The sequence below is a fragment of the Umezawaea endophytica genome (assembly GCF_025061645.1).
Classification (GTDB): Bacteria; Actinomycetota; Actinomycetes; order Mycobacteriales; family Pseudonocardiaceae; genus Umezawaea; species Umezawaea endophytica.
On sequence record NZ_JANYMP010000003.1, the window covers coordinates 1 to 57,015 of the forward strand.

The following is a 57,015-nucleotide window of genomic DNA, read 5'->3' on the forward strand; positions in this document are numbered from 1 at the left end:
CACCCCCGACGCGATCCGGAACGGGCCCGACCACGTCCACGGCGCGCGGTCCAGCCGCCAGAAGAAGTCCAGGTTCCCCGCGCCGTCGGTCGCGAGCACCTCCAGGTTGCCCGGACCGCCGTAGTTCGACTGGATCAGGGTCGTGCCGGTGTACCGGCCCCGCCCGCCGAAGCAGGTGGGGCCGCTCCACGCCATGCCCCCGTCGTTGTCCCGCCAGAGGTGGACGAGGCCGCCCCCGTGCGAGGACGGCACCACCGCCTCGAAGTTGCCCTTGACGCCGTGCCCGCCCTGGATGAGGAAGCCGCCCATGGTTCACCGTTCCCGCTCGTCCGATGCCTCTGGAGTCGTTCCGGGGAGTACTCCGTTAGCCGGCGTTCGAGTGCCCGAACGGGTGAATCAGCGGGGCGTGGTCACCAGGTCACGGGCAGGGAGTAGACGCCGTAGACGAACCCGTCGTGCTTGAACGGGATGTCCTCGAAGTCGGCGGCGAGCCGCAGCTCCGGGATGCGGCGGTACAGCGTGCGGTAGACGATCTGGAGCTCCAGCCTGGCCAGCGGCTGGCCGAGGCACTGGTGCACGCCGAAGCCGAACGCGAGGTGGTGGCGGGCTTCGCGGGTGACGTCGATCGTGTCGGGGTCGGTGAAGACCTCGGTGTCGCGGTTGGCGATGTCGTTCGGCAGGATCAGCCCCTCGCCCGCCTTCACGAGCTGCCCGGCGACCTCCAGGTCCTCCAGCGCGACCCGGCGACGTCCCCCGTGGGTGATGTTGAGGTAGCGCAGCAGCTCGTCGGTCGCCGTGACGGCGACCGACGGGTCGTCGGTGTCGCGCAGCAGCGCCAACTGGTCCGGGTCGCGCAGCAGGGCGAGCGTGCTGAGCGCGATCATGTTGGCGGTGGTCTCGTGGCCCGCGATGAGCAGCAGCACGGCCATCTCGGTGGCGCCACGGTGCGTCAGCTCCCCCGCCTTGACCTTCTCGCCGAGCCGCGACAGCAGGTCGTCGCCGGGGTTCTCGATCTTCCTGGCCACCAGGCGGCCCAGGTACTCCGCGAGCGCACCCGACGCGGCCGTGCGCTCCTCGACCGTGGAGTCGCGGTTGACCATGGCCTTGCTGTTGCCCTGGAAGAAGTCGTGGTCCGCGTAGGGCACGTCGAGCAGGTCGCAGATCACCAGCGACGGCACCGGCAGCGCGAACGCCTCGACCAGGTCGACCGGCCTGGGACCGGCGAGCAGGGCGTCGACGGCGTCGTCCACGATCTTCTGCACGGCGGGCCGCATGGCCTCGACGCGCTTCACCATGAACGCGGAGCCGACCATGCGCCGCAGCCGCGAGTGCTCGGGGTCGTCCATCCCGATGAAGCTCAGCGACGCGTTGCCCGGCGCCTGGCGCGGGTACGTCGGGTGGGTCATGTCGGCGCTGACCCGCTTGTCGCCGAGCACGGCGCGCTGGTCGGCGTACCTGGTCACGAGCCACGGCGTGGTGCCGTCCCACAGCCGCACGCGCGTCAGCGGGCCCTCCTCCTGGAGCTTGCGCAGCTCCGGCGGCGGGTCGAACGGGCAGCCCTGCGCCCTGGCCATGGGGTAGTGCGGAACCTCGGAGGTGTCCGGCGTGGTGGTCATCGTCGTCCTTCCGGGAGGGGCGCCTGCGGCGCGAGGTGGTGCAGGCGGAGCTGACGGGCCTGCTTGGGCATGTTCCAGCCCAGCACCCCGATCGGGACGCCGTCGCGCTCGTGCAGCACGACGAACCGGCGGGCCGCCGGGTCGCCGTCCACGACGGTCGCCTCGGCGTCGGCGGCGGGAGTGCCGTGGACGTGGACCTTCGCGTCGAACTGGTCGGTCCAGAAGTACGGGACGGGTTCGTAGGACCGTTGCGCGCCAAGGATGTTGTCGGCCACGACGATCGCCTGCTCGGTGGCGTTGGTCCGGTTCTCCAGCCGGAGCGGGAAACCGAGCCGGTCGTGGTGCCAGCGGGCGACGTCGCCGACGGCGTAGACCCCGTCGGCCGCCCGGCAGCGCGCGTCGCACACCAGCCCGTTGTCGAGGGTCAAGCCGCTGCCGTCGAGCCACTCCGTGGCGGGGACGGCCCCGAGCGCGACCACGACGACGTCCGCCGGGAGCACCTCGCCGGTGTCCAGCAGCACCCCGTCCACCCGGCCGTCGCCGGTCAGGCCGGTCACCGCCGAGCCGAGGCGCAGGCGCACCCCGCGCTCGGCGTGCAGGTCGGCCAACACCCCCGCGACGAACGGACCGAGCTGCGCCTCCAACGGGAAGCGCTGGGGGCCCGCGAGGGTGACGTCCACGCCCAGACCCCGTGCGGTGGCGGCGACCTCGGCACCGAGCACGCCGTCGCCGACCACGACGAGCCGCCGCGCCACGAGCAGGTCTTCCCGCAGTGCCAGCGAATCGGCCAACGAGCGCAGCACGTGCACACCGGCCAGGTCCGCCTGACCGGGCAGCGTGCGCGGCCGGACCCCGGTCGCCACCACGACGGCGTCCGCGCCGAGTTCCAGCCCGGAGGCGGTGACCACCGTGCGGGTCGGGACGTCCAGCGCCACGGCGGGATCGCCGAGGACGAACCGCGCGTCGAGCACGTCCAGCACCTCGGCCGTGCGCAGGTGGGCCCGCTCGGGCGTCCACGTCCCGGCGAGCACCTGCTTGGACAGCGGCGGCCGGTCGTACGGCGGGTGCGGCTCGTCGCCCACCAACGTCAGCGCCCCGCCATACCCCTTGCGGCGCAACGCTTCCGCGGTGGCGAGCCCGGCCGCGGACGCGCCGACGACCAGCACCCCGGAGGGTGTGCTCACGCGGTCCCGTCCAGCGTGATCGCCGCCGCGGGGCACACGCCGGCGGCCTCGCGGACCGCGGCGTGCAGGTGGTCGGCGGGCCGGTCTTCCAGCAGCACCACGACACCGTCCTCGTCGCGCTGGTCGAACACGTCGGGCGCGACCAGCACGCACGATCCCGCGCCGCAGCACCTGTCCTCGTCCACGAAGACCTTCATCGGTTGTGCTCCTCCTCCGGCGGGCGCCCGTACCGGCGCCCGCCTCCTGCGTGGTTCTCCGGTCACGCGCCGGTCGTGGTGACCGGCGCGAGCCACAGCCCGGTGATCGCGTCGACCAGGCCGGTGGCGGTGTCGTCCCAACTGCTCCTGGCGGTGGGGGTTCCCTCGGCCAGCGCGCGCTCGCGCTCGGCGCACGTGTGCGACATCAGGGTGCGGGCCATCGCGCTGCGCTCCAGGTGGACCGCGAGCGGCAGGGCGGGCAGGCACCGGTTGAGCCCGTCCAGCACCCGCTGGACCGCCTCGGTGCCCAGCGCCTCGTCGACGATGATCCGCCGCAGCGCGGGGTCGGTCATCACCTGCGCGCCGAAGCGGGCGTACCAGGTGGGGACGCCCAGGTCGGCCAGGTGGTCGGTGAACGGGCGGATCAGGCACGCCACCCAGTCGCGCACGTCGGCGCTGCGGCCGATCTCGGCGAGCATCCACTCGCGCGACCGCTCCACCGGCTCGGCGTGCCTGCGCACGATCGCGCGCACCAGGTCGGCCTTGGTGCCGAAGTGGTAGCCGACGGCGAAGTTGTTGCCCTGCCCCGCCGCTTCCCCGACCTGGCGGTTCGACACGGCGAACACGCCGTGCTCGGCGAACAGCCGCTCCGCGGCGACCAGGATCAGCTCGCGCGTCTCCGCGGCCCGCTCAGTCCGACCGCCCGGCGTCACCAGCGCACCGGCACTTCGGTCAGCCCGCCGACGATGAGGCCGTCGACGCGCTCCAGCCCGTCGGCGGGCACGGCGAGTTCGAGGCCGGGCAGGCGGCGCAGCAGCACGTCGAGCACGGCCTGGAGTTCGGTGCGCGCCAACGACTGCCCGAGGCAGGAGTGCGAGCCGAAGCCGAACGCCAGGTGTGCGTTCGGGGTGCGGTCCAGCGCCATCTCGGCGGCGTCGTCGAACGCCCGCTCGTCGCGGTTGGCGGCGGCCAGGTTGCACACCACGGTGGTGCCGCGCGGCACCACCACGTCGCCGATCTCGGCGTCCTCGGTGATGTAGCGCGGGATGCCGAAGCCGGGGTTCGCGTCCAGGCGCAGCACCTCCTCCACGGCCGGGCGCACCAGGGACCGGTCGGCGAGCAGCCGTTCCCAGCGGCTCCGGTCGGCCAGGAGCATCCCGACCATCTTGCCGATCATGTTCGCGGTCGTCTCGTGCCCCGCGACCAGCAGGCCCTGTGCGGTCGACAGCAGCGCGTCGTCCGGCATGACCTGCCCGGCGCCCGCGGCGGCGGCGATCAGCTCGCTGACGAGGTCGTCGCCGGGGTTCTCCCGCGTCGCCGCGACGTGGGCCGACATGTACGCGCGGAAGTCCGCCTGGGCGGCGTTGATCTCCGCCTCGGTGTACCGGGTGAGGCTCAGCAGCGTGTTGGACCAGTAGGCGAACCGGTCGCGGTCGCTCTCGGGGACGCCGAGCATGTCGCAGATGACCCACACCGGGAGTGGGAAACCCAGTGCCGCCTTGAGGTCCGCGGGCGCGCCGCTCGCCACCATCCCGTCGATCAGCCGGTCGGCCATCGCCTCGATCCCCGGCCGCAGCGCGGTCATGCGCTTGGCGGTGAACCACCGGCCGACCAGGCGCCGCCACTGCTGGTGCGTCTCCTCCGGCAGCGACTTCGCCAGCGTCCCGTTGAACACGCCGCCAGACTCCGTGTCCGAGACGCGCGCCGCGTCCTCCGCGTCGAGCCGCCTGCGGAACCGCGGGTCGGCCAGCACCTGCTTGACGTCGTCGTAGCGCGTGAGCAGCGACGCGCCGTCACCGCTGGGCAGCCGGACCGCCGCGACCGGGCACCCCTCGCGCAGCTCCGCCCACTCGCTCGGCGGGTCCAGCGCCGTCGGCGCCGCTATCGGGTAGTCGATGACCTGGTCCGCCTCGCCGGGTGCCACGTCGGCCTCCTCCGTGTTGATCTCGGTCGAGGTCCAGCTAACCGGGTTCTCCGATTTGAGTCAAGCGACTGACTTAAACGTCCGGTCTGGCTGGATCCGACCGGATCGAGCACGGGGAGAAGTGGATCAGGCGCGCGGCGTGACCGGCGCGAGCCACAGCCCGGTGATCGCGTCGACGAGCCCGTCCGCGGCGTCGTGCCAGGTGGGACGCGGTGTACCGACCCCTTCCGCGAGGGCCCGCTCCCGCTCGGCGAAGCCGTGCACCATCAGGTGCCGGGTCATGTCGCCGCGCTCGGCCTGCACCTCGGGCGGCAGCTCCGGGCGGCAGCGGTCGAGCCCCTGGACGACCTGCCGCAGCGACGGCGTCGCGAGGGCCTCCTCGGACATGATCGCCCGGAACGCCGGATCGGTCATGACCTGCGCGCCGAACCTGGCGTACCAGGTGGGATCGCCGAGGGCGGCGAGGTGGGACGCGGTCGGGTGCACGAGGCAGGCCACCCAGTCCCGGACGTCGTCCGAGTCGCCGATGGCCGAGACCATCTCCAGGCGCAGGGATTCCACCCTGGACGCGTGCCTGCGGACGATGGCGCGCACCAGGTCGACCTTCGTGCCGAAGTGGTAGCCGACGGCGGCGTTGTTGCCCTGCCCGGCGGCGGCGCTGATCTGCCGGTTCGACACGGCGTACAGGCCCTGCTCGGCGAACAGCCGCTCAGCGGTGCGGAGGATCTGGTCGCGCGTGGCGCCGACCTGCTCCGCCCGCGGCGTTCTGCTGACGTCCGTCACCACGATCACCACCGTACAGGCACGTCGGACGCGGTCGACCGACAGTTCGGACAAGCGGGACCCGGAGGCCTTGGGTGCCCGCGGGGCAAGTTCCCGGTTCTGCGAGCTTCCCCGGTTCCTCTGACTTCCGTCGCAATCGGACAGATCGGGCACAGTGAAACCCAGGGGCTATTCTAAGTCAAGTGACTGATTTAATTCGGGTCACGAACCCCACCCCCGGAGGCCGTTCCCCCATGTCGAGCACACCCGTCGGCACACCCGACGTCGTCCCCCGCCCCAACACCGTCGTCGCGGTGCTGGCGTCCGCGGGCATCGTCGTGTCGCTGATGCAGACCGTCGTGATCCCCCTCGTCCCCCAGTTGCCCCGACTGCTCAACGCGGCCCCGGCCGACACGACGTGGGCCATCACCGCCACGCTGCTCGCCGCCGCGGTCGCCACGCCCACCACGGGCAGGCTCGGGGACATGTACGGCAAGCGCCGGATGCTGCTGATCAGCCTCGGACTGCTGGTCGTGGGATCGGTCATCGGCGCGCTGAGCCACAGCCTCCCGCCGATGATCGTCGGGCGGGTCCTCCAGGGCCTGGCGTCCGGCGTCATCCCGCTGGGCATCAGCATCATGCGCGACGAGCTGCCCGCCGAACGCCTCGGTTCGGCCACCGCGATGATGAGCGCCTCGCTCGGCGTCGGCGGCGCGCTCGGCCTGCCGCTGGCGGCCCTGCTCGCCGAGAACGCCGACTGGCACCTGCTGTTCTGGACCTCCGCCGCGCTCGGCGCGGTCGTCGCGGTCCTCGTCACCACGCTCGTGCCCGAGTCGCGGGTCCGCACCGGCGGCCGGTTCGACGTCGTCGGCGCGCTCGGCCTGTCGGCCGCCCTGATCTGCCTGCTGCTGGCCATCTCCAAGGGCTCGGCGTGGGGCTGGGGCAGCGGCACCACCATGGGCCTGATCGCCGCCACCGTCGTCGTGCTGGCCGCGTGGGGCTGGTGGGAACTGCGCTCGCCCCGGCCGCTGGTCGACCTCCGGACCAGCGCGCGCCGCCCGGTCCTGCTGACCAACCTCGCCTCCGCCGTGTTCGGCTTCGCGATGTTCGCCATGTCCCTGGTCCTGCCGCAGCTCCTCCAGCTCCCGGCCTCCACCGGGTACGGCCTCGGCCAGTCGCTGTTCGTCGTCGGCCTCGTCATGGCGCCCTCCGGCCTGGTCATGATGGTGATGGCCCCGATCTCCGCCCGCGTCTCCCGCACGAGCGGCCCGAAGACCACGCTCGTGCTGGGCGCGCTGGTGGTCAGCGCGGGCTACGGCCTCGGGGTCGCGCTGATGGCCGAGAACTGGCAGCTCCTGCTCGTCTCCAGCGTCATCGGCGCGGGCATCGGCCTCGCCTACGGCGCCATGCCCGCGCTCGTCATGTCCGCCGTGCCGGTCTCCGAGACCGCCGCCGCCAACAGCCTCAACACCCTCATGCGCTCCATCGGCACCTCGGTGTCCAGCGCGGTCGCGGGCGTCGTGCTCGCCCAGTTGACCATCACCCTCGGCACCACCGCCCTCCCGTCGCAGACCGGCTTCCGCGTCGTGATGGCCATCGGCGCGGGCGCCGCCCTCACCGCCGCCGCCATCGCCGCCCTGCTACCCGCCCTCCGCCCCGCCACCGAGCCCGCCACCCGCGAGCCCGCGACCGTCTGAGCACTCCCCCGGTCCACGTCCCACCGCCGTGCCGTGGACCGGTGACCAGCCCCGCTTGCCAAAGCGGAACAACGTTCCGTATCGTTACCGGAACAACGTTCCGTTTGACCGTCGTGGTCGAGCGGGGGAATCACGGAGGAACACGGTCATGCAGTACCGCACCTTGGGCCGCACCGGCGTGCAGGTCAGCACCCTCGCGCTCGGCGCGATGAACTTCGGCAAGATCGGGCGCACCACCCAGGACGAGGCCACGGCCATCGTCGACGCCGCGCTCGAAGGCGGCGTCAACCTGATCGACACCGCCGACTGGTACAGCCTCGGCGGGTCCGAGGAGATGGTCGGCAAGGCCATCGCGGGCCGCCGCGACGACATCGTGCTGGCGACGAAGGCGACCATGCCGATGGGCGACGAGCGCAACCACCAGGGCGGTTCGCGGCGCTGGCTGGTCACCGCGCTGGACGACAGCCTGCGCAGGCTCGACGTCGACCACGTCGACCTCTTCCAGGTCCACCGCTGGGACCCGACGACCAGCGACGAGGAGACCCTGTCGGCGCTGACCGACCTCCAGCGCGCAGGCAAGGTCCGCTACTTCGGGTCGTCGACCTTCCCCGCGTACCGCGTCGTGCAGGCGCAGTGGGCGGCGCGCGAGCACCACCTTGGCCGGTACACCACCGAGCAGCCCAGCTACTCGATCCTGCAACGCGGCGTCGAGACCGACGTCCTGCCCGTGACGGAGCAGTACGGCCTCGGCGTGCTGGCGTGGAGCCCGCTGGCCTCTGGCTGGCTGTCGGGCGCGGTGCGCGCGGGCCAGGAGATCAGCACCAACCGCTCCGCCGTCCTGCCGCAGCGCTTCGACCTGTCGATCCCGTCCAACCAGGCGAGGCTCGACGCCGTGGAGAAGCTGGCCAAGATCGCCGAGCAGGCCGACCTGACGCTGATCCAGCTCGCGCTCGGCTTCGTGACGGCCCACCCCGCCGTGACGAGCGCGCTCCTCGGGCCGCGCACGCTCGACCACCTGCGCTCCCAGCTCGCCGCGGCGGACACCGTGCTCACCGCCGACGTGCTCGACGAGATCGACTCGGTCGTCGCCCCCGGCGTCGACCTCGCGGCGCACGAGAAGTTCGACACCCCGCCCGCGCTGCTCGACCCGGCGCTGCGCCGACGCCGCGCCTGACGGCTCCCGTCAGCCCAGGAGTTCCCCCAGTGTCAGGAGGAGTTCCCGGCGGCTCTGGCAGCCGAGCTTCTGCCGCATCCTGGTGACGTGGTGCTCGACCGTCTTGCCGGAGATGAACAGCCGGTCGCCGATCTCCCGGTAGGTCAGGCCCTCCAGCACCAGCGCGGCCACCTCCTGCTCGCGGTCGCTGAGGACGCCCGTCTCGGACTCGTGCTCGGGTGACACCGGGCCGAGCCTGCGGGCCAGCTCCAGCAGCCGGGAGATGGTGGCGCGGTCGGTGGTGCGGATGGCGGCCTGCCCGGCCAGGCGGGCGGCGTCCCAGTGCAGGCCGTGGCCGTGCAGCGCGGTGGCCGTCCGGTCGACCGCGTCGGGGTCCACGGCGCCGGTGCTGACGGCCAGCCAGCACTCGGCGGCGTCGGCGAGCACCCGGCCGGACGGCGTCTGCGCGCGGTGCCTGGCCAGTGCCTCGACGTGGTGCCGAGCCGCCCTGGTGTCGCCGGTGATCAGGTCCGCGTGCACGGCCCACCAGCGGAGCATCACCGACCAGGCGGGCGGGTGGCCGGACCGTTCCAGCAGGTCCCACGCGAGGTCGAGGTGGCCCGCCACCTGGTGGGCGCGGCCGAGCCTGGCCGCGGCGGCGACGAGTTCCCCCAGCGGCAGCAGGGTGAACAGGTCGACCGGCTGCACCAGGAGCGCGTGGTAGGCGGTCTCCCACCCGTCCTCCAGCGCGCGCGGGTCGCTGCGGCGGCGGGCCAGGCCGAGGTCCACGGCGGACGCGAGCAGCGCGTCACGGGGTTCCAGGCCGCGCAGGGCCTTGACCGGCGCCAGCCTGCGGGCGGCGGTGGCCAGGTCGCCGCCCAGGACGGAGGTGTAGGCGAGCAGCACCTGGTGGCGGACGCCGAACACGCCGTCCACGGCCGCGCCGCCCAGCAGCGTGGTCGCCAGCGGGAGTTCGGCGAGGTGCAGGCACACGTGCGCGGCCAGCGCCGTCGGGCTGTCGGGCAGCAGGTGGGGCGCGCCGAGCGAGTCGGCGACCGACGCGGCCGAGACCAGTGTGGACAGCGCGGTGGTCGGCGCGCTGTCCACACTGGTCAGCAGGCCGCGGGCCATGCGCCGGGTGAGACCGGCGGCCAGGGTCGGGGAAGCCGGTGTGCCGTCGAGGAGTTCCGCCGCGCGGCGCCACTCGCCGGTGGCCACGTGGGCGATGGCCGCGAGGTCCACCGCGCGCGAGTCGGTGGCCGTGGACAGCACCTCGGCGCCGCGGGCCAGTTCGCCGCGCTGGGCGAGCACCATCGCCGCGACCACGGTCCCGGCGTCGCGGACCCGCGCGTCCCCGGACCCCACGGCGAGGTCGGCGGTGCGCAGCGCGGCGTCCAGGTCACCGGACAACGCGTGCGCCTCGGCGACGAGCGGCGCCAACTCGACGGCCGATCCCCCGAGGTCGACCGCGGCGGTGAGGAACCGGACGGCGAGCACGGGGTCGTCCCGCAGGGTCTCCTGGGCCGCCGCCACGAGCGCGCCCGCCTGGTCGGCCACCGCGCCGGGCAGGTCCAGCAGCGACGTGGCGAGCGCGCGGATCGACTGCTTGCGGTCCTGTTGCGACCGGAGCAGGGTGCGCGCCAGCTCGACACGTTCGTCCACCGGCGTGAGGACACGCACGGCGTGCGCCACGATCGGCGGGACGCCGCCGTCGGCGCCGATGACGCTGGCGGCGCGGGCCGCGTCGACCACGGCCTGCGCGGCGTCGGGCGTGGTGCGCAGCGCTTCGGCGAGCAGGTCCAGGTCCAGCGGCGCGCCGAGCGCCACGGCGAGCAGCAGGGTGCGGACGTCGGCGCCCAGTTCGTCGAGCGCCGGGGCGAGCGCGCCGACGGGGTCCTTCGAGAGCGCGGCCTCCAGGAACGCGGGCACTCCCCCGGTCCGCTGGTGCAGCGCGTGCGGCTGGCCAGCGGCGGGCTGCCGTCCGGTGCGTTCCCGCAGGAAGTCCCCGACCTGGTCACGCCCCCACGGGCCGAGCCGGACCCGGACGACCGAGGGCGCCAGCGCGGCCAGCAGCACCGGCAGGCGGGGGTTGCGGGTCGGCCGGTGGGCCACCGCGAGGTCGGCCCCGGCCGCCACGTCGGCGACGAGGGCGGCGACCGCGGCCTCCGACAGCGACTCGGCGTTGTCGACCACCCGCTTGTCCAGGGTGGACAGCAGCGCTGTCTTCCCCACCCCGGAGGGTCCGGCCACCACCACGTGCCTGGCCCTTGAGGCCCGGTCGAGTGCGTCGGCGACTGCGGGGGCGAGCACGAGAGCGGTCATGCGGCAGGTTTCCTCCTCGGCGCGAGTGCTGCCGCAAGGTTCGTCCTGGGGGCACGGCGGGGTTCATCCCGAGGTCGGATTACGGGGATAGCCCCGTCCCCTAGCCATTTCCCCCATCGTCCCCCTAACGGGGTACCTCGATCGAGACTAGGAGTGTCACCCGATGTGCGGACGGTGACGACGGGCCTAGCGTTTGTCCTCGTAAGGCACCCCGATCCACCGTAGGAGCTCACACCGATGGACACGTTCGAGACGCTGCAGGACTTCGCCCTCAACCTGCTGAACGACCAGCAGGCCTTCTCGGCCTTCCAGCTCGACCCCGAGACCGCTCTCGGTGCCGCGGGCCTCGGCGACGTCTCCGCGCTGGACGTCCAGGAGATCCTGCCCCTCGTCCTGGACTACGCCCCCACGCAGGGCCTCGGCGACCTCGACAGCGCGTTCAGCTCGCTGCCCCTGCTGGACGACAGCCCCATCTCCGGTGTCGCGGGCCAGGTCCAGGACCTGACCGGCAACCTCTCGGCCGTGACCGACCTCGGCCAGGGCCTCGACGCCGACGTGCTCGGCGGCACCCTCGACGGCGTCGGCGACCTCGGCGTGCAGAACCAGGTGGGCCACCTCGTCGGCGACCTCACCTCCGGCGCGAGCGTCCTCGACACCACCAACCTCGACACGACCGTGAAGGACATCACCACCGGTGACCTGTCCGGCGTCACGGACAACGCAGTGCACCTCACCGACGTGGCCCAGGTGGGCGACCTCCTCGGCGAGGTCGGCAACGTCGGCGACATCACCTCCGGCGTGTCCGGCGTCGGCGACATCACCCAGGTCGTCGACCTCGACCACGTCGACGTCGGCGGCATCCTGAGCGGCAACGACTTCTCCTTCTGACCCGCCCCTCCTTCTGACCCGCCCCGCCGGAGCGCGGTCCACCTCCTCCCTGGTGGACCGCGCTCCGCTTCGCGCGCTCACCGGTCCGTTACGGTGAGCGGGTGAGGCGGCTGCGTGACACCTGGTCGTCGACGGCGCGCGAGACCAGGGCGACGTACCTGGTGGCGGTCCTCTGCTTCCTCCTCGCGGTCGTGCCGACCGCCCTCTACCACCCCGGCGGCCTGTCCACGATCATCGTGGTCTGCGGCGTGGTGACGGTGGTGCCGGTGCTGCTCGCGGACCGGCGACTGGCGACCGCGTGGGCGCTGTCCGTGCCGCTGGTCCTCTTCCTGCCCCGCGCCTACCGGGGGTACACCGGTCCCGAAGCGGACTTCGGCTGGTCGTGGACGATCGGGTTCACCGCGGCGGTCGGGTTCCTGCTCTACCGGATCGCGCTGCGCAACCGCCTGCCGGTCGTGCTGCCCGCGTTGGCGATCACCTTCGTGTCGACGTGGCCGCACCTGGCGGACTGGGGTGACGCTGCGGTTCCCGGTTTCCTCGCCACGGGCGCGGTCGTGCTCGGCAACGCGGTGCGGCAGCAGCGGAGGGCGGACGCCCAGCGGCAGGTCGAGCAGACCCGCCTGGTCGCGTTCGAGGAGCGCACGCGCATCGCGCGGGAGCTGCACGACGTCGTCAGCCACCACATGTCCGCGCTGGTCCTGCGCACCGACGCCGTGTCGTACCGGTTGCCGGACCTGGCGCCGGAGGTCCGCGCCGAGCTGGACGTCATCCAGGGGATGGCCCGCGACGGGCTCACCGAGATGCGGCGGATGCTGGTGGTGCTGCGGGCCGACGACGGGGACGGGACCGCCCCTCAGCCGGGGCTGGCCGACGTCGAGGCCCTGGTGGCGCGCTTCCGCGGCACGGGCGCGGACATCACCCTCCGGGTCGACGTCGGGCCCGTGCCCGCGGGTGTGGGGCTCTCGGCGTACCGGATCGTCCAGGAGGCGCTGAGCAACAGCGCGAAGCACGCCCCCGGCGGCGCGGTCTCGGTCGACGTCACCGCTGACGACGGCGTGCTGCGGGTCGAGGTGCGCAACGCCGCGCCGACCCGGTCGGCGCTCGACGACGACCCCGCCCGCCCCCGGCACGGCCTGGCGGGCATGGCCGAGCGGGTGCGCGTGCTGGGCGGCGGGTTGACCGCGGAACCCGCGCCCGACGGTGGTTTCGCCGTGGTCGCGGACCTGCCGCTGCACGAGGGGGACACCGCGTGACGATCAGGGTGCTGGTGGTCGACGACCAGGCGATGATCCGGGAGAGCTTCCGCGTCGCGCTGGACAGCCAGTCCGATGTGGACGTCGTCGGCGAGGCGGGCACCGGGGCGGACGCGGTGGTGCTGGCCCGCGACCTCACCCCCGACGTGGTGCTGATGGACGTGCGGATGCCCGTGATGGACGGCCTGGAGGCCACCCGGCTCATCGTCGGCTCCGGCGGCGAGCCGCCGAAGGTGCTGGTGCTGACGACGTTCGACCTGGACGAGCACGTGTACGGGGCGCTGCGGGCGGGCGCCAGCGGGTTCATGCTCAAGGACTCCCCGCTGGCCGACCTGGTCAACGCCGTGCGCGTGGTGGCCGCCGGGCACGCGCTGTTCGCCCCGACGATCACCCGGCGGCTGGTCGCGGCCTACGCCGACCGCGCGCCCGGCAAGCCGGACGGGACCGCGCTGCGGTACCTCACCCCGCGCGAGGTGGAGGTGCTGCGGCTGATCGCGCGAGGACTGTCCAACTCGGAGATCGCGGGCGCGCTGACCATCGCCGAGCAGACCGCCAAGAGCCACGTGAGCCGGGTGCTGACCAAGCTCGGCCTCCGCGACCGCGCGCAGGCCGTCGTGCTGGCCTACGAGTGCGGCCTCGTGGTGCCCGCCGAGTAGTACCGGGGTACGGGTCGGGCGCGACCGGTACCGGCGGGGCACGCCAGGACACCACCACGGCGGGACGTGTCGCGACGCCACCGCTCCTAGCGTCGAGCGGGTGGTCACCTCAGCTCACGCAACCCGCGCCCTGATCCTCCTACCTGCGGTGATGGCCGTGGTGTGGTGGGTCCTGAGGTGGCCGCTCGGCGTCGACAGCGCGGTGTACCGGTCGGGCGCGCTGGCCCTGCTGCACGGCGACCCGCTGTACGCGCCGCTGGCCGCGACCCCGGACTGGTCGCCCGACCTGCCCTTCACCTACCCGCCGATCGCCGCCGCGGTGTTCCTGCCGCTCGCCCTGCTGCCCGTGCAGCTCGCCTGGGGAGCACTCGCGGTCGCGACCGTGCTGGCGCTGCGGACCTCCGTGCGGATCGTCGGCGGCGCGTGGTGGGTGCTGCCGCTCCTGCTGTGCCTGGAACCGGTCTGGCGCACCGTCGGACTGGGACAGGTCAACGCGCTGCTGATGGCGCTGGTGCTCGTGGACGTGCTGGTGCTGCGGGGTTCCCGGTTCGCCGGCGTGCTGATCGGCGTCGCGGCGGCGGTGAAGCTGACGCCGCTGATCTTCGTGGCGCACCTGCTGGTGACCGGCCGACGCCGGGACGCGGTGCGCGCGCTGGCGACGTTCGCCGGTCTCGGCGTCACGGGGTTCGCACTGCTGCCCGGTGACACCGTGCGGTACTGGACGTCCACGGTGCTGGCGGCGAACAAGGCGGGCGGCAACGCGTGGTGGGGCAACCAGTCGCTGAGCGGCGTGGTCCACCGTGCCCTGGGCGGCTCCCCCGCGGTGCTGGTGCTGCTCGTCCTGGCGTGCCTGGGGATCACGGCGTACCTGGCCCGCGAACTGCACCGGCGCGGTGACCCGGTGGGCGCGGTGCTGGTGACGGCGTTCTGCGGGGTGCTGGTCAGCCCGATCTCCTGGACGCACCACTGGGTCTGGGTCGCGCCGCTGTGCGCGGTGCTGCTGGCCCGGCGGAAGTTCGTGACCACCACAGGACTCGTGGTCCTGTGCGCCGGGTGGGTGTTCGCGCTGGTGCCGCGCGGCGAGGGCCGGGAATCGCTGTGGACGCCGCTGGAGTCGTTGGCGGGCAACGCCTACGTGCTCGTCGCCCTGGCGGCCCTCACCGTGCTGGGCGTTCGGCTGGTCCGCGCGCGGCACCCCGCGCTCAGGTGAGGGGGTGCCCCCGGCCGGGTGGCCGGGGGCACCGCGACTACGGGACCCTCCACTGCTGGGCAGTGCTGGTGTTGCAGTCGTAGATCTGGAGCTGCACCCCGTTGGCCGGGTTGCTGTTCGGGACGTCCAGGCACCGGCCCGACGGCGGGTTCACCAGTGACCCGTTGGCCTTCGGCCACCACTGCTGGGCGCCGGTGCCGTTGCAGTCCCACAACTGGACCTTGGCGTTGTTGGACCTGCTGCTGCCGCTCACGTCCAGGCACCGGCCCGCCGCGCGGACGCTGCCGTCCGTCGCCAGGGTCCACTGCTGGGCCGCGCTGGTGTTGCAGTCCCACAGCCGCACGACCGCCCCGTTGCCGGTGACGGCGGGATCGGCGTCGGCGCACTTCGACGACAGGCCGCTGATCGGACCGGTCCGCGCGGGGTTCGGACCCACGTCGTAGGACGGCGGGGCGTCGGCCGCCGCCGAGCCCCACGTGGACGCCGCCGTGCCGAGCGTGTAGTCGAGCGTGCCGCCACTGGCGACGAACGCCGACGTCAGCCACGGCTTGGTCGTCGCGGACCCGTTGACGCGCAACGACTGCACGTACTTCGCCGAGTCGGAGGCGCCTGCCGCGGTGATCGTGATGGTGCGGCCGTTGCCCCTGCTGATGGTGGTCTGCGGGAACTGCGGGCTGGCCAGCACGAGTTCGGCCCTGCCCGGTGCCTGCGGGTACATGCCGAGCGCGGCCCACACCGCCCACGACGACATCTCGCCGAGGTCGTCGTTGCCCACCAGGCCTTCCGGGACCGGCGTGAAGATCGACGTCAGGGCGCGGCGCACCACGTCCTGCGTCTTCGCCGGGGCGCCCGCGTAGGCGTAGGCCCACGGGGTGTTCAGCGTCGGCTCGTTGCCCAGGTAGGCGTAGGGCTTCTTGGGGCCCGCGTTCAGCTCGGTGAAGAACGTGTCCAGGCGCGGGACCACGGCGGCGTTGCCGCCCATCGCGTCGAACAGGCCGCGGTGGTTGTAGGGCACCATCCACGTGTACTGGGCCGCGTTGCCCTCGACGTACTCGTTCTCCTGGATCGGGTTGAACGCCGGCCAGCTCAGGTCGGTGTTGCGCGGCTTGAGGTACTTCTGCCCGGACTCGAACAGGTTGCGCCAGTTCTGCGCGCGGCGCAGGAAGTTCTCCGCCGAGGCCGTGTCGCCCAGCCGTGCGGCGAACTGGCTGATCGCGAAGTCCGCGCTGGTGTACTCCAGGGTCGTCGCCGCGGAGCCCCACACGTCCGAGAGCCCGGTGGGGACGTAGCCGTAGTTGTTGTACTGCAACCAACCCGGCCGCTGGCGGATGTCGTTGACGCCCGCGGTCATGCGCTGAAGCGCCTGGGTGGTGTCGAACGACGTCCCGCCGAACGCGTGGACCGTGGAGACGATGATCGACATCGGGTCGCCGTTCATCACGCCCGTGCCGCCGTTGGCGACGGTCCAGCGGTCGAAGTAGCCGCCTTGCGCCGCCTGGTTCACCGCCGACTGCGCTATGTCGGAGGCCTCCTTCGGCGCCAGCAGGGCGATGAGGGCTATCTGGGACCGGTAGACGTCCCAGCCGGAGAAGTTCGCGTACTGCACGGTGGTCGTGGTGTGCACCTGGTTGTCGAACCCGGTGTAGCGGCCGTCGACGTCGCTGAACACGTTGGGGTGCAACAGGGAGTGGTAGAGCGACGTGTAGAGCGTGCGGAGCTGCGTCGTGGTGCCGCCCGTGACATCGATCCGCCCGAGCCAGCCGTTCCACGCCGTCCGCGACGACGACCTGACCTCGTCGAAGGTCTTGGCGCCGGTCTCGGTGGCGAGGTTGGCCTTCGCGCCGTCGAGGCTGACGAACGAGATGCCGATGCGGGCCGTGACCGTGCTGGTGTCGAAGGACACGAACGCCGACGCGGCGAACGGCTCCACGTCCTGGGTCGTCACGGCGGGTGGCGCGGGCAGGTTCTGCGTCTGGGCGGTCTTGGGCTCGGCGGGCAGCCGCTGTTCGCTCTTGCCCTCGATCGTCCGCCGGGACTCGTCGACCTCGCCCTGCTCGTCGACGACACCGGCGGTGCTGAAGTTCCGGTCGAACGTCACGTGGAAGTGCAGCCGGTAGCGGTTGCCCGCCCCGCAGAACCCGCCACTGTCGGTGTAGCCCGACAGGCTGTTGGTGCCGATCGTGATCGATCCGCTGGCCGAGTTGAACGCCCGCGCGGCGTCCACCGACAGCGACGCCCGCTGGCCCGCCGGGTAGGTGAACCGGGCGACGCCGGACCGCTGGTTCGCGGTCAGTTCGGTGCGCAGCCCGTTGTCGAAGGCCACCGAGTAGTAGCCCGGCTGGGCGATCTCGTTGGCGTGGTTGAAGGTGTAGTTGCCGACCGGGCTGGTGCCGAGCGTCGGCATGAACGGGATGTTCCCGAAGTCGCTGCACCCCGGCCCCGACAGGTGGGTCAGGCTGAAGCCGCGGATGCGGTTGTCGTCGTAGTGGTACCCGCCGTGCTGGTGGGTGACCGTGTCGGGGCTCCACTGGAGCATTCCGAACGGCGCGACGGCACCGGGGAACGTGTTCCCGGCCCCACCGCCGTGCCCGAAGTCGGGGCCGCCGGGCTTGGTGCCGACGAACGGGTTGACGTACTGCGCCGGATCGGACACCGCCTGTGCCGTTCCGGCCGTCACCGGGACCGCGAGGGCCGCGAACATCACGGCGAGCAGGGCCGCGGAACGAAGACGCATGGTTCCTCCTAGCAGGGCTGAGGAAGGTGACAACGTTGTCACGCGCCGATTTTCCCACCGAACAGACCGACCGGTAACCCCCTGCGCGGCGCAACCTCGGTTCACCCGGTGTTGTCCATCGGACAAGGTCGGCCACCCCCTGGTTAAGGTCGCGGCGTGCTCAGGACGCGTCTCGACCTCGACCGGATCCGCGCGGCTCGGCAGGTGATCGACCCGGTGTTCCTCGACAGCCCGCTGTACCCGTGCGAGGCGTTGGGGCAGAGGCTCGGGTGCGCGGTGAGCGTGAAGGTGGAGACGGCCAACCCGGTTCGCAGCTTCAAGGGGCGCGGGACGGAGTTGGTGGTGAGTCGGTTGGGGCGGGCGGCCGTGGTGTGCGCTAGTGCGGGCAACCTCGGGCAGGCGCTCGCGTGGTCGGGGCGGCGGCGGGGGCTGGAGGTGACGGTGGTGGCGTCGCGGGGCGCGCCCGCCGTGAAGCTCGAACGGATTCGCGCGCTGGGTGCGGAGTTGGAGCTGGTGGACGGTGACATCGAGGTCGCTCGCGAACGGGCGTCGGAGATCGCGCGGGGGCGTGGTGTTCGGCTGGTCGAGGACAGTCTGGACGTCGAGACCTGCGAGGGGGCCGCGACGATCGGGCTGGAACTGGTGGGCGGTGACTTCGACGTCGTGCTGATCGCGCTGGGCGGTGGGGCCATGGCGACCGGGGTGGGGTACGTGCTGAAGTCACTGTCACCGGGGGTCGAGGTGGTGTGCGTGCAGCCCGCGGGCGCGCCGGCGTTGACGCGGTCGTGGCACGAGCGGCGGGTCGTGACGACCGAGTCGATCGACACGATCGCCGACGGCGTCGCGGGCCGCTTCCCCATCGCGGAGGTCCTGGAGGACCTGCTCGTGGTGGCCGACGACGCCGTGCTCGTCCGCGAGTCGTCGATCGTCGAGGGCATGCGGTTGCTGTTGGAGCACACGGGTCTGGTGGTGGAGCCGTCGGCCGCGCTCGGCGTCGCGGCCGTCCTGGAGGACCCCGAGCGCTTCGCGGGCCGTCACGTCGTCACGGTGATCTGCGGTGGGAACGTGGACCTGGAGGCCTTCGAGCGGTGGACCACACCCCGCAGGTAGGGAGAACGTTGGACCACGTGGTGGTGTCGTAGGAGACCGCGTCCACGCCCGCGGCGCGAGCGGCCTTGAGGTCGGCCGGTGAACTGGCGACGACCACGCACGACGACGCCGGGAGGGCGCCTGCCCGGATCGCCGAGGTGATGAGGTCCGGGGCCGGTGGGAGGAGGTCGTGGTCCCGCTCGGCGCGGCCCGCCAAGCGGCTCACGTGGACGTCCAGGCCGTGCAGCACGAGGAACGCCCGGATGGCCGTCACGTCCAGCGCGCCGACCACGGTGATCCGGACCCCGGCGCCCGCCAGGGTGGCGAAGGCGTCGCGGACGCCCGGCACGACCGCCGCCTCCGCGAGGACCTCGTGGTCGATCCGGCGCCACTGCGCGTACACGGCCCGCTCGGTCGCGGGGCCGATCACCCCCGCGTGCGCCAGGACCACGAGCGGGTCCTCGGTGCTCGCCACCTTGCGCGGCAACCGGTCCTCGGCCAGCAGCAACCGCAGCCTGTCCGCCGTCGACCGCGTCGACGGCAGCTCGACGACCGGTCCGTCCAGCGCCACCAGCACGTGGTCGCGCTCCGCGAGTCGTTCCCCAGCACGCACGACGTCCCCCCTCGACTCCCCGGTGTCCAGGATGCCGTGGATCGCGTGCCCTGTCAGCCGATGATCAGATCCGCACGACCCGCCGCACGATCGCCGAGTCGACCGCCCGGTAGCCCGACGGCACCTGGATGGTCCCCTCCGGGCGCGGGCCCACCAGGGCCTCGACCTCCGGCGGGAGGCCGAGGGAGAAGTCGGCCACGTCGACCGGGATCTCCGCACCCGCCGGGGCCTCGCAGGTGAGTTCGGCGCCGCCGTAGAACTCGAACACCAGGTTCGCGGGAACCGTGGCGGCGGCGGACTCGACACGCTGGTCGGCCGCGGTGCAGGCGCGCACGACGTCGCGCGGCAGGGAGACCTGCACGCGCCAGCCCCGGCGTGCTGAGTCCACCCGGAGGCGGACGGTGCGGACGCCGTCGGCCGTGGTGTCGGCGAGGGTGGTGACCGACGGTTCCGCCAGGGGCAGCGGCGGGGCGGGGGCGCGCAGGACCGGGTCCCTCAGCAGCGGGAACTCGCGGGTCAGCGACAGGCGTTCCGGGTCGGTGCCCAGGACCCGGCCGGTCCAATCGTCGGGTTCGGGGTCGCCGGTCAGCCACGAGGACTGGCCCGTGGTCACGTCGCGGAGGTAGACCAGCCCGTCCGGGCGCGGCTCGTGCTCGTCGAACCCCGACACGAGCGCGCTGGTCGTGAACAGGGCCAGCGCGACGACCGACGCCGCCGCCGCGAGCAGCCCCGGTCGGGGCAGGACGGCGAGCAGCGGCAGGACCACCACGCCCGCCAGCACCACGAGGGCCATCGCGACCCCCACCAGCTTGATCCCCAGCGCGACCGTCAGCGTCGACACGACCGGCGCGAACAGCGCCACCGTCACGGCGGGCGCCAGCGCCGCGAGCGGCAGACCGGCGGTGTCGCGGCGGACGGCCCACCAGAGCGCGGGCAGCCCGGCGAGCAGCGGCCACTGGAACAGGTAGGTGGCGCCCGGCACGAAGACCGCGACGGCGACCAGCAGGACCGCCACCAGCAGCAGGCCGCCCGCGATCAGCTCGGCGGGGTTCCGGCCGCGCAGCAGCTTGCTCACCAGCAGCAGGACCACGACGGCCACGGCGGTGAACGCCGCGATGAACCACCCGCGGTCGTACGGTTCGGACAACGGCAGCGCCGCCAGGCCGGGGCGCACCAGCGTGACCAGCCACCACAGGCCGAAGCACAGCGCGGCCGTGACGACCACCGCGCCGAACGCCGTCCCCGCGACGGCCGCGGCACCGCCGACCCGCAACCGTCCACGACGGACCCCCGCCACGACCAGCAGTCCCAGCGCCACCACCGCGACCGCGGCGAGCACGAGCGCCACCCACGCCGGGTAGTGCACGAGGACCCGGCCGAACACGTCGAAGTAGACGGCCGTCCGGCTGTCCAACGTCCGCAGGTCGCGTTCACCGAGCGCGGCGATCAACCCGGTCATGCTCTCGCCGTGGTGCTGCACGGTGTCGCGGTCGAGCGTGTCGACGTCGTCGTTCGGCGAGTGGTAGTCGTGGACGCTCTCGATGAACGCCGCGTTGAGGCCCGTCGCGCCCGCGTCGCGGAACACGGTGAAGTCGGTGTAGTTCGGCATCCGCCGGTAGACCTCGTAGGCCAGGGAGTTCGCGATCGGCCTGCTGCTCGCCCCGGCGAACGCGTCGACCAGCCCCGCGTTCGCGGTGCTGGTCTCGAACATCACCACCGGCCCACGGCTGCCGCGGGCCTCCCAGTTGAGCACCGCGCCGAACTCGTCGACCCCGTGCTTCCGGACGAACGACCGCGCTCCGAGCGAGCCCAACTCCTCGCCGTCGGTGAAGAGGAACACCACGTCGTTGCGCACCCCGCCGGACGCCTTGAGCACCCGGATCGCCTCCAGCATCGACGCGACCGCGGCGCCGTCGTCGGCGGCCCCCGGCCCGGTCGGCACCGAGTCGTAGTGCGACACCAGCAGCAGCGCCCGCCCGCCGCTGAGCCCAGGATCCGTTCCGGGCACCGTCGCGACCACGTTCCGCGCCACCGCCACCCGGACCGCCTTGCCGGGGTCCGCCAGCGCGACGTCCCCGACCTCCACCCGCACGTCCGCGCCCGCCGCCCGAGCCGCCGCCACGACGTGGTCGCGCACCCGGTCGTTGTCCGGCGTGCCCAGCGGGTGCGGCCGTCTGGCGATCTCCCGCAGGTCCCCGTCCACCCGCGCCGCCGAGAACTCCGCGGGCGGGACGTCGGCCGGGGCCGCGGCCGGGGGCCGGAACGCCAGCAGCGACAACGCTCCGAGCGCCACCAGCGCGGCGAGCAGCACGACCGCCACGACTGGCGGTCGGGAACCCCGGTGAACAGCGGGTACGTCGGTCATCGGGAGAACCTACCCACGGGGAAGCCCGGCGGCGGCCCGTTCGCGGTCGGAACTTCGCGGTTCCGCTTCGCGGGCGCCGGGTCGGGGGCAGAATGACGGGCGTGCGCCTCCCCGAACGGTTCCGCCCGCCCCGACGGCCGATCCGCACCGCGCTGCGCTTCCTGGTGCGAGCCGGGTGGACGTGGATCGCGGTGTCGCTGGACCTGAACACCCCCGAACCCCGTGAGAGCAGGCCCCGGCCCGCGAAGGAGATCACGCGGGACGCCCGCCGGTAGGCAGGCGAACCAGCGGGGACCGCCGTCCCTCCACTGTGGACAACCGGTGGCACGGGCCGTCGGCGGTCGTGTTGGATGGGGGCGTGACGACCTTCGCGATCGTGGGTTCCGGGTGGCGCGCCGAGTACTTCTGGCGCCTCGCCGCAGCGCTGGACGGCCTGGAGTGCGTCGGCGTGGTGTCGCGCAGAGCCCAGGACCTGCCCGTCCCGGTCTTCCTGTCGCTGGACGAGTGCCTGGCGGCGAAGCCGGACTTCGTGGTCACGGCCACGCCGTGGGGCGTGACGCCGTCGCTGGTGGCGGACCTGGTGGACCGGGGTGTGCCCGTGCTCGCCGAGACGCCGCCCGCGCCCGACCTCGACGGCCTGCGCGCGCTGTGGGCGGAGGTCGGCGGCAGCGGGCTGGTGCAGGTCGCCGAGCAGTACACCCGCGTGCCCGCGCACGCCGCGCGCCTCGCGCTGGTCCGCTCCGGCGCGATCGGCGACCCGACCAGGGTGGACGTCTCCTCGACCCACCAGTACCACGCGGTCTCGCTCATCCGGACGCTGCTGGGCACGGGTCGCGGCCCGGCCGAGGTGCGGGCGGTGCGGACGACCGCGCCGCTGGCCGACCCCATCACCCGCGCGGGGTGGGCGGACCCGGTCGAGGTCAAGCAGGCGACCACGACGATCGCCACCATCGCGTTCGACGGCGGCGGCTTCGGGCTCTACGACTTCACCGACAACCAGTGGCACAACCAGCTCCTGATGCGCCGCCTGCTGGTCCGCGGCACGCTCGGTGAGCTGCGGGACCACGAGGTGGTCCGGCTGGTCGCCGACCGCACGATCGTCCGCACGGAGGTCGTGCGCCGCCAGACCGGGTACGACCTGGACCTCGACGGCTTCGACACCGACCACATCACGTTCGGCTCCGACGTCCTCTACCGCAACCCCTACCAGGGGCTGCGGTGGAACGACGAGGAGATCGCCATCGCCACCCTGCTCCAGGACACGGCGGCCTGGGTGTCCGACGGCGGCCCCGAGCCGTACCCGCTCGCCGACGGCCTGCACGACCACCGCGTCGCGCTGGCCGTCGAGGAGGCCGCGAACACCGGGACGGCCGTGCGCGTGGACGTCGAACCGTGGCGCTGAACCGCTCTGGCCTGCTAGTTCGCCGTCCGACGACCTGAAAACCGGTCGTCAGGGCGTAGCGCGGGATCGATTCAAGGGGTAGAAATATCCGACTCCATGGGAGCGCTCTCTCGGCCCTACCGCCGCAGCGCGCTCCCCGAACCCGTTGAACAGGCAGGTCGATGATGATCGTGCGCCGCATAGCGTCCGCCGGAGCGCTCCCCAGCCACTCAACCGACGCCGTCCGACTGAGAGGACGATCCGCATGATCCTCGCGGGCTCCACGAAGCGGCGACTCGGCCGCGTCCTCACCCTCGGCCTGGTGGTGACGCTCACCGCCGCGACCACCGCGACGGCCGCTCCCAGCACCCAGTCGCACGGCGGCGGCACTCCCAACCTCGGGACGAACGTCACCGTGTTCGACCCGAGCACCCCGGTCGCGCAGATCCAGGCGACCCTCGACGCGACCTACGCCAAGCAGGTCGACAACGAGATGGGCACCGAGCGGTACGCCTACCTCTTCAAGCCGGGCACGTACGGCACGGCCACGCAGCCCCTCCAGATCAAGGTGGGCTACTACACCGAGATCACCGGGCTGGGCGCGGCGCCGACCGACGTCGTCATCAACGGCAAGGTCGAGGTCTACAACCGCTGCCTCGCCGACGGCGGCACGAGCAACTGCCTCGCGCTGGTGAACTTCTGGCGGACGATCTCCAACCTGACGGTCAACGTGAACGCGACCGGCCAGGACGGCTGCCGCTCGACGGCGAACTTCTGGGCCGTGTCCCAGGCCGTCTCGATGCGCCGCGTCAACTTCACCAACGGTGGACTGTCCCTGATGGACTACTGCACCGCCGGTCCGCAGTACGCGAGCGGCGGGTTCATCGCCGACTCGAAGCTGCCCGCGACCACCAACGGTTCGCAGCAGCAGTGGCTGACCCGCAACAGCGAGGTCGCGAGCTGGTCCAACGGCGTGTGGAACCAGGTGTTCTCCGGTGTCGTCGGCGCTCCCGACGACTCCGCGTTCCCGGACCCGCCGTACACGACGGTCGCCAAGACCCCGGTGAGCCGCGAGAAGCCGTACCTGTTCGTGGACGCCAAGGGCAAGTACAACGTCCGCGTGCCCGCCGCGAAGCAGAACACCTCGGGCACCACCTGGACCGCGGGCACCACGGCGGGCCGGACCATCCCGTTGAGCGACTTCTACGTCGCGAAGCCGACGGACTCGGTGCGGGACATCAACTTCCAGCTCCTGATCGGCAAGAACCTGCTCCTCACGCCCGGTGTCTACGACATCGCGCGGAGCATCGAGGTCCGGCTGCCCAACACCGTCGTCCTCGGTCTCGGGCACGCCACGCTGACCGCCGTCAACGGCGCGATCCCGCTGGACGTCGCGGACGTGCCCGGTGTCGTCGTCGCGGGCGTCACGGTCGACGCGGGTCTCAAGGAGTCGCCGGTCCTGCTGCGCGTCGGCAAGAAGAACGGCTGGGACTGGAGCACGCCGTCCAACCCGACCACGCTGTCCGACGTGTACTTCCGCGTCGGCGGCCCGCACGTGGGCAAGGTCGACACCGCCCTGGAGGTCAACAGCAACGACGTGCTGATCGACCACACCTGGGTGTGGCGCGCGGACCACGGCGTCGAGGGTTTCACCGACACGCAGCGCTGGAACACCAACACCGGCCGCCAGGGCGCCGTCATCAACGGTGACCGCGTGACCGCGACGGGCCTGTTCGTCGAGCACTTCCAGAAGTACAACACCACCTGGAACGGCGACAAGGGCACGACCATCCTGTACCAGAACGAGCTGCCGTACGACCCGCCCACGCAGGCGGACTGGATGAACGGCGGCGTCGAGGGGTACGCGGGCTACAAGGTCGGCGCGAAGGTGAAGACGCACTCGCTCTTCGGCGCGGGCGTCTACGTGTTCAACCAGAACAACCCGACCATCCACACGGAGAACGGGTTCGAGGTGCCGAACACCCCCGGTGTGAAGCTGCACCACATCATGACGGTGAACCTCAGCGCGGGCATCGTCGACCACGTCGTCAACGGCGTGGGCGGCCCGGCCGACACCACCAACACCGGTGTCCCGGTGTACGTGAAGGACTACCCGGCGGTTCCCTAGCGGGGTGAGCACGAACGGGCCGGGAGCTACGCGCTCCCGGCCCGTTCGGCTGTGTAGACGGTGAGCCGCAGCTCGGGGTCCTCGTTGACCCGGAACGTGGCGTAGTCGTGGACCACCCCGTTCAGGACCTTGCGGCCCGCTCCCCCGCCGACCACGTCGTGCCCGTCCCACCAGACCTCGAACTCGGGGCATCCGCGGCGGAGCCGGTCGGCGAGGTCGACGAACGCGCGGTCGGGCGCCCACAGGTCGTACGCCACCCGGAACTGCGCCACGGCGTGCGCCGCCTGCCCCTCCCAGGCCGCACCGAACAACGTCCGCCCGGCGGGGTCGAGCAGCAGGTGCTCCAGGACGTTGCCGGACATGTCGCCGAACAGCTCCACGGCCGCGGTGTTGCACACCAGCAGGTCCCACCGGCGGCCCGTCACGTAGGCGGGTTCGGTCATCGCCTCCACGACCCGGCGCGTGGCGTCCGGCACGACCTCGCGTTCGAACGGCGCGCGCGACCCGTTGCGGGCCAACGCCTCCAGGTGCGCCCGCTCGGTGTCGTCCAGCAGCAGCGCCCGCGCCAGCGCCTCGATCGTCGCGGGTGACGGCCGCACCGCCCGCCCCTGTTCCAGGCGGACGTACCAGTCGACGCCGATCTCGGCGAGTTCCGCCACCTCCTCGCGGCGCAGGCCCGGCGTGCGGCGTCGGCGCCCGTCCGGCAGGCCGACCTCCTTCGGCGTCAGCCGCGACCGCCGCGACCGCAGGAACTCCCCGAGCGCCTCCGACACGATCCGCCTCCTCGTGGGTGGTACTCGTCAGTCCTAGGACGATGCTAGGCCTGGATGCGCGCCCGCGACCGGTCCACGATCGGGCAACACACCCCCGAACCGAACGGAACGCCCATGAAAGCCGCTGTGCTCAAGGAGTTCGGCCTGCCGCTGTCGGTGGAGACCGTGCCGGACCCGGTGCTCGGCACCGGGGAGGTGCTCGTCGACGTCGTGGCCACGGGCGTGCTGCCCTACACGGCCGAGGTGCTCAGCGGCGAGCGCCGGTACCTGCTCACGCTCCCGGTCACGCCCGGCGCGGGCGCCGTCGGCCGGGTCCTCGCCGTCGGCCCGGACTCGACGCACCTCGCGCCGGGCGACTGGGTGCTGTGCGACCCCACCATCCGCTCCCGCGACGGCGGGGTGACGCCCGACATCACCTTGCAGGGCGCGAGCGCCCGCGGCGACGGCGGCCTGCGGTTGCAGGAGCACTTCGGCCAGGGCTCGTACGCCGAACGCCTGCTCGTGCCCACGGAGAACGTTCACCCGCTCGGCCCGGTCGACGAGGAGGACGTGGCCAGGTGGACCGCGCTCAACCTGTGCCTGGTGCCGTACGGCGGGCTGCTCGCGGGTGACCTGCGGGCGGGCGAGACGGTGCTGGTCAGCGGCGCGACCGGCAACTTCGGCAGCGCGGCCGTCGCCGTGGCGCTGGCGATGGGCGCGGGGCGGGTCGTCGCGCCGGGCCGGAACGAGGCCGTGCTCGCCGACCTGGTCCGCCGCTTCGGCCCCCGCGTGCGCCCGGTCCGGCTGTCCGGCGACGAGGCCGACGACCGCGAGCGGATGAAGGCGGAGGCGGGCCCGATCGACCTCGTCCTCGACCTCCTCCCGCCGTCGGCGAGCACGACACCGGTCCGGGCGGCGGCCATGACCGTCCGGGAGGGCGGCCGGGTCGTGCTGATGGGCGGGGTGGGCATGCTCGGCGGCGCCGACCTCGCCCTCCCCTACCCGTGGCTCATGCGCAACAACGTCACCGTGCGCGGCCAGTGGATGTACCCGCCCGAGGCGAACAGCGGGCTCATCGCACTGGCCAGGGCGGGCCTGCTGGACCTGCGGGAGTTCGAGGTCGAGGAGTTCGACCTCGACGACGCCAACGCCGCCGTCGCCCACGCCGCCGACACCGGCGGCCGGTTCCGCCTGACGGTGATCCGCGCGGGCTAGCGCGCGACGTCGCGCGGGCGGGTGGGAGCCGGTCCGCAGCGGAGAACGGCCGCGGCCCTCCTGCCTACCGGCCGCCGTCGACCTGCCCCACGAAGTCCAGGACGGCGGCGGAGAGGGTCTCGGGAGCTTCTTGCGCCACCAGGTGGCCGACGCCCTCGAAGCGCACGGAGGTGACGTCCCCGGCGGTCACCTGGCGGAAGGTCCGCTCGGTGGCGGGAGCGCTGAAGGCGTCGACCGTGAGGACCGGGACGGTCAACGGCCGCGATTCGGCGAGGGCCTTGATCTGCCCGGCGTCGGTGAAGATCGACCGGTAGAGGCCTTCCGTGCCCCGCCAGCCGTCCGGGCGCGCGAAGGTGCGGGCGAACTCGTCGACGTGCTCGTCGCCGATCACGCCCTTCGCCCCCGTCATCACGGGGAAGGCCCACTCCGCGATGAAGTCGCGCTCGTGACCCGCCAGCACCATCCCCGGAATGCCCGGCGCGGCGAGGAACCCGACGTGCCACGAGCCGCCGCGGTTGACGTCCGCGAGGTCCTCGAGCCCGAAGCCCGCCAAGGTCGACTCGACGGCGGTGAAGCTGCGGACGTCACCGGGGTGCGTGGAGGCGAAGCGGAAACCGAGACCACCGCTGATGTCCTGGCACAGGACGTGGACCGGACCGACGCCGAGGTGCTCCACCAGGTGGTGCACGTCCTCGGCGGACGTCGCTTCGTCGTGGTCGCCGTCCGCGGTGTTCGAGTCGCCGAACCCCCGCAGGTCGACGGCGAAGACCCGGTGCGACGCCGCCAGCAGGGGGATGACCTCGCGGAAGGCCCACCACGTCTCCGGCCACCCGTGGATGAGCAGGACCGGTGTGCCCTCGGTGCCCGCGGAGACGTAGTGGAGCCGCGTTCCGTTGACGTCGGCCAGGTGGTGGGTGACACCGGGAACCGTCGCGCCGACGGGCTCGATGACGGGCATGGGGCGCTCCTCAATTCGACAACCTTGGTTGTCAAAACCGTAGACAACCAAGGTTGTCGTTGTCAAGGTGTCCTAAGCTGAGCCCCATGTCGCGCCCCGGCTCCGACCTCGCCATGCTCCTGCTCGGCGGGTTCCGCGCCCTGGCCGACAGGGCCACCGCGGAACTCATCGCGCGCGGGTACGACGAGGTGCGGCCCGTTCACGACTTCGCGCTGCAGGCGATCCTGTCCGGCGCGGACAACGCCTCCGAGCTCGGACGGCGGATGTCCGTCACCAAGCAGGCCGCCGCGAAGACCATCACCGCCCTGGAGGAACGCGGCTACGTGGCACGCGAACCCGATCCCGCGGACAAGCGCCGCCTGCGCCTCTTCGTCACACCGCACGGGCTGGCGATGCTCCGCGAGGGCACGGCGATCTTCGACGACCTGCGCCGGGAGTGGGAGGAGCGGGTGGGCGCGGTTCCCCTCTCGCAGGTCGAGAGCACGCTCCGGCAACTGGTCGACGGGAGCGCCGACTACCGCCACCACGGGTCCGGGTGGATGGCGTAGCGGCCCTCGCCCCCCGGTCGACCGCTGTGCCCTGCCGACGGTCACCACGATCGGTCCGAGACCTCGCCCGGAGTCACGAACCCCCGCGGTCTCCCCGCTAGTTGTACTGACCTGTGAGGTTGGGGACGCGGCTGGCGGGTGGGCGGCCTCCCAGTGCGGTGTGTCCGCGGTGGTGATTGTAGAAGTGCAGCCATCCTGGGAACGCGTCGCGGCGTTCGGTTTCGGAGGCATAGGGGCGGGCGTAGGCCCATTCCTCGAGCAGGGTGCGGTTGAAGCGTTCGACCTTGCCGTTGGTCTGCGGCCGGTAGGGGCGGGTGCGTTTGTGGTCGATCCCGCCCTTGGCAAGTGTGTCGCGCCAGAGACGGGAGCGGTAGCAGGAGCCGTTGTCGGTGAGCACCCTCCGGACCGTGATGCCGTTGGCGGTGAAGAAGGTCTGCGCCCTGTGCCAGAAGTCGCGGGCCGATTCCTTGGTCTCGTCGGTCAGGATCTCGGTGTAGGCCAGGCGGGAGTGGTCGTCGACCGCGTTGTGCAGGAATCCGTAGCCCAGCAACGGGTTGCCGTGGGCGTTGCGTTTCCCGGTGGGGGTGCGTTGGCTGTTGTGTCCGCCGACCTGGCGGCCGTGGACGCGGTGGCCGCCGCCGTCGGGGATGTTGCCCAGCTTCTTGATGTCGACGTGGATCAGGTCGCCGGGCGCGGGGTGTTCGTAGCGGCGGATCGGCTGGCCGGTGGCCCGGTCCACGTGGGCCAGGCGAGCCATCCGGTAGCGGGTCAGCACCCGGTGCACCGTCGAAGGGTGCTGTCCGAGCAGGTAGCCGATGCGCGCGGGTCCCCAGCGGCGTTGGAGCCGGACTTTGATGATCCGGTGTTCGGTGCGTGTGGGTGTGCGGTGGGGGCTGGGGTGGGGGCGTGAGCTGTGGTCGGTCATGCCCGCGGGGTCGTGGTGGCGGTAGCGGTGGGCCCAGCGGTGGGCGGTGGTGACCGAGACCTGGAAGCGTTCCGCGGCTCGTCGTAGTGGCCAGTGCTCGTCCACGACGCAGCGGGCCAGGCGGAGTCTGCCGAGCTCGGTGAGGGGTGCGTTAGCGTGGGGCATGAGGGCCTCCGTTGGCTGGGTGTAGACGTCGCAATCCACACCGAACCCGGAGGCCCTCACCTATTCCAAGATCATTCGATCCCGTGTCGCCGCGTTCCTAACCTCTGTGGTCAGTACAGCTAGTGCAGCACGTCGACGCCCTCCGGCAGCGCCGAGAAGGCCGTGCGGTCGTCGGTCAGCAGGGACAGCCGGGCGCCGCCGATGTCGAAGAACAGGCCGAGCACCTTCAGCCGCCCCTCGGCCACGGCGTCCCGCACGACCGGCATCCGTTCCAGCGACGCCACCTGGACGGCGACGTTCACCATGGACAGCCGGTCCGCCACGGTCCCGGCGCGCGGGTCGGCGGGGTGGCCCGCGCGCAGCGCGGTGAGGCTGCCGACGCCCGAGCGGAGCCAGCGGCCAACCGGGTCGTCGGAGCCCGCCGCGCCGTCGAGCAGCGCCTGCATGCCGCCGCACCCCGAGTGGCCGCACACGACCAGCGCGGGGACGCGGAGGACCTGCACCGCGTAGTGCACCGAGGCGCCGACGCCGTCGTCGTCGAGGGGCGCGAGGTTGCCGACGTTGCGGACGGTGAACAGGTCGCCGGGGCCGCTGCTGGTGATCACGTTCGGCACGATGCGGGAGTCCGCGCAGGTCAGGAACATCGCCTGCGGCTCCTGGCCGTCGGAGAGGCCCTCGAACACCGGGCGCAGCAGCGGCGCCGAGCGGCGGTGGTACTCCTGGACTCCGGAGACCAGCGGACGGGCGGCCTCGTCGTGCTCGCTGTGGCGCTGGGCGGGGACGGTGGACTGCCAGGACGACCACGGGGCGAACCAGCGCGGCAGCACGGCCGCCGGGCCGCCGCGGGTCATGCCGCCCCGGATGCCCGACACCTCGTCCACGTGCACGACACCGCCGGTCTTCTCGTGCTGGTCGCGCCACATGGTCAGGTGCTCGTAGGTGGCGTGGTCGAGGAAGTCGACGGCGAGTTCGACGTCCACCGGCGCGCCGTCGGGCACGTGGGACAACACCCGCGACAGCCTCGGGATGGACAGGAAGCTCAGCGTGCCCTCGACGACGACCCGCCAGTGGTCGTGGCCGCCGGGCGCGGGGGTCCGCGAGACGCGCAGCTTCGCCCACACGACCCGGCGCAGCATCAGCGCCACCGACAGCGCGAACCCGATCAGCACGCCCATCAGCAGGTCGAGGAACACGACGCACCCGACGGTCGTCACGTACACGAGCAGCTCGGACTGGCGCTGGGCCGTGCGCACGTCGGCGACCTTCAGCAGCTTGATGCCGACGTAGACGAGCAGACCCGCCAGCGCGGCCATCGGCACCTGCTCCACCAGGCCGACCAGCGCCAGCGAGAACAGCAGCACCCACACGCCGTGCAGCACGGCCGACGCGCGGGTGCGCGCCCCCGCGGCCACGTTGGTGGAGCTGCGGACGATGACCCCGGTGACCGGCAGGCCGCCGAGCAGGCCGGACACGGTGTTCGCGGCGCCCTGGCCGACCAGTTCGCGGTCGAGGTCCGCCGCCTTGCCCCGGTCCTTGAGCTTGTCCACCGCGACCGCCGACAGCAGGCTCTCGACGCTCGCGATCACGGTCATGGTGAACACCGCCAGCGCGAGCGCGCCCCACTGCCCGCCGGGCAGCTCGGGCAGCCGCACCGAGTCGAGCAGCGAACCGGGCAGGTCGACCCTCGCCACGTCCCAGGACAGCGCCCACGCGAGCAGCGTCGCGGCGACGATCCCGACGAGCGAGGCCGGCACCGCGCGCACCGACGGGGGCGTCAGCGGCCACAGCAGCAGCACGGCCAGCACCACGAGACCGACCACGGCCTCCCCGGTGCGCACGCCGAGGAGCTGCGCCGGGAGCTGGACGAGGTTGTCCCACGCCCCCGTGCCCGGCGCGCCGCCGAGCAGGACGTGGAGCTGGGCGAGCGCGATCGTCACGCCGATGCCCGCGAGCATCCCGTGCACCACGGCGGGTGAGATGGCGAGCGCGACGCGCGCGACCCGGCTCAGCCCGAGCACGACCTGGAGCAGGCCCGCGGCGACGGTGATGGCGCAGGTGACGGCCCAGCCGAACTGCTGGACGAAGCCCGCGACCACCAGGGTCAGCCCGGCGGCGGGCCCGCTGACCTGGAGCGGTGCGCCGCCGAGGAACCCGGCGACGACACCGCCCACGACGGCGGCGATGAGCCCGGCCGTGACCGGGGCGTCGGACGCGACGGCGATGCCGAGTGACAGCGGCATCGCCACCAGGAACACGACCAGCGACGCGGACAGGTCGTACCGGGCATCCTCCCTGGCCCACCGGCGCACGGCGGCGCGGCGGGAACGTCGGTCGGTCGAGGGCGCGTCGCGTGGTTCCACGTGGGTCCTCCGGGAGAGCGGTGGCGGTCCTGGTCCGGCACACCACTGGGCCGTTGGGCGGTACCTTTTCCGCCCACGTGCCTCCAAACGGCGCAAATGTCCGATTGGTTCCCACCCTACGTGTTCGTGCGATTGCTCACAGTTCGTGGTCGACGCGCTGGAGCACGAAGTCGTACCTCGCCTTCAGGAACGGGACCGCGGACTCGCCGCCGTCCGGGGTCGGTCCGGCCTCCGCCGAGGTGAACGGAACGACGAGTTCGGGCTTCGTGCCGAACACGACGTCGCTGTCCAGGTACTCCGCGCCCTCCTGGAACAGGTGCGTGATCAGCCGCCGGTGGCCGGGGACGTCGATCAGGAAGTGGATGTGCGCGGGCCGGAAGTAGGAGATGTCGGTCCGGCCGATCAGGTCGCCAACAGGGCCGTCCATGGGGATCGCGTACCCCAGCGGCGCGATCGTGCGGACGAGGTACGAGCCGTCCTCGCGCGTCGTGTACTTGCCGCGCAGCCGGGCCTCGTCCACGTCGAGCTGGGACTCGTACGCGCCGTCGGCGTCGGCCTGCCAGACGTCGAGGACCGCGCCCGCGACCGGCTTGCCGTCCAGGTCGCGGACGAAGCCGTGGACGTAGAGCGGCGCGCCCTCGACGCCGTCGGACATGTCCGCGCCGAACGCGAGGTGCGGCGAGTCGTCGATGTGGAACGGCCCGAGCACGGTGGCCGGGGTGGCCGCGGGGTCGAACTGGTGGTTCATCTGCACGACGAGCATCGACAGGCCGAGCACGTCGGACGCGAGGATGAACTCCTCGCGCTTCTCGTCGCTGATGTCGCCGGTCCGCTGGAGCCACCGCACGGCGGCGGCCCACTCGTCCTCGCTGAGCCGGACCTCGCGGGCGAACTCGTGCAGGTGCCGCACGAGCGAGGTCATGACCTCGGCCAGCCGCGGGTCGTGGGCGGTCGCCCACCGCTGCTGCGCGAGTGCGGTGATGTCGTGCTCGGTCACCGGGGGCATCGTCGTCTCCCTGTGCTTCTCGGGGTGGTGGTCTGCGGCGGTCACGGCTGGGGCGGTCACGGCTGGGGCGGCACCGGGCGGCTCGCCCGGTCGACCGACAGGAAGATGTCGTTGGCGACGGGGTCGCGCAGCTCCTCGGCGAGCTGGCCGATCAGCCCCGCGGTGCGGGCCAGCAGGGCGAAGCCGCGCAGCAGCTCCAGCGGCAGCCCGAGGTCGGCCAGCGCGGCGCCGCACACCCCCGCGCCGTTGAGGGGCAGCGTCTTGCCGAGCACCCGCGAGTGCGTGCGGCCGATGGCGTCGAACAGCCTCAGGTGCGGCCCGAACAGGCTCTCCTCGCGGGCGATGGCCATCAACCTCGGGGTGCGCGGGTCGCCGTTCTTGTGCACGTGGTGGCCGAGGCCGGGGATGAACTCCCCCCGTTCCCGCCGGGCGCGCACGGTGGCCAGTGCCACCTCGTCCCACCCCGCGTCGTCGTCGGGGACCTCGTCCAGCGTGGACAGGACGTCGTGCAGGAACCGGCCGCAGTCCTCGGTGACGCCGAGGAAGCGCGAGCCGCCGCCGAGCAGGCCCGCGGCCAGCGCGCCCTGGATGGAGTCCGGCGCGGACAGGTAGGTCAGGCGGGTGACGATGGCGGTCGGCGTGAAGCCGTGGTCGGCCAGCGCGGCGAGCACGGCCTCGAACACCCGCACCTCGCCCCAGCTCGGCCGCCGCTGCGTCGCCAGCCAGAACGCCAGCTCGCCGAAGCCGACGGTGCCCATGACGTCCTGGGCGAGGTCCTGCCCCAGCAGCGTGATGGTGGTCGGGTCGGACGCGCCGAGCGCCGTCCCGTACGTGCGCGGCTCGTCAGCCATGGTCGTCCTCCGAGAGCCACTTCCGCAGTTCGACGCCGTGCTCGTCCAGCCCCGGCGGGGGCAGGTCGTAGACGGCCGGGGTCGCGGAGAACCGGATCGGGTGCCGCGTCGTGGGCACGGACCGCTCGCCCGCGCCGACGTGGACCACGGGGTCGAGGCCGAAGCGCTCGGCCATCGCGAACCCGCCGTCGATCGTGCCGATGGGCGCGCACGGGACCCCGACGTCCACCAGCGCGTCGAACCACTCGACGGCACCGCGCTCGGCGAGGCGTTCGACCAGGATCGGCCGCAGCTCCTCCCGGTTGGCCGTGCGGTCGGCGTTGCGGGCGAAGCGCGGGTCGTCGGCCGTCCCTGGCGTGCCGAGCACGGTGCACAGCCTGCGGAACTGGCCGTCGTTGGCGGCGGCCACGATCAGGTCGTCGTCCGCCGTGGGCAGCGGCTCGTACGGGAAGACGCTCGGGTGCGCGTTGCCCATGCGCAACGGCACGACCCCGCCCGCCACGTACGCGGAGCTGTGGTTCACCAGCCCGGTCAGCGCCGACGACAGCAGGTTGACCTCGACGTGCTGGCCCTCTCCGGTGGCGTCGCGGTGGCGCAGCGCGGCCAGGATGCCGATCACCGCGTGGTTCCCGGCCATCACGTCGAACACCGAGATCCCCGCGCGCATCGGCGGGCCGTCCGGTTCGCCGGTGAGGCTCATCAGGCCGGACATCGCCTGGACCATCAGGTCGTAGCCCGGCACCTTGGCGCCCGCGCCGGAGCCGAACCCGCTGATCGAGGCGTACACGACGCCGGGGTTGGCCGCGCTCACGTCGGCGTAGCCGAGCCCGAACCGCGCCATGCCCCCGGCCTTGAAGTTCTCGATCACCACGTCGGCGCGGCCCGCGAGCTCGCGCGCGAGCACGACGTCGGCCTCGTCGCCCAGGTCGAGCGCCACCGAGCGCTTCCCGCGGTTGACGCCCAGGTAGTAGGTCGAGATGTCGTCGCGCACCGGCGGTGTCCAGGTCCTGGTCTCGTCGCCCTGCGGGGCCTCGACCTTCACCACCGTCGCGCCGAGGTCCGCCAGCAGCATCGTGGCGTACGGGCCTGCCAGCACTCGGGAGAAGTCGGCGACGAGCACACCCGACAGCGGTCCGGCCGCGGTCTTCGATTCAGCCATCTCCACCCTCGCTGTCCGTCTGACGGACAGGTGTCCGTCTTTTCGCCAGCATTCGCGCGGGGAGCGGCCAAGTCAAGTGCCGGGACGATCGGGTCAGGCGGGGCGGACCTCGACCTGCGGGCGGGACTCCACCAGCGACCAGTCGGCCGAGACGTCACCGGCCGCGCGCAGCAGGAGCGGCAGGTATTCGCCGGTCAGGACGTCGACCGAGGTCTCGGCGGCGTGCACGGTCACGTTCATCGCCGCGCGCACCGCGCCGGTCCCGTCGCGCACCGGCACCGCGACCGACCGGACGCCGGGGGCCAGCTCCTCATCCGCCAAGGCCCAGCCCCTCGCCCGGACCACGGCCAGCTCGGCTTCGAGCCCGGCGACGTCGAGCGGCGCGTCGGGCAGGCCCGACCTGCTGGTCTCGGCCAGCACGGCCTCCCGCGCGGACCGGTCGAGCGCGGCCAGCAGCACCTTGCCCTGCGACGTGCGGGCCGCCGGGAACCGGGTGCCGACCTCGACCCGCAGCGCGATGATCTTGGGAACGGCCACGCGGGCGATGTAGACGATGTCGGAGCCGTCGAGCTGCGACATCGACGACGACTCGCCGGTCCGCCTGACCAGCCCTTCGAGGTGGGGACGGGCCACGTCCCACATCCCGAGCGCGCCGACGTAGGCCATCCCGAGCCGCAGCACCCTGGGCGTCAGCGTGTAGACGGCGCCGTCCGCGCGCACGTAGCCGAGTTCCTGGAGCGTCAGCAGCAGCCTGCGCACGGTCGGCCGGGCCAGCCCGACGGCGGTCGCGACCTCGCTCAGGCTCATCCGCGGGTGGTGCTCGTCGAAGCAGCACAGCACGTCGAGCCCGCGGGCCAGCGCCTCGACGAAGTCGGGTCCCGTGCCACGTCCGGCCACCCGAACCTCCTCGCCGTCCCGTTGGTGCCCGTGCGGCGTGATGGTCGCACAGCGACTCCACAGTAACCCTTGACAGGCCACGGGACACGCACGAAAGTAACCCAACGACCGCACAGCGGACATCTGTCCGCTAGTCGATCAGCAGGTCAGTCGAGGCGCTACAGCAAGGTGACCGACATGAATCCTGACGAGGTCAGGGCGGCCAACGGCGGCCGTCCGATCGTCTTCCGCAACGCCACCGTCCTGACGATGGACGGCCAGGGCGTCCTCACCGACACCGACGTCCTGGTCGTCGGCGAGGACATCGCCGAGGTGGGGCGCTCGATCGCCGCCCCGGACGGCGCGCTGGAGGTCGACGCGTCCGGGGGCGTCGTGATGCCCGGCATGGTCGACACGCACCGCCACATGTGGCAGACCGCGCTGCGCGGCCTCGGCGCCGACTGGACGCTGTCGCAGTACTTCGTCTTCTACTACCTGACCTGGGGCAAGGTGTTCCGGCCCGAGGACATCCGGGCGGGCAACCTGCTCGCCGCGGCGGAGGCTCTCGACGCCGGGGTCACCACGACCGTCGACTGGTCGCACGGCCTCCAGACGATCGAGCACGGCGAGGCGGCGCTCGACTCGCTGCGCTCCTCCCCCGGCCGGTTCGTGCTCGCCTACGGCAACCTGCTCGGCGCGCCGTGGGAGTGGACGAACAGCCCTGAGTTCCGCTCGTTCGTCGCCCGCGAGTTCTCCGGCCGCGACGACATGCTCGGCCTCCAGCTCGCCTTCGACGTCACCGGCGACCCGGCGTTCCCGGAGAAGGCCGCCTTCGAAGCCGCCCGCGAACTCGGCCTGCCGGTCACGACCCACGCGGGCGTGTGGGGCGCGACCACCGACGAGAGCATCAGGCTGATGTGGGACGGCGGGTTCATGAACCCCGACGTCACCTACGTGCACGCCGCGTCCCTCAGCGAGGACTCCTACCACCGGATCGCCGCGAGCGGCGGCTCCGTGTCCGTGGCCGCCGAGAGCGAGATGAACGCCGGTCAGGGCCACCCGCCGACGTGGCGGCTGCGCAAGCACTCCATCCCCGTGTCGCTGTCGATGGACACCAGCGTGTGGAACAGCGGCGACCTGTTCTCCGCCATGCGCGCGACCATGTCCGCCGACCGCACCCACGAGCACATCGCGGCGCACGACAGCGGCGACACCGTGGTGCACAACAGGTTGCGCGCCGAGGAGGTCGCGCACTGGGCGACCGTCGGCGGCGCGAAGGCGCTGGGGCTGGACGACCGGATCGGCACCGTCACCGCGGGCAAGAAGGCCGACCTGGTGCTGCTGAAGAACGACCGGTCGCCCGCGATGTACCCGATCCTGCACCCGTACGGCACGGTCGTGTTCCAGGCGGGTCGCGGCGACGTGCACACCGTGCTGGTCAACGGGCGGGTCGTGAAGCACGAGCACGAGTTGGTCGGCGTCGACCTGCGCGGCGCCAAGGACGCGGTGGCGAACACCGTCGACCACGCCCGCGGCGCGATGGGCGAGGAGGCGTGGCTGGAGAGCATGACGCCGCAGCTCCCGACCGACGAGCGGATCCCCAACCCGTACACCTACACCGAGTACACCGGCGCCGAGTCCGGCCACCGTCCCCAGCAGGAGCTGGAGTGACGACGATCCTGGCGATCTCGGGGAGCTTGCGCGCCGCGTCGCTCAACACCGCGCTGCTGCGCGCGGCGCGCGAGCACTCCCCCGAGGGTGTCGAGGTGGTGCTGTACACCGGCCTCGCGGACGTCCCGCACTACAACGGCGACCTGGACGACGACCACCACCTGCCCGCCGCCGTGGCCGACCTGCGGGCGCGCATCGGCGAGGCCGACGGCCTGCTGGTCGCGAGCCCCGAGTACAACCACTCCGTGCCCGGCGTGCTCAAGAACGCCATCGACTGGGCGTCCCGACCGAAGGGCGCGTCGGCGTTGCAGGACAAGGACATCGCCGTCATCGGCGCGTCCACCGGCAACTTCGGCACGGCCCGCGCGCAGATCGCGCTGCGCCAGGTCTTCGCGGCCACCCACAGCCGCGTGCTGCTCAGCCCCGAGGTGCTGGTGTTCACCGCGCACCAGCGGTTCGACGGGGCGGGCGACCTGCACGACACCACCACGGCCGACCTGCTCCGCGAAACCCTGGCCGCGCTGCGCGACCAGATCGCCGACAGGCGCGCCCCGGCCCGCTGACGGGGCCGTCCTCAATGGACTGACAGGGTCCACGAGTGCGCTCGGGTAAACCGTCGAATTACCAACGCGCACTCGTGGAACCCGTTGCGCGCCAACGACCCTGCCTATACTGCGAACGCGGTACAGCCGGTTGATGCCGCCGTACGACGCCTTTCCGGCTCGACCCGACGACTCTTGCGGGACAACGACGATCCCCCAGGAGAAGTGATGATCGAGGTCGAGAACCTCACCAAGCGGTACGGGCCCAAGACGGCGGTCGACGGGCTCAGCTTCACCGTCCGGCCGGGTGTCGTGACCGGGTTCCTCGGTCCGAACGGCGCGGGCAAGTCGACGACGTTGCGGCTGCTCGTCGGTCTGGACGCGCCGACGTCGGGCGGCACGAAGGTCAACGGCAAGCCCTACCGGCGGCACCGGGCCCCGCTGCGGGAGATCGGGGTCCTGCTCGAAGCGCGGGCCGTGCACCCCGGCCGGTCGGCGCGCGACCACCTGCTGGCCGTCGGCGCCACGCACGGGATCGGCGCGAAGCGCGTCGACGAGGTGCTGGACGTGGTGGGCCTGACCGAGGTCGCGAGGCGCCGGGTCGGGAAGTTCTCGCTCGGCATGGGCCAGCGGCTGGGCATCGGCGTGGCGCTGCTGGGCGATCCGCGCGCGGTGGTGCTGGACGAGCCCGTCAACGGTCTCGACCCGGACGGCATCAAGTGGATCCGGCACCTGCTCAGGGACCTGGCCGCCGAGGGGCGGACGGTGTTCGTGTCCTCGCACCTGATGAGCGAGATGGCGCTGACCGCCGACCACCTCGTCGTGGTCGGCCGCGGCAAGCTCGTCGCGGACGTACCGGTCGCCGACCTGATCGCCTCGACCCGGCGCGGTGTGCGCGTCCGGACGCCGCGGACCTCCGACCTGGTCGCCGTGCTCCAGGGCGACGGGGTGGAGATCACCTCGCTCGGCGGCGGCGTCGTCGACGTGATCGGCCTGTCCACCGAGGACATCGGCACGCGGGCGCTCGTGGCCGGGATCCCGCTGTTCGAGCTGACCCCCCAGCGGGCGTCGCTGGAGGAGGCCTACACGGAGCTGACCCGTGACGCCGTCGAGTACCGGGGCACGAGCGAGCGGGTGGCGGCCTGATGAGCGCGACGACGATCGACCGGCCGGTGGCCGAGAAGACCCCCCTCACGTTCGGCGGCGTGGTGCGCGGCGAGTGGGTGAAGCTGCGGTCGGTGCGCTCCAGCGGCCTGACCGTGCTCGGAGCCGCGCTGATGATGCTCGTGACCGGACTGGTCTTCGCGTCGACGGTCGGCAGCGACTCCGACGGCGCGGACGGCGTGACGGACCCGACCGGCATCACGTTGAGCGGTGTCATGTTCGCCCAGCTCGTCACCGGGGTGCTCGGGGTGCTGGTGGTGTCGAACGAGTACGCCACCGGCATGATCAGGTCGACGCTGACCGCCGTGCCGTCCCGGCTCCCGGTGCTGCTCGGCAAGGTCGCCGTGGTCGTCGGGACCCTGTTCCCGACGATGCTCGCGGTCTCGTTCACCGTCTTCCTCGCCGGGCAGGCCGTCATGGGCGGCGCGAAGCTGCCCACGGCCGCCGTCGGTGATCCGGGCGTCCTGGCCGCGCTCGTCGGGTCCGCCGCCACGATGACCGGCGTCGCCGTCATCGGGGTCGCCCTCGGCGCGCTCCTGCGCAGCACCGCGGGCGCGATCTCCACGCTGGTGGTCCTGGTGTTCCTGCTGCCGGGGCTCGGCGGCCTGCTGCTGCCCGCCTCCTGGCGGGACGACGCGCTGAAGTACCTGCCCTCCAGCGCGAGCGAGGCGTTCACGTCCGTCGTGCCCGCGCCCGGTCTGCTCGGTCCCTCGGCGGGCGCGGCGGTGTTCGCCGCGTGGGTGGTCGTACCGCTGCTGCTCGCCGCGGTGCTGCTGCGCCGCCGGGACGCCTGACCGGCATGCGCGCCCTCGCCCGGAAGTACCCGGCGGTCGTGGACGCCCTCGCCGCGGCGGCGCTCTTCGCGGTGAGCGCCGCCGACGGTCCCGCCACGCCGCTGGACGTCCGCACCCCGGCGGTGCTCTGCCTGCTCGTGGTGGCGGTCGGGGTGCTGGCCGTGCGGCGGAGGTGGCCGCTGTGGACGTTGGCGGTCACCACGCTCGGCGTCCTGGCGGCGATGGCGCTCGGCAGCGACCTCGAACCGTTCCTCGTGCCCGCGGCCATCGCGACCTACACCCTCGCGGTCCGCACCGAACGGTGGCGGACCGTCCCCGCGGGCCTGCTCCTGGTCCTCGCGGTCGCGGTGCTGGCAGGCCCGTCGGGCCTGACGTGGGAGAACGTCGGCCGCTTCGCCCTGATCGGCATGGCGGCGGCGGTCGGCGAGGCGGTCCGCGGCAGGCGCGCCGCCCTCGCGGCCGTCGAGGAACGCGCGGAACGGGCGGAGCGGACCCGCGAGGAGGAGGCCCGCCGCCGGGTCGCCGAGGAACGGCTGCACATCGCCCGCGAGCTGCACGACGTGGTCGCGCACCACATCTCGGTGATCAACGTCCAGGCCGGTGTCGCCGAACTCCTCATCACCACCCGGCCCGACGCCGCGGCGGAGGCGCTGCGGCACGTCCGCCGGTCCAGCCGGGCCGTCCTGCACGAGCTGCGCGGCCTGCTCGGCGTGCTGCGCAGGCCGGAGGAGCCGGTCGTGGCCACCGAACCCGCACCCGGCACGGCCCAGCTCGGCGGGCTCGTGGAGTCGTTCCGCGCCTCCGGCCTGGAGCTGCGGTGGACGTCCACCGGCGAGGTCCGCCCGCTGCCGCCGACCGTCGACCTCGTCGCCTACCGGGTCGTGCAGGAGGCGCTGACCAACGCGCACCGGCACGGCACCGGCACGGCGAGCCTGTCCGTCGTCCGCACGCCGACCGAGCTGGTGCTGGAGGTCGTGAACGCCGTCGGCGCGACCGCCGAGCCGGGCGGCACCGGGCTCGGGCTCGTCGGCATGCGGGAACGGGCGGGCGCGGTCGGCGGCGCGCTCCGGGCGGGCGTCGAGGCCGACGCCCGGTTCCACGTCCACGTCACCCTGCCACTGGGGAAGGAACCATGACCATCCGCGTCCTGCTCGCCGACGACCAGCCGCTCATCCGAGCCGGGTTCCACGTCCTCATCGACGCCGCGCCCGACCTGGAGGTGGTCGGCGAGGCCGCGAACGGCCACGAGGCGCTCACCCTGCTCCGCACGACCCGCGCCGACGTGGTGGTGATGGACATCCGGATGCCCGAGCTGGACGGCCTGGAGACCACCAGGCGGATCACCGCGGACGAGCACCTCGCGGGGGTGAAGGTGTTGGTGGTGACCACGTTCGAGATCGACGAGTACGTGGCGGAGGCCGTTCGGGCGGGCGCCAGCGGGTTCCTCGGCAAGGGCGTCGACCCGGCCGAGCTCCAAGCTGCGATCCGCACCGTCGCGCTCGGCGAGGCGCTGCTGTCCCCGAAGGCGACCAGAGCGCTGATCGGCCGGTTCCTGGCGCAGGGCACGACCGGTCCCGTCGCACCGGAACGCCTTGACCTGCTGACGCAGCGGGAACGCGAGGTCGTGGCGCTCGCGGCGGGCGGCCTGTCCAACGACGACATCGCCGCGCAGCTCTTCGTCTCCCCCTTCACCGTCAAGACGCACGTCAACCGTGCCATGACCAAGCTCCACGCCCGCGACCGCGCCCAGTTGGTCGTCGTGGCCTACCAGACCGGCCTCGCCCGGTCCTGAACCCGAACGGACACCCATGAGCACCCTCACCGCACCCCGGCCCACCGCCCCGAACCGGGTCCGCTGGCCGATCCCCACCCGGCTGCGCAAGACGATCCTGGTCGCCCACGTCGTGTCGGCGGGCTCCTGGATCGGTGTCGACGTCATCTCCACCGTGCTCGTGCTGGCGGGCTGGGCGCGGGCGGGCGACAGTCGCACCGCCGTGTACGAGTCGCTGGCCCGGTTCTTCGTCATGCCGCTGCTGTACTCCGGCTTGGCCGCCGGGCTCGTGTGCCTGGTCACCGGCCTGCTGCTGGGGGTGGCGACCAAGTGGGGCCTGGTCCGCTACCGGTGGGTCGCGGTGAAGCTGGTCCTCAACGTCGTCGCGTGCGCGATGCTCGTGGCGTTCCTCGGCCCGATCAGCGAACTCGGCACCGGCGAGCAGCCGTTGGAGGACATCTGGTTCGTGTCGTTCCTCGCCACCACGGCCATGGTCCTGCTGACCTTCGCGATGGTGCTGTCGGTGTTCAAGCCCTGGGGTCGCGTCCGCAAGGCCTGACCCCTCACCGCGGAGGGGTGCGCGCCACCTCAACGCCGTGGTGGGACAGGTGCGCCGTGAGGAGTTGGGCCAGTACGCCCGCCACGTCGTCGGTGCCCAGCAGGCGGTCGGCCTTCCCCGCGGGGAAGGCGAAGTGCCCCGGCAGGACGACGGCCCTGGTGAAGAAGTCGCACAGGACGTCGGAAAACTCCTGGTCCGGGTGGTCGGGAACGGTCTTGCCCAGTGCCGCGAGGCCTGCTTCCACGATGGTGTTGAGGTACCGCCGACGCGCGTCGCGCTGGTGCCGGACCTCGCTGGTGGCGTTCTCCTCGCTCACCTCCACCACGCGGAACCGGCCGGGATCGCTGCCGGGCCCGCCGAGCGGCCACAGCCCCGGTTCGCGGACCCTGACCAGTGCCTCCTCCACCGAACCCGCGTGGACGTGGTGGACCCGCCTGATCCCCCCGTCGACGCTCTCCAGCTCGACCCGGTAGCGCGGCGGGTCACCCGCCTCCGGAAACCCGTTCCGCTCCGCTGGGGACTCGTTCACGCTCGCTCCTCGGGTGGTTCCACGAGAGCAGCTTCGGCGCCTCAGCGCGGGCCGGCATCGGCCTTGTGGACGATGTCGGCCCGCCAGGTGGCCGGTGTCGGGCGGGCGGACAGCAGCGGGACCAGTACCTCGTCGACGACCGCCACCACCTCGTCGACGCCGACGGAGTCCGTGCTCCAGGCGTCCACCAGGAGCATGCGGGGTCCGACCTCGGCGCTCCGCTCGCTGACCCGCGCCGGGTCGGCCTCACCGCGGTCGACCGCCTCCCCCATCACCGCGAGCAGCACCTCCCGCGCCGGGAGGACCACCGATGCCCACACCCGGTCGAACAGCTCCGGGTGCTGGTGGCGGTAGGCGATCAGCGGTCGCAGTGCTCGCCCGCGCGGCTCGTCAAGCACGTGGGCGAAGTGGGTGAGCAACGTGATCAGGTCGGCGCGCAGCGAGCCCGTCCCCGGCGGGACCGGGGGCTGGCCGAAGCCGGTGGCGGGGTCGGTGAGCGCGGCCAGCACCAGTTCGTCCGGGCTGGACCAGCGCCGGTAGAGCGCCGCCTTCCCGGTGCCCGCCGCCGTCGCGATCTTGTCGAAGGACAGCTCGGCGAAGCTCGTGCGGGCCAACTCCTCCAGCGTGGCGAGGTAGATGGCCTCGGTCAGCGCGCTGCCTCGGCGCCGGGTCGCGGGGTGCGGGGTCACGCCCCCATCATCACCTCCCCGGCTATAGTGAACAAATCTGTTCACTATCAGTCCGGGAGGGCCACGATGTACCGCATCGCCAACGTCACCGTCGTCGATCCCCGCGACGGCTCGGTCACCGCCCACCAGGACCTCCGGATCGACGGCGGGCGGATCGCCTGGATCGGCGCCACGACCGGGCCGGACCGCGACCCGACGACCGTCGACGGCCGGGACCGCTTCGTCGTGCCCGGATTCGTGGACATGCACGCCCACCCGCTCAACCTCGACGACCCCGCCCCCGAACTGGGGCTCATGCTCGCCTTCGGCATCACCGGGTACCGGCAGATGAGCGGCACACCCGCGCTGCTGCGCCGACTCCGGGACCGCCAGCCCGTCGACGACGCGACACCCCGACTGCTCGCCACGCCCGGTTCGGTCCTCACGCCGATCAACGCGGGCAAGCCCGCCGCGGCGGTCGCGGAGGTGCGCCGCCAGGTCCGCGACGGCGCCGACTTCATCAAGGCCGCCCTGATCACCCCCGACGTCTACTTCGCCGTCCAGGCCGAGGCCGACCGCCTGGGCGTCCCGGTCGCCGGCCACCTGCCCGCGGGCGTCGACGTGCGCGCCGCGTCCGACGCGGGCTTCCGGTCGATCGAGCACGTCGGTCCGGGGCTCGGCGTGCTGGCGGGCTGCTCGTGCCACGAGGAGCACCTGCGCACCACGACCTCGGGCAGCCCGATCAAGGCGCCGCCGTTCAGGATCCCGTTCGCGGACAGGCTGGCGGAGCGGGTGCTCCGGAAGATCGTGGTGAACCCGGCCCAGCTCACCGGCCCCGCCACCCTGCGCTCCACCCGTGACGCGATCGACAGCTTCGACGAGGGCAAGGCCCGCGACCTCGCCCGGCGGTTCGCCGAGAACGACACCTGGAACTGCCCGACGCTGATCCGCGTCAAGGCCCAGCAGTTCTGCGACGAGCCGGCGTTCGCGGCCGACCCCGACCTGCGCTACGCCACCGCGGGCGAGCGCAAGGCGTGGAACTCGGCCGCCGCCGCGTTCCACCGGAAGTTCGACGACGCCCAGCACGCCGTCTTCGCCGAGCAGTTCGCCCTGCAACTGCGCGTGGTGAAGATCCTCGACGAGGAGGGCGCGCCGCTGCTGGCGGGCACCGACGCCGTCGGCGCGGCCTGGGTCGTCGCGGGCGCCTCGCTGCACGACGAGTTCGACCTGCTCGCCGAGGCCGGGCTCGATCCGGTGCGGGTCCTGCGGACCGCCACCACCGACCCGACCCGCTTCCTCCACCGGGAGCGGGACGCGGGCACCGTCGAGGCGGGCAAGGAGGCCGACCTCGTCCTGCTCGACGGCGACCCCACCACGGCGGTCGCCAACCTGCGCACGGTCAGCGCGGTCGTCCGCGGTGGCCGGTACCACGACACCGCGGCGCTGACGGCGTTGAAGGAACGCGCGACCGGGCGGTGAGGTCCACAGTGGACCGTCCGCCCTGAGCTGATCTGCTCACAGCGGAGAAACCGGTGGGCGGCACCGGCGGCACGGCATCGTCGGGGCATGACGAACTCCGAGAAGCAGCCGCTGTTCGACCACCGACTCCGGGAACGGTTCCTCAGCCAGCGCGTGCTGGTCCTCGACGGCGTTCTCGACGACGACAACGGGACGGTGCTCGCCACCCAGCTCCTGTCGCTGGCGAGCGACGACCCCGTGAAGGACGTCGCGCTGTGGATCCACTCCCCCGGCGGCTCGGTCCCCGCCATGCTGGCCATCCGCGACGTGATGCGGCTCGTTCCGTGCGACGTGTCCACCCTCGCGCTGGGGTTGGCGTGCAGCGCCGGGCAGTTCCTGCTGTCCGCGGGCACACCGGGCAAGCGCTACGCCCTCCCGCACGCCCGCATCCTGATGCACCAGGGCTCGGCGGGGATCGGCGGCTCGGCGGTCGAGGTGGAGGTGCAGGCGGACGACCTGCGGCACACCAGGGACACGGTGCTCGGACTCATCGCGGAGGACACCGGCCAACCGATCGACCGGATCTTCACCGACTCCCTGCACGACCGCTGGTTCACCACCGCGCAGGCCCGCGAGTACGGCTTCATCGACCACGTGGTCACCGGCCTCGACCAGGTCGTGCCCGTGCGCGCCCACGCGCTGGGCCTCGGGACGGGGGTCCGCGCGTGAGCACCTACACCATCCCCAGCGTCATCACCCGCAACCCCGCGGGCGAGCGGATCATGGACGTCTACTCGCACCTGCTGTCGGAGCGGGTCGTCTACCTCGGCACCGCGGTCGACTCCGGCGTGGCGAACGCGCTGATCGCCCAATTGCTGTACCTGGAGGCGGACAGCCCCGAGCGGGAGATCAACCTGTACATCAACTGCGAGGGCGGCGACCCGTCCGCGATGCTCGCGCTGTACGACACCATCCGGTACATCAAGGCGCCGGTGGCGACGACGTGCGTCGGCCAGGCCGTCGCCGCGGGCGCGGTCCTGCTGGCCGCGGGCGCGACCGGGCGCCGCTCCGTGCTGCCGCACACCAGGGTCGTGCTGCACCAGCCCGCGGCCCAGGGTCGCGGCACCATCCCGGACCTCATCCTCCAGGCGGACGAGGTCATCCGGGTGCGCACCCAGTTGGAGGAGATCCTCTCGAAGCACACCGGCCGCGACCTCGCGGACCTCCGGCACGACACCGACCGCGACCGCGTGTTCGACGCGAGGAGCGCCGTCGCCTACGGGCTGGCGGACCACGTCCTGGACCACCGCCCCTGAGGCAGCGGCTCAGGCCGCCATGAGCACGGGTCCCGAGGGCCTCCGGGCGGCGAGGCCCGCGCCGTGGCGCCGGACGTCACCGGCGATGCCGACGAGCAGGTCGGCCAGGTCGACGCCCAGCGCACCGGTCACCGCGGCGATCATCTCGCTGGACGGCTCCTTGCGCCCGCGCTCGATCTCCGACAGGTACTGCGGCGAGATGCCCGCGCGCTCGGCGACGTCGACGAGACGGCCGCCCTGTTCCTCCCTCTCCGCGCGCAGGCTGCGGCCCAGCACCTCGCGCCACAGCGGTTCCGGCTCGGGCGAGCGCTTCTGGTGGAAGGGGAGGATGTCCGCCATGCCGTCATCCTGACACCCGGCCCGTACCGCCGGGCAAGCGTTTCCGCTCCTGGCGGAACCCCGTCGGCCGGGGTCGTCAGCACACCCCCGGCCGACGGGGAGCCGGTACGCTCCGACTCCGGCCAGTGCGGCGGACAGGACACCGGATGATTCGGCGGGCAAGCGTCTTCCCCGAGGTGACCCGGCAGCGCGGGCCGGGTGTCCCGGCGCTGCCGAAGTGGTTGGCACCGCCGCCTCCCCCGGCGGTCGACGCCGCCGTCGACGTGCTGTGCGCCCGTCGTCGCGACCGGTCCCGGACGGCGGTCCTGGTCCCCGACGGCGAGGGCTCGGACGTGCTGGGCCTGTCCGTGGCCGCGCGGTTGGTGTGCGCCCACCCGAGGGTGCGGTGGCGGTTCCGCGACCGCACCTGGTGGCTGCGGATCGGTGACCGCGCGTCGGGCGAGGCCGCCACCCTGGCGGTCCTGCGACGCCGGGACGACGCGCTCGCGGGCGGTCCGCTCGGGTTCCCCGAGGGATGGTCCTCGGAGCGCGGCCGGTACCTCCTCCGGGCGTACCGGCGGCTGCTGCTGGTCGTCGACGAGGTGCCGCCCGACGCGGTCGAGCCCCACCGGCTGGTGAGCACCGAGCGCGGGCACGCCGGGCTCCTCGTGTCCGGTCCCGTACCTCCTGGTGCGACTCCGATAGCCGTGCCGTCGGCAGTTCTGGGCGAGTGGTGCCGACGCCGACTGCGGGACCTCCCGCTCCCGGACGGGGACCGCGACAGGCTCAACGCCCTCGCCGTGGTCGACGGGGGTACCGAGGTGCCCATCGGACTCGTGGAAGCGTTGTGGGGAACCGGCCCGGAGGAGACGCGGTCGCTCCTCGACCGGCTGGCTCGTCCCGGCCTGCTGCGCGTCACCAGCGGCTCGACCGTGTCCGTCGACCCGCTGGTGACGGCGATGGGTCGGGAATCGCTGGGCGTGGAAGGGTTTCGCGACGCCACCGCCGGTCTGCTGGACCGGATCGCGGCCGCTGTTCCCGCCGCGGCACCGCTGCCGGGCTCGTCCTGCGACCAGGCCTGGTGGACCGCCACCACCGACGACGGCTGCCTGCGCGACCTGCTCGTCCGCGCGCTGCTGCGCGCCGGACGCCGTGAGCGGGCAGCAGCGCTGACCGGGGACCTGCGGTGGATCGCCCACCGGGTCCGCCACGACGGCCCCGCGGCGGCGCTCGACGACCTGGCCGCGCTCACCGACGACGAGTCCGGGACCCGCACGAGGAGCTTCACCTCCGTGGCCCGCCTGCTCGACCCGCTCGACCCGGTGACCGCGGTGGACGACGTCCTGATCGACGAACTGCGCCACCACCCGGCGTGGAGCGCCCAGGCGGAGGCGCTCCAGGAAGCCACCGCGCGCCCGGTGCTGCGCGGCCACCGGCCACGGCTGTCCGAGGTGCGACGGCCCCACGTCGGTAGTGCCGTGCTCGCGCCCGACCGCCGTCACCTCGCGACCGCCGTCGGCACCACGGTGACGTGCACCGACCTGGACGGCGGAACGGCGACGACCTTGTCCCTGAGCCGCGACGAGTCGGTCCGGCAGTTGTGCTTCGGCCCCGCGGGCGACTGGGTCGCGGTCCTCTCCCACAACTCCCGCAACGGGTTCGGCGTCGAGGACCCGCCGTACACGACGTACCTGAGGGTGTGGGAGCCCGCCACCGGCACGACCCGCTTCAGGCTGTCGGAAGGCAGGCACTTCCGGCACTTCGGCTCCTTCACCATCAGCCCGGACGGCGAATCCCTGTGCCTGAGCGCCAATGACGGGGACCACCTCCTCACCACCTCCACCGGCGGACCCCACCCCGGACCCCACGTGCCCCCGGACCCCGTCCCCGATCCCCTGGTCAGCCCCGGCGGGACCTGGCGGGCCTCGATCGAGGCCGACGTGGTCCGGCTCCACGACCTCCGGCACGACCGCCCCGGCCCGCTGACCCGCACCACCGGCAGCCGGAGCGACCACGTCGGCGGCGTCCTGTGGATCACCGACCACGAGTTCCTCGTCCACGGCTCGAACGGTTGGGGGCGCTACCGCGTCGTCGTCGACCACGACCGGGATTTCCGTTAACTGACAACGGGTCCGCGCGACCTCGCCGAACGGTCGCCGGTGGCTAGCGTTGGCGGATCCACACCACGGAGGTGTCATGGACCGCACACCCGTCCGTCGTGGGCGCCGGCGCCCTGTCCTGATGATCACCGCGCTGCTCTCGGTCGTCGCGCTCGCCGCGGGCAACCCCAGCGTGACCGCCGCTCCCCTCGACGATCCCCTGCACCACTGGCGGTACGACCACTGGCCGCAGCAGCAGCCGTGGCAGCAGTCCCGCGATTCCGCCCGAGTGGCGGCCCAGGCCGGGTTCCCCGGCCCCGTCGACCCGCAGAACTGGGTCAACCCCGACCACATGACGTGGGAACGGGACTACCGGAAGATCCCCGGCACGTCCTGGGCCGACCCGTCGCTCAAGGGATCGGTGCGCAACTTCAAGGGCGCGCTGGTCCTGCTCGACTACCCGAACCAGCCGTTCGTCGTGACGCAGCCGCGGAACTCGACGGTGTTCGGCAACCCCAGCGCGGAGGCCAGCGGCGTTCCCCGCGACCAGGTCGCCCAGTTCTACCAGGACTTCCTCAACAAGCCGAACGCGCTCAACCGCGGCCACACCGTCAACGAGTACTGGATGGAGGACTCCGGTGGGCGCTACGGCGTCGACCTGAAGGGGTTCGGCCCGTACACGATGCCGGGCAAGGACCACGAGTACGCCATGGAGTTCCAGGGGGGCACCGCCTGCCCCGCGGGTGACACGTGCAACCGCAACATCCGCACCGACGGCAACGCCGCCTGGCTCGCCGACGTCGGCCAGGAAGTGCCCAAGGGGTACGACTTCGTGTACTTCCTGTCCGCGGGCCAGGACGAGTCCGGTACCTGGCAGGAGTTCGGGACGATGAAGTTCCCGACCAAGGAGGACGTGACCGACGAGTTCGGGCCGCCCGACCCCGCCCTGCCGAACTGGTCGCGCACCCGCTACGTCGAGTGGACGTCGTGGGCCGCGGGCTCCAGCATCTGGCCCAACGCGGGCGGCGGCTCGTCCACGCAGGCCGAGAGCTCCGGCCAGGGCGTGTACGCGCACGAGCTGAGCCACCTGCTCGGCATCGGCGACAACTACAACAACCCGTACGGCAGCCCACCCCGCCGCGACTACAACGGCATCTGGGACATGCTGTCGCGCGGCTCGTTCAACGGTCCCGGCGGCCCGCACTCCCGCTGGGTCATCCCGGCGACCGCGGGCGCGTCGATGGGCGCGCAGCACATGCTCCGCAACAAGATCAAGCTCGGCATCGTCGACGAGCGCAACGTGCTGCGCCTGTCCAGGGAGGCGCTGGCGAGTTCCGGGGTGGTCGTCGCGAAGGTGACCGCCCGCACCGTCCAGTCGGGGCCGAACGGGCTGGCGGGGGTCAACATCGCGCTCGGCACGGGTGACCTGTCGCCCGCCTGCGACGTCCGGACCGACCCGTTCTGCGACGGCGGCGGGTACCAGAACTACACGGTCGAGGTCGTGGACCGGATGGGGGTGGACTCGTTCACGCCGGACGCGGGCGTGCTGCTGGCCAAGACCAAGAACGAGGACCAGGCGCCGTTCGCCTGGGTGGTGGACGCCAACCCGCAGGACATCGGCATGACCGACCACGTCCTACCGGACGGGACGCGGGTGCCCATCACGATCGGCGACTACCGGCAGTTGTCGGACGCCCTGTTCCACGCGGGCACGAACTCGGGCAGCGAGTACGAGTACGTCGACCAGGCCAACCGGCTGCACTTCCTCGTGCTGGACGTCAAGCGCGACGGCCAGGGCGTCCTGTCGTACACGGTGGCCATCCGGTCGCTGGACGGCGCGGGCCCGCAGCAGCGGGGGGTGCGGGTGTCGCCGACCACCGGCCGCACCGGCTCGGACGGCGTGGCGACGTGCCGGTTCCCGCTGGTCAACACCGGCCGCACCGCCCCACCGGCCGGGCAGCACCCCGAGCCCGTCACCCAATACCTCGACAGCGACGTCTACCGGGTGTCGGCGAAGGCCGAGGGCGGCTGGTCCGTCTCGGTGCCCAACACCCTCGCGACGGCGAAGTTCGGCGGCCGGGTCGAGGTGCCGGTGCACGCGAAGCGGGACGGCGGCCCGCAGGTGTCGAAGGTGACCCTCACGGCCAGGTCGGAGAGCGACCCGACGAAGACCTCGACCGCCTCCTGCACCGTGTCCGCCAGGTAACCGCCCGCACGACGAACGCCGGCGCGACCCGAGTGGTCGCGCCGGCGTTCGTCGTCGGAGCACGTGCTCGAACGGCCTCGGCGCACCGCGGCAAACTTTTGCTATAGCATGTCGCCCGCCGGTGGCATCAGTCCAGGACCTCTCCCCGCCGGTCCACGGAGGATCGCGATGGCCCGTCGACCGACCACCCCGGCGACGTGAGCGAGCACGGGTCGCGGGACCCACGGGGCGCGCTGGCGCGCAACTCCTGGCTCGCCGCGCTCATCTGCGTGGTCGTCGACACCGGCGGCTTCGTGTTCAGCGGGTCGAACCCGGCGCTGTCCGGACGCGCGTGGGCGGTGCTCGTCGTGTTCGTGGCGGCCGACGCCTGCCTCGCGGCCCCGGCCCGCTTCACCGGCGGGATCGCGCTGGCGCACGCGGTGGCGCTGGTCGTCACCCCGGTGCTGCTCGGCGACGAGGGGACCCGCGACCTGTCCAACACCGGCGCGCTGGTCGCTGGCTACCTCGCGGGGGCGTGGCTGCGGCCGGTGCCCGCGGTGGTGTCGCTGGTCACGCTGTCCGCCGCGACCACGGCCAACGAACTCCTGGCCTGGGACGGCGCGCACGGCCGCGCCGCCCTGCTGTTCTCCGTGCTGGCCAACGGCGCCCTGCCCTGGGTGGTTGGGCGGCACACCACCACCCGCCGCGGCCACCTCGCCGCGCTGGAGCAGCGCGCCGAACGCCGCGAGCACGAGGAGCGGATGGCCGTCGCGGAGGCCGTGGCCGAGGAGCGCAGCGCCATCGCCCGCGACCTGCACGACGTCATCTCCCACCACGTCAGCGCCATCTCCGTGCACGCCGCCGCGGCGCGCATCGCCATGCCGGGCGGGCAGAGCGGCGGAGCCGGGGCGATGAGCCGCGCCCTGCACGCCGTCGAGACAGCCAGCCGGGCCGCGATGCTCGACCTGCGGCGGCTGCTCGACCTGCTGCACGGCCGCGGCGACGCCGACGCGGAACGCCAACCCGGCCTGCACAACCTGGAGGAGCTGCTCACCGGCGTGCGGCGCGCGGGCCTCGCCGTGTCGTTCACCTCGACCGGCGCCGGGATCGTCGACCTGCCGGACTCGCTCGACCTGGCCATGTACCGGATCGCGCAGGAGTCGCTGACGAACGCGCTGCGCCACGGCGGCCCCGGCGAGGTGCGGATCGACCTCGACCACGGCGCGGACGGGATCGTCCTGACCATCACCAACCCGCTGCCCGTCACCCGGTCCTGGCCGAAGCCCTCTTCGCCCGGCCGCGGCCTGGACGGCGTGCGCCGGCGCGTCGCCCTGTTCGAGGGCGACGTGGAACTCGGCCCCACCGCGGACAGCAGGCACTGGCGCGTCCGCGCCCGCTTCCCCGAGGAGACCCTGTGCTGACCGTGCTGCTCGCCGACGACCACGCCCTGTTCCGCTCGGGCGTGCGCGCCGTGCTCGACGCCCAGCCCGACCTGACGTGCGTCGGCGAGGTCGCCGACGGTCGCGCCGCCGTCGACGAGGTGGCCAGGCTGCGGCCCGACGTGGTGGTCCTCGACGTGCGGATGCCCGAGACCGACGGGCTGACCGCGGCCGAGGCGATCATGACCACGCCGGGCAACACGACGGCCGTGCTCGTGCTGACCACCTACGACAGCGACGAGAGCCTGCACCGGGCGCTGCGCGCGGGCGTCAACGGCTTCATCCTCAAGAGCATCCCGCCCGAGGAGATGATGTCCGCGATCCGCGTCGCCGCGCGCGGCGACACCGCCATCGACCCGTCGGTGGCCCGCCGCCTCTCCGCCCTCATCGCGACCACCGTCCGCGCGCCCGAACCGCCGCGGGAGCTGGACAAGCTCACCTCGCGCGAGCACGAGGTGCTGCTGCTGCTCGCCGCGGCCCGCACCAACGCGGAGATCGCCGCGCACCTCCAGCTCGGCGAGGAGACCGTCCGCACCCACGTTTCGCGCGTGCTGGGCAAGCTGCGCCTGCGCGACCGCGCCCACGCGGCGGTGTTCGCGCACACGCGGGGCATCGTGCGCGCCGCCGAGCGCCGCGGGCGCTGACCCCCCAGGGGAGCGATCACCCGCCAGGGGGACCCCGGACACCCGCTCATGTGACGACGCGAAAGGTGCGTGGGCGGCAACATTCCCGGCGATGAGAAAACACCGACACACCTCGCTCCCCCGCGTCGTCGCGGTGCTCTGCGCGGTCGTCGCCCTGCATTCCCAGGCATCTCCCGCGTGGGCCGACGGCGGCCCGGCGGGCGCGGACCTGCACGTCGCGCAGACCCTCGGCACGCGGGACCTCACCGTCGTGGTGCGCAAGGTCGAGATCACCCCCAGCCCGTTGCGGATCAACGTCATCACCCACGCGGGCACCCCGGCGGGCGACATCAGGCTCACCGCGATCCCCACCGGGGTGCGCTCCGGCGACGACGCCGCGGGAACCCCCGACGAGACCGTCCTGACGCTCGGCTCGACCCCCGGCTCCTACGACGCGGACCTCACCGTCGACGTCGTCGGGCCGTGGGAACTGGTCCTGGACGACGGCGAGCACACCGGGCGCGTCCCGTTCATCGTGTCCGCCCCCGTGGCTCTGCCCGTGCAAACCCTGTCCCAGAACGGCTTCCTCGCCGCCGGGGTCTTCCTGCTCCTCGCCATCGCGGCGGCCGTGCTGTCCCGCCGCGCGTGGCTGCCGGTCGTCCCCGCGGCGGGCGTGGTCGCGGGCATCGCGGTCGGTGTCGTCGGCGCGCTGCTCACGGGGGTGGTGCCCCCACCGCCGCGGCCCGGCGTGGAGGTGGACGCGACGGTCGACAACGTCCGAGACCCCTACGCGGGCGGGGCGCTGGTGTCGCAGGACCACTCCCGCCCGCCGGTGAACCTCGCGCTCCGGGCAACGCCGATCCCGACCGGGGCCGACCTGGCCCTCGCCGTCACCGACGGCTCCTCCGGGGCACCGGCGGACGACCTGCTCGTGCACGATAGCGCCCTGGTGCACCTGGTCGTCGTCACGCCCTCCGGCGGCCTGCGCCACCTGCACCCGGTCCGCACCGGTCCCGGCGCCTACCGGGTGCTGGTCGACTCCACCGAGCAGGGCCACCACGCGGTGTCGGCCGAGGTCTCCCGACGCGGCGGCGGTGTGCAGCTCGTCCGCTCAGCCACCGGGTTCGACCTCGGCACCGGCACCACCGCCCCGGCCGTCGTGCCCGGCGACGGGCAGCGGCGGATCGGCGACACCGACGTCGTCGTCCGCACGGAGGGCCTCGGCACCGGCTCGGGCACCACCGTGCGCGTGCGGTTCGGCACCGAGAACGACCTCCAGCCGTGGCTGGGGATGCTCGGGCACATGATCGTGGTCGGCCCGCTGCCCGAGGGGCGGGAGATCGGCCGCGCGGCGCAGGAAGCCCCGGTGTGGGGCCACGTGCACCACATGATCCCGGTGTCGCCGGGAGCCACCGGCGGCCAACCGGACGAGACGGTCGCCGCCTACGGCCCCGACACCACCTTCACCCACCACTTCGGACTGCCGGGCCGCTACCTCGTGTGGGTCCAGGCCGAGCGCGACTACTCGGTGCTGACCGTCCCGGTGGAGCTGACCGTCACCGACACCGAGGAGGACCGATGAGATCACCGTTCATCGCGGGCGCCTGGTACGACCGACGACTGGTCCTCGCGCTCGTCGGCGTGGTCTGCGTGGCCGTCGCGGGCGCGCTGGCCCTCGTCCTGATCAAACCCGCCGTCGGCACCACGGGTGCGTTGCGCGCCAACGGGACGCACCACGCGGTGAGCCTGACCGTGGCCACCGCGCGGGTCGGCACCACCGCGATCGACATGACCTTCACCGGCACCGACGGCCTTCCGTCCACACCGGACGAAGTCGAGGTCGACGTGGTGATGGCTCGAATGGGTCACGTCCTGTCCACTGTGGATCTGGTTCCCACCGGTCCGCCCGGCAGCTACCGCGCCGCCGCGGTGGAGCTGCCGATGAGCGGCCAGTACGAGATCACCGTGCGCACCAGCGATCCGGGCGGCGACGACCGGATCGTGTTCCCCCTGCTGGTCAGCGGATGACCCGCACCACCCCCACCCAACCAGGAGAACGAGGAGACATGGATCAGCTCTCACGAGCGCGGACCACGACCGCGGAGGACGCCCCCGCTCGGGGCGGCCCGTCCGGCGGCGTCGGCGTCGTCGCCATCCTGACCGGCACCATGCTGTCGCTGTTCGGGATGAGCTGGGACATCCAGTGGCACGAGGACGTCGGCCCGGACACGTTCTTCACCCTGCCCCACCTGTTCATCTACGCGGGCAGCGCCGTCGCGGGCATCGCCAGCCTGGTGATGGTCCTGCGCGTCACGGCCGCGACCAAGGCGGGCCGCCCCGTCGACCCCGCGGCGGGCGGGACCGCCGTCGGCGTCTTCGGCAAGACCTTCGCCGCCCCCGTCGGCTACCTGGTGACCGGCACCGCCGCCGCGGTGTTCCTGTTCTCCGGGCTGTGGGACCAGGTGTGGCACTCGACCTACGGGTTCGACGCCACCATCGCCTCCCCGCCGCACGTCGCGCTGCTGGTGTCCGTCGCCTTCACCATGATGGGCGTGGTCGTCACCTGCGCCGCCGCCGCTCGGACCACCTGGGGCAGGCGCGGCTTCCAGCTCTCCCTGGCGATGCTCGCGTTCTACGTGGTCGTCCCGCTGAAGTCCCTCGACGTGTTCGAGGGCGGGCCGGTCAACGCCGTCCAGGTAGGTGTCGCGTTCACCACCGCGACCGCGCTGGTCACCTCCGCGTACTTCCTCCGCGACGTCCGCGAGTTCGTCGTCGTCGGACTCGTCTGCGTGGCGCTCCAGGCGACGCTGTGGCTGTTCTCCCCGTGGGCGTCCGAGGTCTACGCCGACTCGGTCGGGCTGCCGCTGCGCGACATCGTCTCGCCGTCGCCGGACGTGCCCTCCGCCTTGCCGCTGACCCTGCTGCCGATCGTGGTCGGCCTGGCCGTCCTGGTCGCCGCGAGCCGCTCCCGCGGCTGGTCGCCGACCGGCGTCGCCCCTCTCGGCGGCGCGGGCGTGGGCCTGGTCGTCGCGCTGACGATGCCGTTCCAGCTCGCCGCCGTGGGGCAGGAACCGCCGCAGGCGCTGGGAACGACCCTCCTCACCGCCGTCGCGGGCGTGGCGATCGGCGCGCTCGGCGGGTTCGTCGGCGTGCGCTTCGCGACCATGCTCCGCACCCTCGAATCGTCCGCTCCCCTGACCGCAGGAGGCCGTTGACCATGCGCACCCCGTGGCTGCGCACCGCAGCACTCGGCACCACCGCGGCGCTGGCACTGGCGCTGGGCACCGCCGCGCCCGCGTCCGCCTTCGAGCCGGTGGAGATCGTGCACACCGAACGGGTCCAGGTGGGCCCGTACCCGATGACCGTGGGCTTCAGCGAGTGGCCGATGCGGGCCATGCACTCCCTCGACGTCACCTTCATGCCCGAGGGCGGGACGGCGGGCCGCAGCGGTCAGGTCGAACTGCTCCTCGACTCCGCGGAGTCGGAGGTCGAACCGCTCGTCCGGCACCCGCGCAAGCAGGAGGTGTGGGGCCTGGACGTCTACGCGCTCGACGACCCCGGCGCGTGGACGTTCAAGTTCACCCTGGACGGTCCGGAGGGGCGCGGTGAAGGCGCGATCCAGGCGGTGAACGTGCTGGAGCAGCCGGGGCCCCCGCTGGCGCTGAGCTGGTCGCTGAGCGTCGTCCCCGTGGCGATGGGGGTGCTGTTCCTCGTCGTGGCCTGGCGCCGGATGCGGCCCGGCGACCAGGTCGGGACGGTCCTCGCCACCTGACGCACCACCACCTGAGCACCCCCGGCGACGTCCTCGCCGGGGGTGCCGCCGTTCCGGGAGTCCCGCGCTGGTCACCGCCCGGTACTCGGTGATACGTTGTACCGGTACTCGGTAGCACCG

Annotated in this window: 52 protein-coding genes; 30 read left to right on the plus strand and 22 right to left on the minus strand. The window is 72.8% G+C overall.

Translation table 11 applies throughout. The features are described from left to right. The 7 genes from NZH93_RS07395 to NZH93_RS07425 all read right to left on the minus strand — a co-directional run. A partial coding sequence (locus NZH93_RS07395) for a hypothetical protein (protein ID WP_259622190.1) occupies positions 1–309 on the minus strand: 309 nt, incomplete at its 3' end. 101 nt (positions 310–410) lie between these two features. Beyond that, complete coding sequence (locus tag NZH93_RS07400; RefSeq protein WP_259622191.1) at positions 411–1,616, minus strand: cytochrome P450; 1,206 nt, start codon at positions 1,614–1,616, stop codon at positions 411–413. Then, entirely contained in the window at positions 1,613–2,800 is a 1,188-nt protein-coding gene (locus tag NZH93_RS07405; RefSeq protein ID WP_259622192.1) for an NAD(P)/FAD-dependent oxidoreductase, read from the minus strand. The genes NZH93_RS07400 and NZH93_RS07405 overlap by 4 nt, the downstream gene beginning before the upstream one ends. Next, positions 2,797–2,997 carry a ferredoxin gene (locus NZH93_RS07410; protein ID WP_259622193.1) on the minus strand — a complete coding sequence of 67 codons (201 nt, stop codon included), beginning with the start codon at positions 2,995–2,997 and terminating at the stop codon, positions 2,797–2,799. The genes NZH93_RS07405 and NZH93_RS07410 overlap by 4 nt, the downstream gene beginning before the upstream one ends. 62 nt (positions 2,998–3,059) lie before the next feature. Then, a complete protein-coding gene (locus NZH93_RS07415) occupies positions 3,060–3,713 on the minus strand; it encodes a TetR/AcrR family transcriptional regulator (RefSeq protein WP_259622667.1) in 654 nt (217 codons plus the stop codon). Beyond that, positions 3,707–4,921 (minus strand): cytochrome P450, encoded by a 1,215-nt coding sequence (locus tag NZH93_RS07420; protein WP_259622194.1) that lies wholly within the window; start codon positions 4,919–4,921, stop codon positions 3,707–3,709. The genes NZH93_RS07415 and NZH93_RS07420 overlap by 7 nt, the downstream gene beginning before the upstream one ends. 126 nt (positions 4,922–5,047) lie before the next feature. Then, entirely contained in the window at positions 5,048–5,707 is a 660-nt protein-coding gene (locus NZH93_RS07425; protein ID WP_259622195.1) for a TetR/AcrR family transcriptional regulator, read from the minus strand. A gap of 230 nt (positions 5,708–5,937) precedes the next feature. On the opposite strand from NZH93_RS07425, the gene NZH93_RS07430 reads away from it, so the two are divergent. Both NZH93_RS07430 and NZH93_RS07435 read left to right on the plus strand, forming a co-directional pair. Then, positions 5,938–7,380, plus strand: coding sequence for an MFS transporter (locus tag NZH93_RS07430; protein ID WP_259622196.1), 1,443 nt, complete (start codon positions 5,938–5,940; stop codon positions 7,378–7,380). Positions 7,381–7,528: 148 nt separating this feature from the next. After that, positions 7,529–8,554: an aldo/keto reductase gene (locus NZH93_RS07435; protein ID WP_259622197.1), complete on the plus strand. Its 1,026-nt coding sequence runs from the start codon at positions 7,529–7,531 to the stop codon at positions 8,552–8,554. Positions 8,555–8,563: 9 nt separating this feature from the next. Here NZH93_RS07435 and NZH93_RS07440 read toward each other — a convergent pair whose 3' ends face one another. Beyond that, complete coding sequence (locus NZH93_RS07440; protein ID WP_259622198.1) at positions 8,564–10,855, minus strand: helix-turn-helix transcriptional regulator; 2,292 nt, start codon at positions 10,853–10,855, stop codon at positions 8,564–8,566. Positions 10,856–11,092: 237 nt separating this feature from the next. Here NZH93_RS07440 and NZH93_RS07445 point away from each other — a divergent pair, with 237 nt between their 5' ends. The 4 genes from NZH93_RS07445 (at position 11,093) to NZH93_RS07460 (ending at position 14,862) form a co-directional block, all read left to right on the plus strand. Then, entirely contained in the window at positions 11,093–11,743 is a 651-nt protein-coding gene (locus tag NZH93_RS07445) for an IniB N-terminal domain-containing protein (RefSeq protein WP_259622199.1), read from the plus strand. A 101-nt stretch (positions 11,744–11,844) separates the two neighbouring features. Continuing rightward, a complete protein-coding gene (locus tag NZH93_RS07450) occupies positions 11,845–12,996 on the plus strand; it encodes a sensor histidine kinase (protein WP_259622200.1) in 1,152 nt (383 codons plus the stop codon). After that, positions 12,993–13,652, plus strand: a complete 660-nt coding sequence (locus NZH93_RS07455; protein ID WP_259622201.1) for a response regulator — start codon at positions 12,993–12,995, stop codon at positions 13,650–13,652. Before NZH93_RS07450 ends, NZH93_RS07455 begins: the two co-directional genes overlap by 4 nt. A 100-nt stretch (positions 13,653–13,752) precedes the next feature. Next, positions 13,753–14,862: a glycosyltransferase 87 family protein gene (locus tag NZH93_RS07460; RefSeq protein WP_259622202.1), complete on the plus strand. Its 1,110-nt coding sequence runs from the start codon at positions 13,753–13,755 to the stop codon at positions 14,860–14,862. A gap of 37 nt (positions 14,863–14,899) precedes the next feature. On the opposite strand, the gene NZH93_RS07465 is transcribed toward NZH93_RS07460, so the two are convergent. Then, positions 14,900–17,596, minus strand: a complete 2,697-nt coding sequence (locus NZH93_RS07465) for a lectin (RefSeq protein WP_259622203.1) — start codon at positions 17,594–17,596, stop codon at positions 14,900–14,902. Positions 17,597–17,752: 156 nt separating this feature from the next. Here NZH93_RS07465 and NZH93_RS07470 point away from each other — a divergent pair, with 156 nt between their 5' ends. After that, positions 17,753–18,706 (plus strand): threonine ammonia-lyase, encoded by a 954-nt coding sequence (locus NZH93_RS07470; protein ID WP_259622204.1) that lies wholly within the window; start codon positions 17,753–17,755, stop codon positions 18,704–18,706. Here NZH93_RS07470 and NZH93_RS07475 read toward each other — a convergent pair. Together NZH93_RS07475 and NZH93_RS07480 are read right to left on the minus strand one after the other, a co-directional pair. Then, positions 18,639–19,298: an HAD family hydrolase gene (locus NZH93_RS07475; RefSeq protein WP_259622205.1), complete on the minus strand. Its 660-nt coding sequence runs from the start codon at positions 19,296–19,298 to the stop codon at positions 18,639–18,641. The two genes, NZH93_RS07470 and NZH93_RS07475, sit on opposite strands and share 68 nt — an antisense overlap. 64 nt (positions 19,299–19,362) lie before the next feature. Next, positions 19,363–21,663, minus strand: coding sequence for a M20/M25/M40 family metallo-hydrolase (locus NZH93_RS07480; RefSeq protein WP_259622206.1), 2,301 nt, complete (start codon positions 21,661–21,663; stop codon positions 19,363–19,365). Positions 21,664–21,764: 101 nt separating this feature from the next. Here NZH93_RS07480 and NZH93_RS07485 point away from each other — a divergent pair, with 101 nt between their 5' ends. The 3 genes from NZH93_RS07485 (at position 21,765) to NZH93_RS07495 (ending at position 25,172) form a co-directional block, all read left to right on the plus strand. Then, on the plus strand, positions 21,765–21,938 hold the full coding sequence (locus NZH93_RS07485; protein WP_259622207.1) for a hypothetical protein: 174 nt from the start codon (positions 21,765–21,767) through the stop codon (positions 21,936–21,938). An 83-nt stretch (positions 21,939–22,021) separates the two neighbouring features. Further along, positions 22,022–23,065: a Gfo/Idh/MocA family protein gene (locus tag NZH93_RS07490; RefSeq protein WP_259622208.1), complete on the plus strand. Its 1,044-nt coding sequence runs from the start codon at positions 22,022–22,024 to the stop codon at positions 23,063–23,065. Positions 23,066–23,309: 244 nt separating this feature from the next. Beyond that, positions 23,310–25,172 carry a pectate lyase-like domain-containing protein gene (locus NZH93_RS07495; RefSeq protein WP_259622209.1) on the plus strand — a complete coding sequence of 621 codons (1,863 nt, stop codon included), beginning with the start codon at positions 23,310–23,312 and terminating at the stop codon, positions 25,170–25,172. 26 nt (positions 25,173–25,198) lie between these two features. Here the strand turns inward: NZH93_RS07495 and NZH93_RS07500 are convergent, their stop codons facing one another. Beyond that, on the minus strand, positions 25,199–25,945 hold the full coding sequence (locus NZH93_RS07500) for a helix-turn-helix transcriptional regulator (protein WP_259622210.1): 747 nt from the start codon (positions 25,943–25,945) through the stop codon (positions 25,199–25,201). 114 nt (positions 25,946–26,059) lie between these two features. Between NZH93_RS07500 and NZH93_RS07505 the strand changes: the two genes are divergently transcribed. Continuing rightward, positions 26,060–27,139, plus strand: a complete 1,080-nt coding sequence (locus NZH93_RS07505) for an alcohol dehydrogenase catalytic domain-containing protein (RefSeq protein WP_259622211.1) — start codon at positions 26,060–26,062, stop codon at positions 27,137–27,139. A gap of 64 nt (positions 27,140–27,203) precedes the next feature. Here NZH93_RS07505 and NZH93_RS07510 read toward each other — a convergent pair whose 3' ends face one another. After that, positions 27,204–28,097 (minus strand): alpha/beta fold hydrolase, encoded by an 894-nt coding sequence (locus NZH93_RS07510; protein WP_259622212.1) that lies wholly within the window; start codon positions 28,095–28,097, stop codon positions 27,204–27,206. 86 nt (positions 28,098–28,183) lie between these two features. On the opposite strand from NZH93_RS07510, the gene NZH93_RS07515 reads away from it, so the two are divergent. Beyond that, positions 28,184–28,645 carry a MarR family winged helix-turn-helix transcriptional regulator gene (locus NZH93_RS07515; protein WP_259622213.1) on the plus strand — a complete coding sequence of 154 codons (462 nt, stop codon included), beginning with the start codon at positions 28,184–28,186 and terminating at the stop codon, positions 28,643–28,645. 97 nt (positions 28,646–28,742) lie between these two features. On the opposite strand, the gene NZH93_RS07520 is transcribed toward NZH93_RS07515, so the two are convergent. From NZH93_RS07520 to NZH93_RS07545, 6 genes are all read right to left on the minus strand, one after another. Then, entirely contained in the window at positions 28,743–29,735 is a 993-nt protein-coding gene (locus NZH93_RS07520; RefSeq protein WP_259622214.1) for an IS481 family transposase, read from the minus strand. A 119-nt stretch (positions 29,736–29,854) separates the two neighbouring features. Continuing rightward, entirely contained in the window at positions 29,855–32,095 is a 2,241-nt protein-coding gene (locus NZH93_RS07525) for a SulP family inorganic anion transporter (protein WP_259622215.1), read from the minus strand. 136 nt (positions 32,096–32,231) lie between these two features. Then, on the minus strand, positions 32,232–33,146 hold the full coding sequence (locus NZH93_RS07530) for a dioxygenase family protein (protein WP_259622216.1): 915 nt from the start codon (positions 33,144–33,146) through the stop codon (positions 32,232–32,234). Between the two features lie 11 nt (positions 33,147–33,157). Then, a complete protein-coding gene (locus NZH93_RS07535; protein WP_259622217.1) occupies positions 33,158–33,952 on the minus strand; it encodes a citryl-CoA lyase in 795 nt (264 codons plus the stop codon). Next, entirely contained in the window at positions 33,945–35,111 is a 1,167-nt protein-coding gene (locus tag NZH93_RS07540) for a CaiB/BaiF CoA transferase family protein (protein WP_259622218.1), read from the minus strand. Before NZH93_RS07540 ends, NZH93_RS07535 begins: the two co-directional genes overlap by 8 nt. A 93-nt stretch (positions 35,112–35,204) precedes the next feature. Further along, positions 35,205–36,008, minus strand: coding sequence for an IclR family transcriptional regulator domain-containing protein (locus tag NZH93_RS07545; RefSeq protein ID WP_259622219.1), 804 nt, complete (start codon positions 36,006–36,008; stop codon positions 35,205–35,207). Between the two features lie 177 nt (positions 36,009–36,185). Here NZH93_RS07545 and NZH93_RS07550 point away from each other — a divergent pair, with 177 nt between their 5' ends. From NZH93_RS07550 to NZH93_RS07580, 7 genes are all read left to right on the plus strand, one after another. After that, entirely contained in the window at positions 36,186–37,658 is a 1,473-nt protein-coding gene (locus NZH93_RS07550; RefSeq protein WP_259622220.1) for an amidohydrolase family protein, read from the plus strand. Continuing rightward, positions 37,655–38,221, plus strand: coding sequence for an NADPH-dependent FMN reductase (locus tag NZH93_RS07555; RefSeq protein WP_259622221.1), 567 nt, complete (start codon positions 37,655–37,657; stop codon positions 38,219–38,221). The genes NZH93_RS07550 and NZH93_RS07555 overlap by 4 nt, the downstream gene beginning before the upstream one ends. Positions 38,222–38,428: 207 nt before the next feature. Next, positions 38,429–39,346: an ATP-binding cassette domain-containing protein gene (locus NZH93_RS07560; RefSeq protein WP_259622222.1), complete on the plus strand. Its 918-nt coding sequence runs from the start codon at positions 38,429–38,431 to the stop codon at positions 39,344–39,346. After that, positions 39,346–40,158 carry an ABC transporter permease gene (locus NZH93_RS07565; protein ID WP_259622223.1) on the plus strand — a complete coding sequence of 271 codons (813 nt, stop codon included), beginning with the start codon at positions 39,346–39,348 and terminating at the stop codon, positions 40,156–40,158. Before NZH93_RS07560 ends, NZH93_RS07565 begins: the two co-directional genes overlap by 1 nt. A 5-nt stretch (positions 40,159–40,163) precedes the next feature. Next, positions 40,164–41,294, plus strand: a complete 1,131-nt coding sequence (locus tag NZH93_RS07570) for a sensor histidine kinase (protein WP_259622224.1) — start codon at positions 40,164–40,166, stop codon at positions 41,292–41,294. Continuing rightward, on the plus strand, positions 41,291–41,950 hold the full coding sequence (locus NZH93_RS07575) for a response regulator transcription factor (protein ID WP_259622225.1): 660 nt from the start codon (positions 41,291–41,293) through the stop codon (positions 41,948–41,950). Before NZH93_RS07570 ends, NZH93_RS07575 begins: the two co-directional genes overlap by 4 nt. 16 nt (positions 41,951–41,966) lie before the next feature. Then, positions 41,967–42,488, plus strand: coding sequence for a hypothetical protein (locus tag NZH93_RS07580; RefSeq protein ID WP_259622226.1), 522 nt, complete (start codon positions 41,967–41,969; stop codon positions 42,486–42,488). A gap of 4 nt (positions 42,489–42,492) precedes the next feature. Here NZH93_RS07580 and NZH93_RS07585 read toward each other — a convergent pair whose 3' ends face one another. Continuing rightward, on the minus strand, positions 42,493–43,017 hold the full coding sequence (locus tag NZH93_RS07585; protein WP_259622227.1) for a hypothetical protein: 525 nt from the start codon (positions 43,015–43,017) through the stop codon (positions 42,493–42,495). Between the two features lie 41 nt (positions 43,018–43,058). Next, positions 43,059–43,706 carry a TetR-like C-terminal domain-containing protein gene (locus NZH93_RS07590; protein WP_259622228.1) on the minus strand — a complete coding sequence of 216 codons (648 nt, stop codon included), beginning with the start codon at positions 43,704–43,706 and terminating at the stop codon, positions 43,059–43,061. A 66-nt stretch (positions 43,707–43,772) separates the two neighbouring features. Between NZH93_RS07590 and NZH93_RS07595 the strand changes: the two genes are divergently transcribed. The 3 genes from NZH93_RS07595 to NZH93_RS07605 all read left to right on the plus strand — a co-directional run bounded on the left by NZH93_RS07595 (position 43,773) and on the right by NZH93_RS07605 (position 46,459). Then, entirely contained in the window at positions 43,773–45,164 is a 1,392-nt protein-coding gene (locus NZH93_RS07595) for an amidohydrolase family protein (protein ID WP_259622229.1), read from the plus strand. A gap of 87 nt (positions 45,165–45,251) precedes the next feature. Continuing rightward, entirely contained in the window at positions 45,252–45,872 is a 621-nt protein-coding gene (locus tag NZH93_RS07600) for a ClpP family protease (protein ID WP_259622230.1), read from the plus strand. Beyond that, a complete protein-coding gene (locus NZH93_RS07605) occupies positions 45,869–46,459 on the plus strand; it encodes a ClpP family protease (protein ID WP_259622231.1) in 591 nt (196 codons plus the stop codon). The genes NZH93_RS07600 and NZH93_RS07605 overlap by 4 nt, the downstream gene beginning before the upstream one ends. 9 nt (positions 46,460–46,468) lie before the next feature. Here the strand turns inward: NZH93_RS07605 and NZH93_RS07610 are convergent, their stop codons facing one another. Then, positions 46,469–46,798, minus strand: a complete 330-nt coding sequence (locus NZH93_RS07610) for a helix-turn-helix domain-containing protein (protein WP_259622232.1) — start codon at positions 46,796–46,798, stop codon at positions 46,469–46,471. A 146-nt stretch (positions 46,799–46,944) separates the two neighbouring features. Here NZH93_RS07610 and NZH93_RS07615 point away from each other — a divergent pair, with 146 nt between their 5' ends. From NZH93_RS07615 to NZH93_RS07650, 8 genes are all read left to right on the plus strand, one after another. Then, positions 46,945–48,897 carry a WD40 repeat domain-containing protein gene (locus NZH93_RS07615; protein WP_259622233.1) on the plus strand — a complete coding sequence of 651 codons (1,953 nt, stop codon included), beginning with the start codon at positions 46,945–46,947 and terminating at the stop codon, positions 48,895–48,897. 121 nt (positions 48,898–49,018) lie between these two features. Then, complete coding sequence (locus NZH93_RS07620; RefSeq protein WP_259622234.1) at positions 49,019–51,082, plus strand: M6 family metalloprotease domain-containing protein; 2,064 nt, start codon at positions 49,019–49,021, stop codon at positions 51,080–51,082. 197 nt (positions 51,083–51,279) lie between these two features. Further along, complete coding sequence (locus tag NZH93_RS07625; RefSeq protein WP_259622235.1) at positions 51,280–52,482, plus strand: sensor histidine kinase; 1,203 nt, start codon at positions 51,280–51,282, stop codon at positions 52,480–52,482. Next, positions 52,476–53,144: a response regulator gene (locus NZH93_RS07630; protein WP_259622236.1), complete on the plus strand. Its 669-nt coding sequence runs from the start codon at positions 52,476–52,478 to the stop codon at positions 53,142–53,144. The genes NZH93_RS07625 and NZH93_RS07630 overlap by 7 nt, the downstream gene beginning before the upstream one ends. Before the next feature lie 91 nt (positions 53,145–53,235). Beyond that, positions 53,236–54,705 (plus strand): DUF8832 domain-containing protein, encoded by a 1,470-nt coding sequence (locus NZH93_RS07635; protein ID WP_259622237.1) that lies wholly within the window; start codon positions 53,236–53,238, stop codon positions 54,703–54,705. Beyond that, the gene (locus NZH93_RS07640; RefSeq protein ID WP_259622238.1) at positions 54,702–55,151 is read left to right on the plus strand and encodes a FixH family protein; all 450 of its coding nucleotides are present in this window, start codon (positions 54,702–54,704) and stop codon (positions 55,149–55,151) included. The genes NZH93_RS07635 and NZH93_RS07640 overlap by 4 nt, the downstream gene beginning before the upstream one ends. A gap of 38 nt (positions 55,152–55,189) precedes the next feature. Further along, positions 55,190–56,338 carry a hypothetical protein gene (locus NZH93_RS07645; RefSeq protein ID WP_259622239.1) on the plus strand — a complete coding sequence of 383 codons (1,149 nt, stop codon included), beginning with the start codon at positions 55,190–55,192 and terminating at the stop codon, positions 56,336–56,338. A 2-nt stretch (positions 56,339–56,340) separates the two neighbouring features. Continuing rightward, the gene (locus NZH93_RS07650; RefSeq protein ID WP_259622240.1) at positions 56,341–56,895 is read left to right on the plus strand and encodes a hypothetical protein; all 555 of its coding nucleotides are present in this window, start codon (positions 56,341–56,343) and stop codon (positions 56,893–56,895) included. Positions 56,896–57,015: the final 120 nt, after the last annotated feature.

What these genes read in the sequence shown, in the direction of transcription:
- NZH93_RS07400 (WP_259622191.1), bottom strand. Translation starts at nt 1,616, where the DNA reads ATGACCACCACGCCGGACACCTCCGAGGTTCCGCACTACCCCATGGCC.
- NZH93_RS07410 (WP_259622193.1), bottom strand. Translation starts at nt 2,997, where the DNA reads ATGAAGGTCTTCGTGGACGAGGACAGGTGCTGCGGCGCGGGATCGTGC.
- NZH93_RS07430 (WP_259622196.1), top strand. Translation starts at nt 5,938, where the DNA reads ATGTCGAGCACACCCGTCGGCACACCCGACGTCGTCCCCCGCCCCAAC.
- NZH93_RS07435 (WP_259622197.1), top strand. Translation starts at nt 7,529, where the DNA reads ATGCAGTACCGCACCTTGGGCCGCACCGGCGTGCAGGTCAGCACCCTC.
- NZH93_RS07440 (WP_259622198.1), bottom strand. Translation starts at nt 10,855, where the DNA reads ATGACCGCTCTCGTGCTCGCCCCCGCAGTCGCCGACGCACTCGACCGG.
- NZH93_RS07445 (WP_259622199.1), top strand. Translation starts at nt 11,093, where the DNA reads ATGGACACGTTCGAGACGCTGCAGGACTTCGCCCTCAACCTGCTGAAC.
- NZH93_RS07465 (WP_259622203.1), bottom strand. Translation starts at nt 17,596, where the DNA reads ATGCGTCTTCGTTCCGCGGCCCTGCTCGCCGTGATGTTCGCGGCCCTC.
- NZH93_RS07480 (WP_259622206.1), bottom strand. Translation starts at nt 21,663, where the DNA reads ATGACCGACGTACCCGCTGTTCACCGGGGTTCCCGACCGCCAGTCGTG.
- NZH93_RS07495 (WP_259622209.1), top strand. Translation starts at nt 23,310, where the DNA reads ATGATCCTCGCGGGCTCCACGAAGCGGCGACTCGGCCGCGTCCTCACC.
- NZH93_RS07505 (WP_259622211.1), top strand. Translation starts at nt 26,060, where the DNA reads ATGAAAGCCGCTGTGCTCAAGGAGTTCGGCCTGCCGCTGTCGGTGGAG.
- NZH93_RS07510 (WP_259622212.1), bottom strand. Translation starts at nt 28,097, where the DNA reads ATGCCCGTCATCGAGCCCGTCGGCGCGACGGTTCCCGGTGTCACCCAC.
- NZH93_RS07515 (WP_259622213.1), top strand. Translation starts at nt 28,184, where the DNA reads ATGTCGCGCCCCGGCTCCGACCTCGCCATGCTCCTGCTCGGCGGGTTC.
- NZH93_RS07520 (WP_259622214.1), bottom strand. Translation starts at nt 29,735, where the DNA reads ATGCCCCACGCTAACGCACCCCTCACCGAGCTCGGCAGACTCCGCCTG.
- NZH93_RS07535 (WP_259622217.1), bottom strand. Translation starts at nt 33,952, where the DNA reads ATGGCTGACGAGCCGCGCACGTACGGGACGGCGCTCGGCGCGTCCGAC.
- NZH93_RS07540 (WP_259622218.1), bottom strand. Translation starts at nt 35,111, where the DNA reads ATGGCTGAATCGAAGACCGCGGCCGGACCGCTGTCGGGTGTGCTCGTC.
- NZH93_RS07550 (WP_259622220.1), top strand. Translation starts at nt 36,186, where the DNA reads ATGAATCCTGACGAGGTCAGGGCGGCCAACGGCGGCCGTCCGATCGTC.
- NZH93_RS07560 (WP_259622222.1), top strand. Translation starts at nt 38,429, where the DNA reads ATGATCGAGGTCGAGAACCTCACCAAGCGGTACGGGCCCAAGACGGCG.
- NZH93_RS07565 (WP_259622223.1), top strand. Translation starts at nt 39,346, where the DNA reads ATGAGCGCGACGACGATCGACCGGCCGGTGGCCGAGAAGACCCCCCTC.
- NZH93_RS07570 (WP_259622224.1), top strand. Translation starts at nt 40,164, where the DNA reads ATGCGCGCCCTCGCCCGGAAGTACCCGGCGGTCGTGGACGCCCTCGCC.
- NZH93_RS07575 (WP_259622225.1), top strand. Translation starts at nt 41,291, where the DNA reads ATGACCATCCGCGTCCTGCTCGCCGACGACCAGCCGCTCATCCGAGCC.
- NZH93_RS07580 (WP_259622226.1), top strand. Translation starts at nt 41,967, where the DNA reads ATGAGCACCCTCACCGCACCCCGGCCCACCGCCCCGAACCGGGTCCGC.
- NZH93_RS07595 (WP_259622229.1), top strand. Translation starts at nt 43,773, where the DNA reads ATGTACCGCATCGCCAACGTCACCGTCGTCGATCCCCGCGACGGCTCG.
- NZH93_RS07600 (WP_259622230.1), top strand. Translation starts at nt 45,252, where the DNA reads ATGACGAACTCCGAGAAGCAGCCGCTGTTCGACCACCGACTCCGGGAA.
- NZH93_RS07610 (WP_259622232.1), bottom strand. Translation starts at nt 46,798, where the DNA reads ATGGCGGACATCCTCCCCTTCCACCAGAAGCGCTCGCCCGAGCCGGAA.
- NZH93_RS07615 (WP_259622233.1), top strand. Translation starts at nt 46,945, where the DNA reads ATGATTCGGCGGGCAAGCGTCTTCCCCGAGGTGACCCGGCAGCGCGGG.
- NZH93_RS07620 (WP_259622234.1), top strand. Translation starts at nt 49,019, where the DNA reads ATGATCACCGCGCTGCTCTCGGTCGTCGCGCTCGCCGCGGGCAACCCC.
- NZH93_RS07635 (WP_259622237.1), top strand. Translation starts at nt 53,236, where the DNA reads ATGAGAAAACACCGACACACCTCGCTCCCCCGCGTCGTCGCGGTGCTC.
- NZH93_RS07640 (WP_259622238.1), top strand. Translation starts at nt 54,702, where the DNA reads ATGAGATCACCGTTCATCGCGGGCGCCTGGTACGACCGACGACTGGTC.
- NZH93_RS07645 (WP_259622239.1), top strand. Translation starts at nt 55,190, where the DNA reads ATGGATCAGCTCTCACGAGCGCGGACCACGACCGCGGAGGACGCCCCC.
- NZH93_RS07650 (WP_259622240.1), top strand. Translation starts at nt 56,341, where the DNA reads ATGCGCACCCCGTGGCTGCGCACCGCAGCACTCGGCACCACCGCGGCG.